The organism is Nocardioides stalactiti (assembly GCF_014180715.1).
GTDB lineage: Bacteria > Actinomycetota > Actinomycetes > Propionibacteriales > Nocardioidaceae > Nocardioides > Nocardioides stalactiti.
The window spans coordinates 1-54,907 of record NZ_JACEFC010000006.1 but is presented as its reverse complement, the minus strand read 5'-3'; the positions used below and the strand labels follow the sequence as shown (position 1 = coordinate 54,907).

Sequence of the window (54,907 nt, the reverse complement as noted above, 5' to 3'; positions counted from 1 at the left end):
GGGGGTCGAGATGCCGTGCGACCTGATGGCGGGCGACGTGGCCTACCCGGTGGCCGTGGTCGACGAGGACAGCCGGATCCAGATCCACCAGGCCTGGCGGCACGGACAGGTGCACATCCTGCACCGGGACGACCGGCTCACCCTCGGCGCTCCGGGGACCGACTTCAACGCGCCCCGGGTGCTCGACGTCGTGGGACGGCTCGCGAAGGCCGTCGGCGCCCCGCCGGACCACTTCGCCGTCCGGCTCCGCGTGGCGCGCGACGGCTCCGGCTGGGACCGCGGCGGCGCCGGATAGGTTGGCGCCGTGACCCGCCAGATCGCCCTGCTCACCAACCCGACGGCGGGCAGGGGCCGCGCTCGCCGGGTCCGTGACACGGCACTGCCGCTGCTGCACGGCGCCGGGTGGCGGGTGCGCGACCTCCAGGGGCGCGACGCCGACGAGGCCACCGACCTGGCCCGCGCCGCGCTCGCCGACGGCGTCGATGCGCTCGTGGTCTGCGGCGGCGACGGACTGGTGCACCTGGCGATCCAGGAGGTCGCCGGCACCGACGTCCCGCTCGGCATCCTCCCGGCCGGCACCGGCAACGACGTGGCCCGCTACTTCGACCTGCCGCGTCGCGACCCCGAGGCCGCCGTACGACGTCTGCTCGCCTGGAAGCCGCGGCGCATCGACCTGGCCCGGTCGGGTGACCGGTGGTTCGCGACCGTGCTGGCGGCCGGGTTCGACGCGGTCGTCAACGAGCGCGCCAACAAGATGACCTGGCCGCGCGGCCAGATGCGCTACAACCTGGCGACGCTCGCGGAGCTGCGGACCTTCGAACCGCTGCGCTACGAGCTCGCGCTCGACGGCGAGCAGCGCCAGCTCGAGGCGATGCTGGTCGCCGTCGGCAACGGCCCGTCGTTCGGCGGTGGTCTCCGGATCGCCGAGGGCGCCTCGCTCGACGACGGGCTGCTCGACGTCATCGTCATCGGTCCGATGACCAAGCCCGAGCTCGTGAAGACCTATCCGAAGCTCTTCAAGGGCACCCACGTCCACCACCCGAAGTTCAGCCGGCACCGGGTGAGCCGGGTGACCGTGGCCTCACCCGGGATCGTCAGCTATGCCGACGGCGAGCGGTACGGCGCCCTGCCCCTCACGGTCGAGAGCGTCCCCGGCGCCCTGCAGGTGCTGTCGTGAGCTCCCCGGGCCAGACCGTCTTCGACGACTTCGCCGCGTCCTACCCCTTCCCGCTCGACGAGTTCCAGGCCGACGCCTGCCGGGCGCTCGAGGAGGGCCACGGGGTCCTCGTCGCGGCGCCGACCGGAGCGGGCAAGACGGTCGTGGGCGAGTTCGCCGTCCACCTGGCCGTGGCGACCGGACGCAAGTGCTTCTACACGACGCCGATCAAGGCGCTCTCCAACCAGAAGTTCCACGACCTGGTGACGCGGTACGGGCCCGAGCAGGTCGGCCTGCTGACCGGTGACACCACCGTCAACGGGGAGGCCCCCGTCGTCGTGATGACGACCGAGGTCCTCCGCAACATGCTCTACGCCGGCTCCCGGACCCTCATCGGCCTCGGCTTCGTGGTGATGGACGAGGTGCACTACCTCGCCGACCGGGCTCGCGGCGCGGTCTGGGAGGAGGTCATCATCCACCTCCCGGAGTCGGTGACCGTCGCCTCGCTGTCGGCCACCGTGTCCAACGCCGAGGAGTTCGGCGAGTGGCTCGAGACCGTGCGCGGAGAGACCCGCACGATCGTGGCCGAGCGCCGGCCGGTGCCGCTCTACCAGCACGTGATGGTCGGTCGTCGCCTCCACGACCTGTTCGCCTCCTCCGACGTGGACGCCTCGGCAGGCTTCGTCCGCGAGGGCGCGCCGGTCAACGACGAGCTGATGCGGATCGCTCGCGACGACTGGGCCAGCACCCGGCTGATGCGGGACCGTCGTTCGCCGCGCAAGGGCAATCCCGGCGCGTCCAAGAACCCCCGCAGCGTCGGCAACGGCAGGCGAGTGTGGATCCCCGGCCGGGTCGACGTCATCGACCGGCTCGAGCGCGAGAACCTGCTGCCCGCGATCGTCTTCATCTTCAGCCGCGCCGCCTGCGACGCGGCCGTCCAGCAGTGCCTCGACGCCAAGATGCGGCTGACGACGCCCGCGGAGCGCGACGAGGTGATCGCCTACGTCGAGAGCACCGTCGGGACCCTGCCGGGCGCCGAGCTCGAGGTGCTCGGCTACTCCGACTTCCTCGACGCGGCCAGCCGCGGCGTCGCCGCCCACCACGCCGGCATGCTTCCCGCCTTCAAGGTGTGCGTCGAGGCGCTCTACCTGCGCGGCCTGGTCAAGGTGGTCTTCGCGACCGAGACGCTCGCACTGGGGATCAACATGCCGGCCCGCACCGTCGTGCTCGAGAAGCTGACGAAGTGGAACGGCGAGACCCACGCCGACATCACGCCGGGGGAGTACACCCAGCTCACCGGCCGGGCCGGCCGCCGCGGGCTCGACGTCGAGGGGCACGCCGTCGTGCTCTGGCAGCCCGGCATGAACCCCCGCGAGCTCGCCGGCCTCGCCTCCACCCGGACCTACCCGCTCCGGTCCTCGTTCCGGCCGTCGTACAACATGGCGGTCAACCTGGTGCACCAGTACGGTCGGCACCGGTCCCGGGAGCTGCTCGAGCAGTCGTTCGCGCAGTTCCAGGCCGACCGGGCCGTCGTCGGACTGGCCCGCCAGCTGCGCAAGGCCGAGGATGCACTCGAGGGCTATGCGGAGGCGGCGAGGTGCCACCTCGGCGACTTCATGGAGTACGCCGGGTTCCGGCAGCAGATCAACGCGCTGGAGAAGGACGCCAGCAAGGCACGGCGGGCCGACCGCCGTGGTGAGGCGGAGCTGTCGCTGGAGAAGCTGAAGGCCGGCGACGTGATCGTGGTGCCCGTCGGCCGCTTCTCCGGCCCGGCCGTGGTGCTCGACCCGGGCCTGTCCGAGCACGGCCACCGTCCGTTCGTCGTGACGATCGGCCGTCAGGCGAAGCGGCTGGCGATGATGGACTTCCCGGTCCCTGTCGAGCCGGTGGGCCGGATCCGGTTGCCGAAGAAGTTCGAGCCGCGCAACCCGCAGCAGCGCAAGCAGGTCGCCGAGTCGGTGCGGCAGGCGGTCGCCGACCTGCCGCTGTCGGTGACGCGACCCGGCAAGCTCGACAAGTCGCCCTCCGACCCGGGCGTGGCCCGGGAGATCGACGGGCTACGGGCGAAGATGCGCGCCCACCCCTGCCACGGGTGCGCGGACCGGGAGGACCACGCCCGCTGGACCGAGCGCTACTTCAAGCTGCAACGCGACACCGAGACCCTGGCGCGGCGGGTCGAACGTCGTACCAACACCGTCGCCCGTGAGTTCGACCGCGTGTGCGAGGTGCTGGACGCCCTCCAGTACCTCGACGTCGACCGGGTGACCGACCGCGGTCGCGGGCTGATGCGGATCTACTCCGACCTCGACCTGGTCGCCGCGGAGGCGCTGCGCGAGGGGATGTGGGACGACCTTTCGCCCTCCCAGCTGGCCGCCGTGCTGTCCGCCCTCGTCTACGAGGCGCGGCGTCCCGACGAGTCCCCACCCCGCGTCCCGGGCGGTGCGGTCGCGACCACCATCGAGGCGATGCAGCGGCTCTGGGCCGAGCTCGAGCGTCTGGAGAAGGACCACGGGCTGTCGTTCCTCCGCGTCCCCGATGCCGGGTTCGCCTGGACGGCGTACCGCTGGGCCGAGGGCGACGCCCTCGACGAGGTCCTCACCCGCGCGGACCTGACCGCCGGCGACTTCGTCCGCCAGATGAAGCAGCTGGTCGACTTCGCCGGTCAGATCGCCGACGCCGCCGGCGACTCCCCGGTCCGCACGACCGCTCGCGCCGCGATCGGACTGCTGCGGCGCGGCATCGTCTCGCCCGACTGATCCTCGACCTCGTCGATCGCCCGCGCCTCCTCGGCGCGGAGCCGCTCGGCGAGCGACCGGCCCGCAGGAGACAGGGCCAGGACCACCCGGCGTCGGTCCGCGGCGTCGATGTGCCGTACGACGAGCCCGCGCTCGACGATCCGGTCCATGTGGCGGGTCAGGGTGGCCGGCGGGACGACAGCAGCAGTCGCCACCGCGCTCATCGCCAGCCCCGGCTCGTCGTCGATGACGGCGATGATGCGCCAGTCCTCCATCGTCAGGCGCTGCTCGCCGAGGAGGGGGAGCAGGCGGTCCTTGAGCGCCGCCTCAGCGCGGCGCAGGCGGACCGCGTGGCTCGTCGTCATGTCTCGGTCACCTCCGCGTCCTTCGATAGCGATATCCTAGGCACGCGCTCCTCGGGGTTTGAGCGCTTCCGCTCGCGCAGCGTCGCCGGGCAGGCCGTTCCACGACCGCTCGGAGGCCCCCGATGCCCGATCCCTTCCTCTCGGTCGCGTTCGTCGTGCCCCTCCAGGGGCCGACCGGGATCTACGGCCCGTCCTGCCTCGCGTGCGGCGAGCTGGCGGTCGAGCAGCTCAACGCGGCGACGGGCATCGCGGGGCGCCAGGTGGAGCTCGTCGTCGTCGATGCCGGACGCCCGGCGGCGGAGGTCGCCGCCGAGGTCGGCCGGCTGGTGGACTCCGGTCGGGTCCACGCGATCGCCGGGTGGCACATCTCGGCGGTCCGGCAGGCGATCACGCGCCGCGTCGGTGGGCGGGTGGTCTATGCCTTCGCCGCGATGCACGAGGGCTCGGACGAGACGCCCGGGGTGTTCATGATCGGCGAACGACCGATCAACCAGCTGCTGCCGGCCGTCGAGTGGATGCGCGAGGAGCTCGGACAGCGCCGCTGGGCGATCGTGGGGAACGACTACGTCTTCCCCCGGGTGACCGGTGCGACCGCCCGGCTGGCGCTCCAGGGGACGGCGTCGGCCGTGGTGAGCGAGACCTACGTGCCGCTCGGGACCTCGAACTTCCGCGACGTCGTCGCGGACCTCGGCCGCCAGCCGGTCGACGGCGTGGTGATGCTGCTGATGGGCCAGGACGCCGTCCACTTCAACCGCGCGTTCGCGCGGGCCGGGCTGAGCGGATCCATCACCCGGCTGAGCCCGGCGGTCGAGGAGAACACGCTGCTCGGGGCCGGCGCCGCCGCCAACGAGGGCCTCTATGCGGCCGCGGCCTACTTCGACACGCTCGCGACCCCGGAGAGCATCGAGCTGGCACGTGCCTACTACGCCCGCTGGGGTCGGTGGGCACCGACGCTCAACGCGGTCGGGGAGTCCTGCTACGAGGCGATCTGGTTCCTCGCCCGGCTGGGCGAGGTCTGCGGCGCGCTCGACGTGGCGAGCGTGCAGCGGCTCGCGGACGGGCACTTCTACTCCAGCCCTCGTGGTCTGGTCCGGCTCGCCGGCAACCTCCTCGACCAGGACGTGTTCGTCGCGGCCGCCGACGGACTGGAGTTCCGGGTGGAGGAGCAGATCGCTCGCGCGCACTGATCGGCCCCGCCCGCTCAGCGCACCGTGTCGAGCGCGAGAGCCCACGCGTCGGGCAGGGCCGCCTCGTGCGCCTGCGCACCGAGCCGCCGCCACTGGTGTCCGCCGTGCTCGAGGTCGAGGCGGTCGGCGCCCGCCCGGTCGGGATCGGCCGTCACGCCCGTACCGAGGAGGAGCACCGAGGCGACCACCCGGTGCCCGCCCAGCAGCCCGGGGGCGCTCACGGGCCCCAGCGGCAGGTCCTCGACCAGCCAGGGCGTCGCTCCGCTCGAGACGGAGGTGCGCTGCCGGACGCGTCCGGGGCCCTCGCCGTACCGACCGAGCACGAGCGTGTCCCGGACGGCAGCAGCAGCGCCGTTCGCCATCGTGATCCGGGTCGTCCGCTCGACGTCCGCGCCGGCGGCCACCACGAACGGCTCGCCGGCCCAGGTGAGCGCCGCGTCCTCCTCCAGCCGGACCCGGACGTCCCAGCGTGCCCGCCCCCCGCGCATGTCGAACGCCACGGTGCCGGCGGGCTCGATCAGGTGGAGCCGCGCTCCGGCGTCCACCGTGACGTCGATCTCGATCGCGTCACCGGCGAGCAGCAGCGCCCCTTCGGGGACCAGGCTGATCGTCGCCCCGGTCGCGTCGTGGTGGACGAGGACGGCGCGCAACGACGACGCGCCGGGGTCGGAGCCCGCCGAGGTGCTCCTCACCCGGCAGCGGCCACCGTCGGGCGAGGCGCCGACGCGGATCCTGGTACGGCCGACCCGTTCAGTGCTCGTGAGCATGCACGTGCCGTGCCATCGGGCCGGGGTCCTGGGGGACGAGAGCGCCCGTGCGGTGGGCGTCGAGCGTCGCCTCCACCCAGCTGAGGAGCTCGGAGATCGACGTGCCGTCGAGGCGCGAGAGGCCGATGACGGGCCGGGTGCCCCGGGCCACCGTCGCGTCCGCGACCATCTGCGCCACGTCGACCCCGACGTACGGCGCCAGGTCGGTCTTGTTCACGACCAGCAGGTCGGCCCGCTCGATGCCGGGCCCGCCCTTGCGGGCCACGTCACCGCCGCCCGCCACGTCCAGCACGAACACCTGCGCGTCGACGAGCGCGGGCGAGAAGGTCGCCGTGAGGTTGTCGCCGCCGGACTCGACGAGGACCAGGTCCAGGTCGCCGTAGTCGTCCTCGAGCTCCTCGACCGCCATCAGGTTGGCGCTGATGTCGTCGCGGATCGCGGTGTGCGGGCAGGCGCCGGTCTCCACGGCCCGGATCCGGTCGGCGTCGAGGACCCCGGCCGAGCGCAGGAAGCGGGCGTCCTCGTCGGTGTAGATGTCGTTGGTGACGACCGCCAGGCTCAGCCGGCCGGCCAGCTCACGGCACAGCAGGGCGATCAGCGAGCTCTTGCCGGTCCCGACGGGACCGCACACGCCGAGGCGGAGCGCGCGCGGGTGAACGTGGGTGTGGCGCTCCCCGTGAGAGTGGTGGTCAGGCACGGAACAACCTCCTGCTGGTCCGGGCGTGGGCCTCTGCCCACGCCTCGATCTGGGGGCAGCCCACGGCCGGCACGTCGGCCGGCTCCTCCAGGTGGGCCACGGTCGCGGCGAGCCGGTCGACGTCAGGCAGGGAGTCCACCACCCAGCCGGTGACGACGCTCGGGTCGGTCGGGGCCAGCTTGAGCACCGCGGCGCAGACCGTCTGCACGTCGTCGTACCCGATGAGCCGGGCCAGTGGCTCCGGGCCCAGTGCCAGGTGGGCTGCGACGACGCCGAGGACGGTCGCGCGTCCGGGCGCCCTGACCTCGGCGAGGCCGGGCAGGACCTCGGGCCACAGTCGCCCCGCCAGCCGGACCAGTGCCCTGCCCTGACCCCGCGACGACGCGCGAAGGGCAGCACTGGGGGTCCGCGCGGCCCACGCCGTCTCGACGACGTCGACCGACGCCCCCGTCAGCGCCGCGTGGCGGGCCACGACCGCGGTCCCGGCCTCGACGAGAGTCACGCTCTGGAGGCGGGTCCGGACGTACGCCGGGACGTCGTGCGTCGTGAGGCCGTGCGCGATGGCTGCCTCGACGGTCGCCGACTGGGTGTGGCCGGCGACCGGCAGCCGAGCGTCGGCCAGCAGCATGAGGAGGAGGTCGGGGTGCATCAGAACATCGCGTAGAGCTGAGCCAGGGGGAGCTCGGTCGCCGGCGCGGGGACCACCCGCTCACCGTCGATGTCGATCTCGAACGTCTCGGCGTCGATGTCGATCCGCGGGAGCGCGGTGTTGTTGACCATGGCGGCCTTCGTGATCCCACGGGTCGGGCTCACGGGCGCCAAGCGCCGCCGGAGGCCGAGCCGGTCGGCGAGGCCGTCCTCCAGCGCCGCCGGAGCGACGAAGGTGACGGCGTACGGGCTCGCGTCGCTCATCAGCGTGGGACGCATGAGCACCGGCTGGGGAGTGGGGATCGACGCGTTGGGGTCGCCGAGCGCGCCCCACACCAGCGCACCGCCCTTCATCACCACCGAGGGTCGGACCCCGAAGAACCGCGGGTCCCACACGACGAGGTCGGCGAGCTTGCCGACCTCGATCGACCCGACCTCGTCGGCGATGCCGTGCGCGATGGCGGGGTTGATCGTGTACTTCGCGACGTACCGCTGGGCGCGGGCGTTGTCGGCGGCCCCCGCGCCCAGGTCGGCGTGCCGGCCGAACCTGGCCTTCATGACGTGTGCGACCTGCCAGGTGCGACAGATGACCTCCCCGATCCGGCCCATCGCCTGCGCGTCGGAGGAGGTGATCGACAGCGCTCCGATGTCGTGGAGCAGGTCTTCCGCGGCGATCGTCGTGGCCCGGATCCGGGACTCGGCGAACGCGAGGTCCTCCGGCACGGCCGGGTTGAGGTGGTGGCAGACCATGAGCATGTCGAGGTGCTCGGCGACGGTGTTGACCGTGTGCGGGAGCGTCGGGTTGGTCGAGCCGGGCAGGACGTGGGGGAGGGACGCGATCGTCAGGATGTCCGGAGCGTGGCCACCGCCGGCGCCCTCGGTGTGGAAGGCGTGGATGGACCGGCCGTCGATCGCGCCGATCGTCGACTCGACGTAGCCCGCCTCGTTGAGCGAGTCGGAGTGGAGGGCGACCTGGAGACCGTGCTCGTCGGCGGCGCGGAGCGCGGCGTCGATGGCGGCCGGTGTCGAGCCCCAGTCCTCGTGGACCTTGTAGGCCGCGGCCCCTGCCAGTGCCTGCTCGGCGAGACCGGCGGCACTCACCGTGTTGCCCTTGCCCATGAGGAGCACGTTGACCGGGAGGTCGTCGAGGGCACGGTGGACGGCGGTGAGGTGCCAGGCTCCCGGTGTGACCGTGGTCGCCTTGGACCCCTCGGACGGCCCCGTCCCGCCGCCACCGATGGTCGTGATGCCGGTCGCCAGCGCCTCCACCACCTGCGATCGGGAGAGCAGGTGCACGTGGACGTCGATAGCGCCGGCGGTGACGATCTTGCCCTCGCCGGAGACCACGTCGGTCCCGGGGCCGATCACCAGGTCGGGATGGACGCCTTCGGCGATGTCGGGGTTGCCGGCGCGTCCGAGACCGACGATCCGTCCGCCGCGGATGCCGATGTCCGCCCGGACCACGCCCCAGTGGTCCAGGACGACGGCGTTGGTGATCACGGTGTCGAGAGCGCCCTCGGCGGAGGTCCGCGTGGACTGGGCCATCGACTCACGGATCGACTTGCCGCCGCCGAACACGGCCTCCTCGCCGCCGACGGTGTGGTCCTCGGTCACCTCGATCCACAGGTCGGTGTCGCCCAGGCGGACCTGGTCGCCGACCGTCGGTCCGTAGAGCGCGGCGTACGACGCGCGGCTGATCTCAACCATGCTGGGCCTTCCGCTGGATGCCGGGCACGACCCGATGGCCCTGGAGCGCGACGATCGCGACCTCCTGCGAGGCGCCGGGCTCGAACCGCCGTGACGTGCCCGACGGGATGTCGAGACGGAACCCGGCAGCACGGGCCCGGTCGAACTGGAGCGCGGCGTTCACCTCGGCGAGGTGGATGTGGGAGCCGATCTGGACCGGTCGGTCGCCGGTGTTGGTGATGACGAGGACGCCCCTCTCCTCGGCGGTACGCCCGGCGTTCAGGACGATCGTCCCCTCGGCGACCCGGAGGGCACCGGGACCGGAGCTGTTGACGGCCATCAGGTCTCCTAGGCGATCGGGTGGTGGAGGGTGACGAGCTTGCGGCCGTCCGGGAAGGTGGCCTCGACCTGGACGTCGGCGATCATCTCGGCGACCCCGTCCATGACCTCGTCGCGACCGAGGACCTCCCGGCCGCGGCTCATCAGGTCGACGACGCCGGCGCCCGCCCGGGCCTCCTCGATGACCCAGCACGAGAGGAGCGCGACGGTCTCGGGGTAGTTGAGGCGGATGCCGCGTTCCCGGCGGTCGCGCGCGACCATGCCGGCGACGGCGAGGAGGAGCTTCTCGGTGTCGGCGGGGGTGAGGTGCATCGCGTCACACTGCCATTGCGGCACGGACCGCGTCGAGGGCTCCCTCGCCACCCTCGCCGCTGGAGGTCACCCTCCCGGACTCCAGCACCGAGTAGCGGTCGGTGGCCCGCAGGGCGAAGCCGACGTGCTGCTCCACCAGCAGTACCGAGAGGTCGCCACGACGGGTGAGGTCGGTGATGACCTCCTCGATCTCGGCGACCACGTTGGGCTGGATGCCCTCGGTGGGCTCGTCGAGGATCAGCATCCGCGGCCGTGTCAGCAGCGTGCGTGCGATGGACAGCTGTTGGCGCTGGCCGCCCGAGAGCAGGCCGGCGCGCCGGCCGAGGAGCCCACGCAGGGCGGGGAAGGTGTCGAGGACCTCGTCGATCGCCGACCTGTCGGTCGTGATCAGCTGGAGGTTCTCCAACGTCGTCATGTGCGGGAACGCCTGCTGTCCCTGCGGCACGTAGCCCAGCCCGCGGCGGACCCGTCCGCTCGGCCGCAGGCCGGTGACGTCCTCCCCGTCGAGCAGGACCGTCCCCGACCGCACCGGGATGAGTCCGACGGCAACGCGGAGGAGCGTCGTCTTCCCGGCACCGTTGTGACCCATCACCGCGACCGCGCCGCCGACGGGCACCTCCAGGCTGACGTCGTGCAGCACCATCGTCCGGCCGTACCCAGCCGTCACACCCTTGATCTCAATCACGTCCTGCTCCCTCGTGAGTCACGGCATCCGCCTCCGCCGCCTCCGCCGCCTCCGCAGCATCGGCGGTCCGCCCGAGATAGACCTCCTGGACCCTGGCGTTCGCCTGGATCTCGGTGACGGTGCCCTCGGTCAGGACCTTGCCGGCATGCATGACCGTCACCAGGTCGGCGAAGCTCCGCACGAAGTCCATGTCGTGCTCCACGACGACGATGGTGCGCTCGGTCCCGATCCGCTGGAGCAGTGCGCCCGTCTCCTCGCGCTCCTCCGCGCTCATCCCGGCGACCGGTTCGTCGAGCAGCATCACCTTGGCGTCCTGCACCAGGAGCATGCCGATCTCCAGCCATTGCTTCTGCCCGTGCGCGAGCACCCCGGCCGGCCGGTCGCGCAGGTCGCCCAGCCCGATGGTCCCCAGGGCCGCCTCGACGTAGTCCGGCGTACCGCGCCGAGCCCGCAGGAGGGCGAACGGGGAACGGTGCACACCTCCCGCGATGTCGAGGTTCTGGAGCACGGAGAGCTCCTCGAACACGGTCGCGGTCTGGAACGTGCGGCCGATCCCTGCGCGGACGATCCGGTGCGACTTGAGAGCGAGCAGGTTGTGGTTCCGGTAACGCGCGACTCCGGTGGCGGGAACGAGCCCGGTGATCGCGTCGATCAGCGTCGTCTTCCCGGCGCCGTTGGGGCCGATGAGGAAGTGGACGCGACCCTGGAGGAGGGTCAGGTCGACCCCGGACACCGCCTTGAAGCCGTCGAAGTCGACGGTGAGGTCGCGGATCTCGAGGTAGTCCTGGCCGAGGTCGTCGGGAGAGGGGTGGTCGAGCCTCATGACGTCGCCCCCGCAGGACGGGCGGCAGTCGGGCGCACCCGGCGCCGTGGACGCAGCAGGCCGGCGGCGCGGCCGGCCGCCGAGATGAGGCCTGCGGGGAACATGAGGATGACGACGATGAACAGGGCACCCAGGAAGTAGGTCCACTGGTCCGGGAACTGCTCGGACAGGGTCGAACGGCCGTAGCCCACCGCGAGCGCTCCCAACGCTGGTCCGAGGAGCAGGGCCCGCCCGCCGAGGGCGACACCGGCGATCAGGAAGATCGACGCGGTCGCGTCGACGTCCGAGGGCGAGATGATGCCGGCGATCGGCGCGAACATGGCCCCGCCGATGCTGGCCATCACCGCGGCGATGACGAACGCTGCGAGCTTGACGTTGGCCGGGTCGTGCCCCAGGAACCGAACCCGTTCCTCAGCGTCCCTGGTCGCGACCAGCAGCTCTCCGAACCGGCTGCGGTACAGCTGCCACACCACCACCAGGCAGGCGATGAGGAGCCCTGCGGTGATCGAGTAGACCATCCGCTTGTTGACCGGGTCGTACAGGTTGTAGCCGAAGAAGAACGTGAACTGGTTGAGCCCGTTGAACCCGCCGGTCTCCTGGATCGTCGCGATGAGGAGCGTCGCGAACACCACGGCCATCGCCTGGGTGAGGATCGCGAAGTAGGCCCCTTTCACCTTCCGCTTGAAGATCGCCCAGCCGAGGATCGCCGCGGCCACGGCGGGCAACGCCACGATCGCGAACAACGTGAACGCACCGCTGCGGAACGGCTCCCACCAGCCCGGCATCGTGCCGTCGCCGTACAGGAGCATGAAGTCGGGGATCCCCTCCGGACCGGCGGCCTCGAGCTTGAGGTGCATCGCCATCGCGTAGCCGCCGATTCCGAAGAAGACACCTTGGCCCATGACGAGCATGCCTCCCCGGCCCCACGCGAGGCCGATGCCGACGGCGGCGATCGCCCAGCAGCAGTACTTGCCGAGGTTGTTGAGACGGAACGGGCTGAGAACGGACGGCGCGACGACCAGCAGCAGGACGGCCAGGACGGCGATGGCCACCAGCGGGCCGAACGTACGGACGGCGGACTTCATGCCAACCCCCTGCTGCGAACGGTGAACAAACCCTGTGGACGGAGCTGGAGGAAGACGACCACCAGTGCGAACGTCGCGACCTGCGCCATGCTGGCGCTGGTCCAGTCGGCGAAGAACGCGGTCGCGATCCCGACGGCGAACGCGGCGATGACGGTGCCCTTGAGCTGGCCGAGGCCGCCGGCGACGACCACGAGGAACGCCGAGATGATGTAGGTGGTGCCGAGCCGCGGGTTGGTGCCGGAGATGAGGGAGACCGCCACGCCGCCGACACCCGCGAGACCGGACCCCAGGAAGAAGGTCAACCTGTCGACGACGCGGGTGCGGACGCCGACGGTCTCGGCGAGATCCCGGTTCTGGACGGTCGCGCGGATCTGGCGGCCGAAGGAGGAGTACTTCAGGAGAGCGGCGAGCACGCAGAGTGACACGAGCGCGAGGACGATCGTGAACATCTGCCGGTAGGGCCAGTTGTACCCGAAGACGTCGACGTTGCCGTCGAGCCAGCCGGGCGACTCCACGGGGTCGCCCTGAGCGCCGAAGATGTCCTTGGCGAGCTGCTGGAGCACCAGGCTCACGCCGACGGTGACCAACAGGGTGTCGAGCGGACGCCGGTACATCCAGCTGATCACCGTCATCTCGAGCAGCAGGCCGAGCAGCCCGGCGACGACGAACGCCACGGGGATCGCGACGAGGATGGAGATGTCGGTGTTGGAGATGACCTGCTGGGTGAGGAACGCCGTGTAGGCGCCCGCCATCAGGAACTCGCCGTGCGCCATGTTGATGACGCCCATCTGGCCGAACGTCAGCGCCAGCCCGAGAGCGGCGATGAGGAGCAGCGCACCGGTCGCGGTGCCGGCGAGCAGGGGAGTGGTGAAGGAGTCCAAGACGGGACCTCTCGTGGGCGCTGGTGCCGGGGGCTCGCACCTGTCGGCGCGAGCCCCCGTTGTCGAGCGAGTGCGGACGATCAGGTCACTCCGCGCTGGCGTCCCACCAGGAATATCCCTCGAGGAAGGGGTCGGGCTCGATCGGACCGTCGGAGGACCAGACGACGTCGAACTGGTTGTCGGAGTTGATCCGTCCGATGAGGGCGGTCTTCGCGATGTGGTGGTTGTCCCCGTCGATCGTGACCAGGCCCTCCGGTGCCTCGAAGGTCACGCCGTCGGCCGACTCGTTGATGTCGTCGACGTCGAAGGAGTCAGCGGCCTCGACCAGGTTCTTGTAGAGGTAGAGCGAGGTGTAGGCCGCCTCCATCGGGTCCGAGGTCGGGCGCTCGGATCCGAACCGGTCCTGGAAGGCCTCGATGAACGTCGCGTTCGCGGGGCTCTCGACGGACTGGAAGTAGTTCCAGGCGGCGTACTGCCCGGTGACGTCCTTGCCCATCGCCGGCGCCTCCTCCTCGGCGATGGACACCGAGATGATCGGGGAGGTCTCCGGGCTGAGGCCCTGCTCGTAGTAGGCCTTGATGAAGCCGACGTTCGACGAGCCGTTGATCGTGTTGAAGACGAAGTCCGGCTCCGCCTCGACGATCTTGGCCACCTGGGTCGTCCAGTCGTCGTCGTCGAGCGGGACGTACTCCTCACCGACGATCTCGATGCCGAGCTCCTCGGCGTACTGCTTGATGATCTTGTTGGCGGTGCGCGGGAACACGTAGTCCGAACCGGCGAGGAAGAGCGTCTCGACCCCCTCGTCGGCAAGGAACTCCATCGCCGGGATGATCTGCTGGTTGGTGGTCGCGCCGGTGTAGTAGATGTTCTCCGACGCCTCTAGGCCCTCGTACTGGACGGGGTAGAAGAGCAGGCCGTTGTTGGCCTCGACGACGGGGAGCATCGCCTTGCGCGAGGCCGAGGTCCAGCCACCGAAGACGGCGGCGACGCAGTCACCGGTGAGCAGCTTCTCGATCTTCTCGGCGAAGATGGCCGGGTCACTGGCGCCGTCCTCCTCGACGAACTCGATCTCCTTGCCGAGGATGCCGCCGTCGGCGTTGATCTCCTCGGCGGCCAGCGTCAACGAGTCGCGGACGGTCTGCTCACTGATGGCCATGGCGCCCGAGGTGGAGTTGAGGAACCCGAGCTTGATGGTGTCGCCGGAGGTGTCGACACAGCTCTTCGCGGACGAGCCTTCGCTGTCCTTGTTGCCGCACGCGGCGAGGCCGAGCGAGACGGTCAGGGCGAGGACGGCGCCGGCGGCCAGGCGGGAACGTGAATGGTGCACGAGGGGCAACCTCTCGATCATCTGCAGGCGGCTCTGCCGCTGCGCGGTATGGGCACCGCGCTGTGCCCTTCGATGAGCGAGAACGTACGGAGCAGGCGTTTCGAACTATTACCAAATGGTATTAATTCGTCGTTACCCCCGGGACCCGTCTGTTTCGTCGTCCCCGCCGCTCACCCGGAGATCCCGGAGGAGCAGACCTGGACGGTTGTCCTCGAGCCAGGTGAGCGCGTCGGTGATCAGACCAGTGCTCACCGGACTACAGGCGAGCTGCATCGCGGCGGCGGCGGGCGAGAGCCCGAGCGCGGCGGCATCCGCGATGACACTCGCTGGAAAGGGATCGTGCTCGACCGCTGTCTCGTCGTCGAGGACGAAGCGCATCACCACCAGGCCCGCCTGCGCCTTGGGGCCGGTCGCAGCGGCGACGTCGACCGAGCTGACGGCGTCCCAGTCGACGGCGGCAGCGGTGCGCTCACGGCTGCGGTGATCGCTGGTCTGGATCCAGACCCCGCGGTCGTCTAGTCGAAGGACCACCTCGCCCTCCGTGGCGAAGCGCAGCTCCGCCGCGTCCTGGCGCAACCGCCACGCGACCCACAGGATGGTGACGCCGGACGCGAGCACCACGACGGCGTCGCGCGAGAGGTCGCGGGTGGCAGCGGCGACGACCGAGGCGACGACAAGGCCCGAGCCGAAGAGGAACGTCGCCAGGGCCCACGCCGTGCGCCGTCTGTCGGGCGCGAACCAACGGACCTCGTACGGCTCGCTCATCCCGCGAGCGTGGCCGTGAGTCGTTCGACGGGGGAGTCGAGGCCCCAGCGCTCGGTGAGCGCGGCGAGGGCGTCGGGGTCAGCGGGGGTGGACGGGAGGACCAGGGCGTCGCCGCGGGGGAGGTCGAGCTCGCGGGCCACGGCAACCACCGTCGGGGCGACGGCGAGGTAGTCGGCGGCCTCCTTGATCTTCAGTCGCGGTCCGGGCGCGAGATCGCTGGCCGGGTCGGCGGCCGCGGCGACGATGCCGTCGATGTCGCCGAAGCGCTGGAGGAGGGTGGCGGCCGTCTTCTCGCCGACGCCCTTCACCCCGGGCAGGCCGTCGGACGGGTCGCCGCGGAGCGTGGCGAAGTCGGCGTACTGGCGCGCGGTCACGCCGTACCTGTCGAGGACCCAGGCCTCGTCGATGCGCTCGTGCTTGCCGACGCCCTTGCCGATGTAGAGGACCCGGACCTCGGCGGCGTCGTCGACGAGCTGGAAGAGGTCGCGGTCGCCGGTCACGACCTCGACCGGCCGGCCGGCGCCCGTCGCGAGCGTCCCGATCACGTCGTCGGCCTCGTAGCCGGGCGCTCCGACCACGGCGATCCCGAACGCATCGAGCACCTCGCGGATGATCGGCACCTGGACCTCGAGCGGGTCGGGCACCTCCTCGACATCAGGCGCACCCGCGACGGGCGTGACGACCCGGTGCGCCTTGTAGGTCGGGATCAGGTCGACGCGCCACTCCGGGCGCCAGTCCTCGTCCCAGCAGCAGGCGAGGTGGGTCGGGCGGTACTGCTCGACGAGGTAGCTGAGGTAGCCGACCATCGTCCGCACCGCGTTGACGTTCGTCCCGTCCGGTGCGAGCGCCTCCGGAGCGCCGAAGAAGGCGCGGAAGTACATCGATGCGGTGTCGAGAAGCATCAGGCGCCCGGGCGCCGAGGGGGTGTCCACCAGGCCGATCGTAGAGGCCGGGCAAGCCCGGGTTCGCTAGGGTGGCGATCGTGAGCCAGAACAGCAGTTCCTCCGTTGTGGAGGCCACCGATCGCCAGATCCTCGAACTGCTCGCCAAGGACGGCCGGATGTCCTACACCGACCTGGGCAAGGCCACGGGACTCTCGACGTCGGCGGTCCACCAACGCGTCAAGCGGCTCGAGCAGCGTGGTCTGATCCTGGGCTACGGCGCCACCGTCAACCACGCCGAGATCGGTCTCCCGCTCACTGCGTTCATCGCGATCCGCGCCATCGACCCGTCCCAGCCCGACGACTCCCCGGCCCGCCTCGAGGGCATGCCCGAGATCGAGTCCTGCTGGTCGGTCGCTGGCGAGGAGTCCTACGTCATCAAGGTGCGCTCGCACTCGCCGGCCGAGCTCGAGGAGCTCCTCGCCCGGATCCGCGCCGTCGCCAACGTGTCGACGCGGACCACCATCGTGCTCTCGACGTACTACGAGAACCGGCCGGTCACCGGCTGACCTGAGGCCCCGATCAGTGGGCCTGGAGCGCCGCGGTACGACGTGATGCCTCGGCGACCTCGGCCGCGCGGAGGGCGGTCTCGTCGAGGTCGGCGTGGCTCGCCCACCACGCCTGGCCGCTGGCCGGGAGCGTGTGGATCGGGTCGTAGTACTCGTAGGTCCGCTGGAGTGCCTCGGGGTTCCCGGCCTCGATCGAGGTCAGGTAGTTCTTCGTCCAGTGGCTGATGCCGCGCTCGGAGTCGTAGTCGGCGATCTGGTGCACCCAGCGCTTGCCGACGAACGGCACGTCGCACACGATGCGCGGCGTCGCGAACCCGGGCAGGTAGCCCATGATCTGGTGCTGGAGGTGCTGCGCCTGCCCGACGGAGATCCGCCAGTGCTCCGAGTAGGGGATCAGGTCGCACATGTAGAAGTAGTAGGGCATGATCCGCGCGCCGTCGAGGAGCGCGAAGCAGAGGTCGAGGAGCGCGTGCGGGTCGGCGTTGACGCCGTTGAGGATGACGCCCTGGTTGCGGACGTCGCGGACGCCCACGTCGAGCAGGGCCGCCGACGCCTGGGCGACCATCGGCGTCACCGACTGGGCGTGGTTGGCGTGGGTGTGGATCGCCAGGGAGACCCCGCGGTTGCGGGCCGTGGATGCCACTCGGCCGACCCCGTCGAGGACGTCGGGCTGCGCCCAGTGCTGCGGCAGACCGATCAGCGCCTTGGTGGCGAGCCGGATGTCGCGGATGTTGTCGATGGCCAGCAGCGAGTCGAGGAACGCCTCGAGCCGCGGCCACGGCATGTTGGCGACGTCGCCTCCCGAGACGACGACGTCGCGGACCGAGGGGGTGCGACGCAGGTAGTCGAGCATCGACTCGAGCCGGTCGTTCGGCTTCGCGACGAACTTGAGCTTCTCGACCTGCGGGGTGGAGTTGCCGACCAGGTCCATCCGGGTGCAGTGACCGCAGTACTGGGGGCAGGTCGGCAGCAGCTCGGCAAGCACCTTGGTGGGGTAGCGGTGCGTGAGGCCCTCGGCGACCCACATGTCGTGCTCGTGGAGCGAGTCGCGGGTGGCGTGCGGGTGGGACGGCCAGTCGGTGCGCCGGTCGGAGAAGACGGGCAGCATGTAGTGACGGATCGGGTCGGCGTAGAACGCGTCGGTCAGCGACCCGGGGCCGGAGGGCTGCGCGTGCGGCACCATCGTGTTCATCATCTGCGGCGGCACCAGCATCGACATGGTCGCGCGCTCGGTCTGGTCGCGCTCGAGGTCGGCGTAGAACCGCTCGTCGACGAGGTCGCCGAGGAGCTCGCGCAGCTGCTTGAGGTTCTTGACGCAGTGCGCCCGCTGCCACTGCACCGAGGCCCACTCCTCCGCCGTGACGTCGCGCCACCCGGGGAAGCGTGTCCAGTCGGGCTCGACGAGCTCGGCCCGATGGTAGGGGTAGGGCTGACCAGCGGGCTCGCGGATGCCGGCCGCGATCGACGTCTCGATGCTCATGTGTGCCAGAATACGTGAAGATCATCCGGCTGCAACATCAACAGGCCGGACGATTTACTGTTCAACGTGTGAGAAGGGAGAGTGTCGACGGTGAGCAGGGTGACGACGCAGAGCGACCCGACCGGACTCCACCGCGTCCTCGACGACGCCACGGTGCTGCCCCAGGCCGCCCGGCGCCTCGACACGCGCCGTGAGCTCTGGCCGGACGAGGTGCGGATCCGCGTGGAGCGGCTCAACCTCGACGCCGCGTCCTTCCGCCAGCTCGAGGGGGAGCACGGCGACGGCGCGGCGGTGCGCGCGGCCGTGCTCGCGATCGTGGCCGAGCGCGGCAAGATGCAGAACCCCGTGACGGGCTCCGGCGGCATGCTCATCGGCACCGTGGAGGAGGTCGGTCCGGAGTCGCCGTTGGGTCTCCGCGTCGGCCAGCGGGTCGCGACCCTGGTCTCGCTCACTCTCACCCCGCTCGTCATCGAGGACGGTCTCGACGGCTGGGACGGCCGGACTGAGCAGGTGCCCTGCGACGGCTACGCGGTCCTGTTCGGGCGCTCGATCGCGGCGGTCCTGCCCGACGACCTGCCGACCGGTCTCAGCCTCGCAGTGATGGACGTCTGCGGAGCGCCGGCGCTGACCGCCCGCGTCGTCCAGCAGTACGTCGAGCGCGGGGCCCGGCCGCGGGTCGCCGTCATCGGCGGTGGCGGCAAGTCGGGCTCCCTCGCGCTGGCCGCAGCGCGCGCCGAGGGTGCTGGCGTGCTGGTGGGCGTCGTACCGACCGAGACGGAGGCCGCACGACTACGGGCCGCGGGCCTCGCGGATGCGGTGGTGGTCACCGACGCGCGTGACCCGATCGCCCTGCGCGACGCCGTCGCGGCGACCGGGGGTGCTGCCGACGTCACCGTCGTCTGCGTCGACGTCCCCGGGTGCGAGGGCGGCGCGATCCTCGCGACCGCCGAGGGCGGCACCGTCATCTTCTTCTCGATGGCCACGTCGTTCTCCGCGGCGGCACTGGGTGCCGAGGGGGTCGCGGCCGACGTCACGATGCTCGTCGGCAACGGCTACGTCCCGGGCCACGCGACCTACGCCCTGGAGCTCCTCCGGACGAACACCGGTGTCCGCGGTCTCTTCGAGGGGCGGCTGGCATGAGCGCGTCCAAGCTGGACCTCGACCCGGTCACCGTCCGCAAGGCCCGGTCGCTGGCGCGCAAGGCGGGCCGGCCGATCGTGAAGCTCGCCGAGCAGCACACCACCGTGTCCGTCGAGCGCGCGACCCTGCGCCTCGCGGGCCTCGGCGGCGCGGACGCCGAGGGCACGCCCTGGGTCAACCGGCTGCTCGACGCCGTCCGCGGAGACGTCGGCCTCGAGCACGGCGTGACCCTCCCCGTGTGGGACGCCCTGGTCCGCGGCGAGGCGGAGGACCTGACGACCCTGGCGCAGAAGGCATCCGCCGGCTCGGTCCGGTTCCGGCTCCCCGAGGGGCGCGACGCGCAGCGCGCCCGGACCGCCGGACGCCGCTCGGTGGGCGCCGGCATCCGCCAGGTCGACCGTCGTCGTGCCGAGCGCGACCGCCTGGTCAAGCGGCACGGCGACGCCCCGCGCCAGCCGTGGATCTATCTCATCGTCGCGACCGGCGACATCTACGAGGACATCCCGCAGGCCCAGGCAGCGGCCCGCGAGGGTGCCGACGTCATCGCGGTGATCCGCTCCACCGGTCAGAGCCTCCTCGACTTCGTGCCGGAGGGCGCCACCCGTGAAGGCTTCGCCGGCACCTACGCCACCCAGGAGAACTTCCGGCTGATGCGCGCCGCGCTCGACGAGTCGAGCAAGGAGCTGGGTCGGTACGTGCGACTCACCAACTACGCGAGCGGTCTCTGCATGCCGGAGATCGCGGCGCTCGCCGGGCTCGAACGGCTCGACATGATGCTCAACGACTCGATGTACGGGATCCTCTTCCGCGACATCAACCCGGTCCGCACCTTCGTCGACCAGCGGTTCAGCCGCCAGGTCCACGCCCGCGCGGGCATCATCATCAACACCGGCGAGGACAACTACCTGACCACGGCCGACGCGGTCGAGGCGGCGCACACGGTGACGACGAGCCAGCTGCTCAACGAGTTCTTCGCCAAGGAAGCCGGGCTCGAGGACTGGCAGCTCGGGCTGGGGCACGCGTTCGAGATCGATCCTGCCGTCCCGGACTCCTTCCGCCTCGAGCTCGCGCACGCGCTGCTCGCCCGCGAGCTGTTCCCGAAGGCTCCGCTCAAGTGGATGCCGCCCACCCGCCACATGACCGGCGACGTCTTCCGCGGCTACCTGCTCGACGGTTTCTTCAACCTGGTCGGGGCGATGACCGGGCAGGGGATCCTGCTCGTCGGGATGATGACCGAGGCCGTCGTGACGCCGTGGCTGTCCGACCGTGACCTGGCCCTTCAGAACGTCCGCTACGTGCTCGACGCCGCCGGTGGCCTGCACGAGGACTTCCACCCGGCGCCGGAGGGCCTCATCGCCACCCGGGCGCGCCAGGTGCTGGGGGAGACCATCGACCTGCTCGAGCGGATCGCCGACGAGGGGCTGCTCGACGCCATCGCCGACGGCACCTTCGGCCTGATGCGGCGCCCCGCCGACGGTGGCCGCGGCCTCGAGGGCGTCGCGCGCAAGGCTGACGGCTACTACAACCCGGCCTCCGAGATCCTGGAGGAGAAGTGAGCCAGCTCGTTCGTCCGTACGGCGACACCACCGGCGACGGCATGGTGCAGCTCAGCTTCACGCTGCCCGTCCCGCACTCGAAGCGTGCCGAGGGCGCCGCGCAACAGCTCGCCGCCTCGATGGGGCTCGACCCTGCGCTCGTCGTGCACGCCAAGCCGATGGGCGACGGCTTCACCTTCTTCGTCGTCTACGGCCGGGTCCACCACCTCGTCGACCTGGATGCGGTCGAGGTGGTGGAGCGTGACTACCCGCTGCTCACGCCGAAGGAGGTCAACGCCTCGATCAAACGCAGCCTGCGTCGTCGGCTCGTGGTGATCGGCGCCTGCATCGGCACCGACGCGCACACCGTGGGCATCGACGCGATCCTCAACATCAAGGGGTTCGCGGGGGAGAAGGGCCTGGAGTACTACCGCGAGATCAAGGTCGTGAACCTCGGCGCCCAGGTGTCGGTCCCGCAGCTGGTCGACCGCGCCGTCGCGGAGCGTGCCGACGCCGTTCTGGTGTCGCAGGTCGTGACCCAGCGCGACGCCCACCTGCTCAACACCCGGGAGATGTCGGCCGCGTTCAGCGAGGCGTTCCGCGCCGAGCACCGGCCGCTGCTGGTCGTGGGCGGCCCGCGTTTCGACGAGGCGATGGCGGGCGAGCTCGGCGTCGACCGGATCTTCGGTCGGGGGACGACGCCTGGCGAGGTCGCGAGCTTCCTGGCCCATAGGCTCACCGCATGAGCGCCTCCTCCCCGATCGGCGGTGCAGTCGTCGGCACCCGGGTCACCCAGCGCCGCTACGTCCCTTACTCGCACGCGCACTACGCCGGCAACCTGGTCGACGGTGCCTACGGGCTCGGCCTGTTCGGCGACGTCGCGACCGAGCTGTGCATCCTCACCGACGGCGACGAGGGCTTGTTCGCGTCGTACGACGACGTGCAGTTCCGCGCCCCGGTACGCGCCGGCGACGTCGTCGAGGCGACCGCCGAGCTGGTCCGCGCCGGCACCCGGTCGCGGGTCATGGCCTTCACCCTGACCGTCGTCGCGCGGGGCGCCGCCACCGCCGACCGACCCGGCGCGGCCGAGCTGCTCGACCCGCCGGTCGTCGCGACGACCGCGACCGGCACGGTCGTCGTTCCCTGAGCCGGTGACATCCGGCGGCGCGTCGCAAGCGACACGCCGCCGGATCATGAGATTTTTCGGGCCAATTCGTGTGATCCGGACCACCCTCTGACCTGCGATTTCGCGCATCTGTGCAGGTCAGCGGGCGGTTGACAGGTCCTGCCGCGGTGACCAAAGTACGTGGCTGTTGCTCGTGCAGGTCGTGGTACGCGGACCGACGTCCGAGTGGCCGAAGACGGGGGTGTAGCGCCAACACCTCCCATCACGGTTCGCGGAGGTCGGTCCGCTCCTCGAGAGCGACGCGGAAGGGTCGCTCTCCCCCTAGACAACATCCCGTTGTCGGCAGCCAGTCGAAGAACGGGATGGTCCGAAGGTGGGAGCGACCCTTCCGTCGCCCTGGAGGGCCGGACCCCAGGGCCCAGCCCCTAGGCTTGCCGCGTGCTCGCCCGCCTCGTCGTCGCCGCCGCGGGCGGCCTCCTCCTGACGGCCTCGTTCGAGCCCGTCGCGATCCCGTACCTGCTGCCTCTCGGCATCGCCGCCTTCGCGCTCGCGGTGCGCGAGCTGCCGGTCAGGCGGGCGGGCGCGGTCGGCCTGGTCTTCGGCGTCGCCTTCTACTTCACCCACATCTACTGGATGAAGGAGTCGATCGGCACCGACGCCTGGATCGCGCTGTCGGCGGTCGAGGCACTCTTCTACGGGGCTCTCGGCCTGGCGGCGCCGCTCGTCCGGCGGCTGCCGCTGTGGCCGCTGTGGCTGGCCGCTCTCTGGACCTCCGTCGACGGCCTGCGCAGCACCTGGCCCTTCAGCGGAATGCCTTGGGGGCGGCTCGGGTTCGCGGCGATCGACACCCCGGTCGCGCCGGCGGTGGCCTATCTCGGCATGACCGGGCTCTCGTTCACCCTCGCACTGGTCGGGTTCCTGATCGCGGCCGGTGTCGAGTCGTGGCTGCCGTCCGACCGGACCTCGGTGCGACGCAGTCGGCCGGTCGCGCTCGGGGGAGCGGTCGTCGTCCTCGCGCTCCTGCTCGTGCCCGCCGTCGCGCCGTACGAGACCGAGGAGACCGGTTCCGCCGTCGTCGCCGCGGTGCAGGGCGACGTGCCGGGGCCGGGCAACGACATCCTCTTCGACCACCGGCAGGTGACCCGCAACCACGTGGACGCCACTCTCGACCTCGCCGCGTCAGGGGTGCGCCCGGACTTCGTGCTGTGGCCGGAGAACTCGACCGCGGTCGACCCCTTCCTCGACAGCGGGGTCAACGACGACATCCGCGAGGCGGTGGCGGCCATCGGCGTGCCGGTCGTCATCGGCGGCCTGGTGGACGACGGGGACGATCACGTCCTCAACCAGGGGATCGTCTGGGATCCTCGGACGGGGCCGGGGGACCGCTACACCAAGCACCACCCGGTGGCCTACGGGGAGTACATCCCGTTCCGCCGCTACTGGGACCCCAACTTCGGGGCGCTCAACCAGATCAGCCGCGACATGAAGAGCGGCACGCGCACCACGCCGCTGCGGGTCGCCGGCATCCCGGTCGCCGACGCCATCTGCTTCGACGTGGCCTACGACGACGTCATGCGGGAGCAGCTCCAGGAGGGTGCGGAGCTGTTGACGGTGCAGACGAGCAACGCGAGCTTCATCTTCACCGACCAGATCGACCAGCAGTTCGCGATCACCCGGTTGCGGGCGATCGAGTCGGGTCGCTGGCTCGTCGTCGCCGCCACCAACGGCATCACCGGCGTCGTCGCCCCGGACGGGACGGTGGTCGCCTCGGCCGACCCGCGGACCACGGCGGTGCTGGTCGAACGGGTCGGCCTGAGCACCGAGCTGACCCCCGCCACCCGGGCCGGCGCCTGGCCCGCGCGGGTGTTCACCGGTTGGTCGCTCCTCGGTCTCGTGGTGGGCGCGATCGCGTACCGTCGAAGGCGAGATCATGGCGGGTCCGAGTCCGCGAGTCCGAGTGAGGCTCTTGTTGTCTGAAGCAGAGATGGTCACCCCCGATCCCGTGTCCCAGCACGGCCGGGTCGTCGTGGTGATCCCGACCTACGACGAGGCCGCGAACCTGGCGTGGATCGTCGGCCGGCTGCGGCGCGCCCAGCCCCGGGTCGACGTGCTGGTGGTCGACGACTGCTCGCCCGACGGCACCGGCGACATCGCCGACGACCTGGCGGCGGCCGACCCGCAGGTCCACGTCCTGCACCGGGCCGGCAAGGAAGGCCTGGGCGCCGCCTACCTCGCCGGCTTCGCGTGGGCCCTCGCCGAGGGCTACGACGTCGTGGGGGAGATGGACGCCGACGGCTCACACCAGCCCGAGCAGCTCGACCGGCTCCTCGAGGGCCTGCGGACCGCGGACCTGGTGATCGGCTCGCGCTGGATCCCCGGCGGCAGCGTGGTCAACTGGCCCCGGCGCCGCGAGGCCCTGTCCCGGGGCGGCAACCTCTACGTGCGCCTGCTCCTCGGCATCGACGTCCGCGACGCCACCGCCGGCTACCGGCTGTTCCGCCGTGAGGCACTGGAGAAGATCGACCTCGCGTCCGTCCGCTCGACCGGCTACGTCTTCCAGACCGACCTGGTCACCCGTTGCCTGCACGCCGGGCTGGTGGTGCGCGAGGTCCCCATCGAGTTCATCGAGCGGGTCCGCGGCCACTCGAAGATGAGCGGCCAGGTCGCGGTCGAGTCGCTCAAGCGGATCACCCAGTGGGGCCTGCGCGAGCGCTGGGAGCAGGCACAGGCGCGCCGACGCACTGGCTAGGCTTGCGGGGTGAGTACGACGACGCGACGACGCCGGCGGTGGCCGCTGCTGCTCTTCGTCGCCTTCGTGGTGGTGCCGCTGGTCGAGATCTACGTGGTGATCCAGGTCGGCCAGGCGATCGGCCCCTGGTGGACCATCGGCCTGCTGATCCTCGACAGCATGCTCGGAGCCTGGTTGGTCAAGCGGGAGGGCCGGCGCGCCTGGCAGGCGCTGCGGCAGGCCCTCAACAGCTATCAGCCGCCGGCTCGCGAGCTCGCCGACGCCGCCCTGATCCTCATCGGTGGCACGCTGCTGCTCACGCCCGGCTTCGCGACCGACGTGTTCGGGTTCCTGCTCGTGCTGCCGTTCACCCGGCCCCTGTTCCGCCGGCTGCTGACCGGCTACATCGCTGGCCGGGTGACGGTCGCGACCGTGGGGCGGGCGCGACAAGACCCCGGCCCGACGGCAGGGGACACCGTCGTCCGGGGTGAGGTCGTGGAGGACTGAGCCTGCTGAGCCGGGGGCTCAGGCGTTGGCGGCCTTCTTCTTGCGGTTGCCGGTGCGGTGCAGGTGGGCCGGGCCGATCTCGCCGCCGCGCAGCAGCTCGAGGCGCTCGGTGAGGATGTCCTCGAGCTCCTTCTCGGACCGGCGCTCCAGCAGCATGTCCCAGTGGGTGCGCTGCGGCTTCTCGACCTTCTCCACACGCTCGATGCCGGACGTGCTCTCGCCCTCGGCGCCACAGCGGGGGCACTCCCACACCGCAGGCACGTCAGCCTCGATCGACATCGTGATCTCGAACAGGTGGCCGTGGGTGCAGCGGTACTCGACCTGCTGACGGGCCGCGAACTCGATGCCGCGCTCGTCCTCGAAGGACTGGCCGCCCAGTCGTGCGCCTCGCAGCGTTCGCTCCGCCATGTTGTTCCTCCCAAGTCCCTGGCCCCTGCTCCTGGCGGGGCCCCGGCCGCGTGGTCGCCGGGGGATCTCCCCGGGCGTGGTTGACCGTCGCACCGTTGTCTCTTCAACGCTACCCGGCCGGAAAAGGTTGCAAACCGGCAGGACGAACCTGATTTCGCGACGGAATCAGACGACTGCGGGGCGATCGTTGCCCGCATCCCTGATTCCGCGCTCGGTGTCGACGCGGAGCAGCAGGAGGCCGCCGACCACGAAGAAGAAGACCAGCGCGAACAAGGCCGGGCGGAACGAGTCGGTGAGCTGGACGACGATGCCGAAGGTGAGCGTCCCGAACCACGACGTACCGCGGTCCATGAGGTGGTAGAAGCTGAAGAACTCGGCTTCCTTGCCACGGGGGATGAGCAGCGAGAAGTAGGACCGCGCGAGCGCCTGCGTGCCACCGAGGACCACGCCGATCGCGACGCCGAGGACGATGAGCCAGATCAGCTGCTCGGCCGGGATCACGAGCGCGGCGGAGACGATGATCATCCAGACCACGAGCCCGCCCAGGATCACCCTCTTCGCACCCACCCGGGCGGCCAGCCGCCCGAACACCAGGGCGCCCCCGACGGCGACGAACTGGACGAGGAGATAGATCGCCAGCATCGTGCCCTCCTCGAACCCGAGCTCCTCCACCCCGAACACCGAGGCCTGGGCGATGACTGTCTGGATGCCGTCGTTGAAGAAGAGGTAGGCGAGCAGGAAGGTGAGGGCGACCGGGTACTTCCGAAGCTCGCGGACCGTGGTCCAGAGCTGGCCGAAGCTGCTCGCGAAGAGGCCGCCCTCGACCGCGGCGACAGCGCGCGGCGGGTGGTTGCTGAGGCCGCGGTAGGGCACGAGCGTGAAGACCGCCCACCAGACCGCGGCGGAGAGCAGGCTGATCCGCACCGCCATCCCCTGGCTGAGCCCGAACGTGTCGTGGAAGCTGACGAGGACGAAGTTCAGTGCGAGCAGCAGCCCGCCGCCGACGTACCCCATCGCCCAGCCGCGGGTGGAGACCCGGTCGCGCTCGGACTCGGTCGAGATGATCGGCAGGATCGCGTCGTTGAACACGGTCGACGCGGCGAAGCAGAGGTTGGCGACGATGAATGCCACGACGCCGATCTGCCAGTTGTCGCCCGTCATGAAGAACAGCACGGCGGCGGCTGCGGCGCCGGCCCACGCGAAGCCGGCGAGCAGGTCCTTCTTGCGCGCCGTGCGGTCGGCCAGAGCCCCGAGCGGCGGCAGCATGATCGCGGACAGGATCGTCGAGGCGGTGATGACGAACGCGGGCAGCGCGTCGGGGTCGATCCCGAGCCCGAGCACGTTGACCCGGTCGTCGACCGCGGCCTTCTCCGCGACCGCGATGAGGTACGGCGCGAACAGGACGCCGGCGATGGTCGTGGCGAACGCGGAGTTCGCCCAGTCGTAGAAGTACCAGGCCCGCTGCTCGCGGGCGCGGTTCAGTGGGCCGAGGTCGGCGATGGTGCTGCTCATGAGGCTCCCTCCCCAGTCTGCGACCGCCATTGGCCGCGAGCGACGAGGACATCCTTGAGCAGATCGGTGCGATCCGTGAAGAGGCCGTCGACGCCGCGGTCGAGCAGCTCGTGCATCTCGGCCGGGTCGTCGATGGTCCAGACGTGGACCTGCTTGCCCGCTGCGTGGGCCCGGCGCACCAGCCCCGGCGTCACGACCCGCACCCTGCGCCGTCGGTGCGGGACCTGGAACGCGACGAAGTCCCGCCCGGCGATCCGGTCGGCCAACCGGGCACTGGGCAGCAGGCGGAACGCGAGGATCTCCCACGGGTGGGCCGCCGTCGGGACCCGACCGCCGGTGAGGCGCCGGAACTCGCGGATCCGGGCGGGGGAGAAGGAACCGACGAGGACCCGGTCCCACAGGTCCCGCTCGTGCACCGTCGCGGCGAGGGCTGCGGAGGCGCCCGCGGACTTGATGTCGATGTTGAACCGAGCGTCCGGGAAGGCGTCGAGCAGCTGGTCGAAGGTGGGGATCTCCTCCCGACCGCCGATCCGCGCCTCCCGCACCTCGGCCAGCGTCAGGTCCGCGATCGCGCCGACCCGGTCGGTGACCCGGTCCAGCACCTCGTCGTGGAACGCCAGCAGGGCTCCGTCGCGGGTGACGTGGACGTCGGTCTCCAGGTAGCGGTAGCCCAGCGCCACGGCGTGCCGGAACGCGGCCAGGGTGTTCTCGAGCCCCTCGATCTCCGGGTGGTAGGCGCCGCCGCGATGGGCGAACGCCAGGACCCGGCCCTCCTCCAGGTACACGGGGCGCTCAGATGTCTCGGAACGTCTCGATCTCGGCGCCGAGGGAGCTCAGGCGCTCGGCGAGGTCCTCGTAGCCCCGGTGGATGACGTAGGTGCTGCGCAGCACCGAGGTGCCCTTGCTGGCGAGCATCGCGAGCAGGACGACGACGGCGGGCCGCAGCGCGGGCGGGCACACGAGCTCAGCGCCGGTCCACGACGTCGGCCCCTCGATCATCACCCGGTGCGGGTCGAGCAGGCTCACCCGGCCACCGAGCTTGTTGAGCTCGGTCAAGTAGATGGCGCGGTTGTCGTAGACCCAGTCGTGCAGCGTCGTCTGGCCGTCGGCCACCGCCGCGATGACCGCGAAGAACGGGAGGTTGTCGATGTTCAGGCCGGGGAACGGCATCGGGTGGATCTTGTCGCGCGGCGCCACCAGGTCCGAGGGCAGCGTCCGCAGGTCGACGAGCCGGGTGCGGCCGTTGGCTGCGAGGTACTCCTCGGACCGCTCGTAGCGGAAGCCCATCTCCTCCAGCGTGGCGAGCTCGATCTCGAGGAACTCGATCGGAGCACGTCGGATCGTGATCTCCGAGCGGGTCACGATGGCGGCGGCGAGCAGCGACATCGCCTCGATCGGGTCCTCGCTGGGGGAGTAGTCGACGTCGGTGTCGATGACGGCCCGGCCGGTCACGGTGAGCGTCGTCGTACCGATGCCCTCGACGTCGACGCCGAGCGCCTGGAGGTAGAAGCAGAGGTCCTGGACCATGTAGTTGGACGAGGCGTTGCGGATGACCGTCGTGCCCGGGTGGAGAGCGGCGGCCATGAGCGCGTTCTCGGTCACGGTGTCGCCGCGCTCGGTGAGCACGATGGGTCGGACCGGGGCGATCGCCCGGTTGACCTGACCGTGGTACCAGCCGTCGGTCGCCTTGACCTCGAGCCCGAACGGCCGCAGTGCGGACATGTGCGGCTCCACGGTGCGGGTGCCGAGGTTGCAGCCGCCCGCGTACGGGAGCTCGAAGGTGTCGGCGCGGTGGAGCAGCGGTCCGAGGAACATGAGCACCGAGCGGGTGCGGCGCGCCGCCTCCTCGTCGATGCGGGAGAGGTCGATGTCCTTGGGCGGGATGATCTCGAGGTCGTTCTCGTCGTTGATCCACCGCGTCTGCACGCCCAGGCTGCCGAGCACCTCGAGCAGCCGGTTGACCTCCTCGATCCGAGCGACCTTGCGCAGCGTCGTACGGCCCCGGTTGAGGAGCGAGGCGCACAACAGCGCGACCCCGGCGTTCTTGGACGTCTTGACGACGATCTCGCCGGACAAGGTGGTGGGGCCCTTGACCCTCAGGTGGGTCGGGCCGGCACCGAGCGCGACGATCTCGGAGTCCAGCGCGGAGCCGATCCGAGCCAGCATCTCCAGGGAGAGGTTCTGGTGCCCCTTCTCGATCCGGTTGATCGCGCTCTGGCTGGTGCCGAGGCGTTCGGCGAGCTGGGACTGGGTGAGGCCCCGGTGCTTCCGGGCGTCTCGGATGAGGTTGCCGATCCGGCCCTTGTAGTCCGCTTCGCCTTCGACCTGGGGAGAGACCGTCATGATGCCGACGGTAACTCACATGTGAGATATCGCCAACCGTGCCGCGCGGTGAATCGGCCGCGAGGCGGTCAGGGTCGATAGGGCAGGATGATCGACATGCTCGCCACCACGATCCACGGCATCCGGGACATCCGCGTGGAGGAGGTGCCCGACCCGACGATCAAGCGTCCCACCGACGCGATCGTGCGGGTGACCGCCGGGTGCGTCTGCGGTTCGGACCTGTGGCCCTACCGCGGCGAGAACCCGATCTCGCCCGGCTCCACCATCGGCCACGAGTGCATCGGCGTGGTGGAGGAGGTCGGCGCCGAGGTGACCGGCTTCAAGCCCGGCGACTTCGTCATCGTGCCGTTCTGCCACTGCGACAACACCTGCGCGCACTGCCGCGCCGGGGTCCAGTCGGCGTGCGACAACCTCTCGATGACGTCGAGCGGCCAGGGGCAGTACGCCCGGGTGGGTCACGCCGACGGCAGCCTGGTCGCGACCGGGGGAGTGCCCGACGACGCTCTCGTGCCGTCGTTCCTCGCCCTCACCGACGTGATGCCGACCGGGTGGCACGCGGCGGTGTCCGCGGGCGTCACCGCAGGCGGCACCGTGGTCGTGGTCGGTGACGGCGCGGTCGGTCTGTGCGGCGTCCTCGCCGCGTCGGTGATGGGCGCCGAGACGATCATTGCGATGTCCCGTCATGAGAGCCGCCAACAGCTGGCCACCGCCTTCGGCGCCACCCACGTCGTCGCCGAGCGTGGTCGCGAAGGCGCCAAGGCCGTGAAGGAGATCACGAAGGGCATCGGTGCCGATGCCGTCCTCGAGTGCGTCGGCACCGACGACTCGATGGGCTCGGCGTTCGCGGTGGCGCGCCCGGGGGCCACCGTCGGCTTCGTCGGCGTCCCCCACGGGGTGGAGCTCCCCGTGGGCCGGATGTTCCAGAAGAACGTCGGCCTGCGCGGCGGCATGGCCCCGGTCCGGCGCTACCTCCCCGAGCTGCTCGACCTCGTCGTCTCCGGCCGGATCGACCCGGGCCAGGTCTTCGACCTCACGTTGCCGCTGGTCGAGGCCCCCGAGGCCTACCGGGCGATGGACGAGCGGCGCGCAGTGAAGGTGATGCTGCAGGTCTGACCACGGTCGGCGCCGCGTCACCCGACGGGGTCACCCGACGGGGTCGCGGGACGGGGTCGCCCGACGGGGTCGCCCGCCGAGGTCACTCGACGACGACCCCCTCGTCGTCGTCGGACACCGGCTCGTCCGGGTCACCTTGGTGCACGGGCTCGTCGGGCACGTCCTGCTCGACGAGCTCGAGGACCACGTCGCCGCCGGTCAGGACGAGGGTGTCGCCGTCGAGCGCGACGGTCGGTCCGTCACCCAGGAACGTCGTCAGCCACGCGTCCTGGTCGTTGCGGCCGTCGGGGCAGCCCATCTCGGTGCCGCCCATGTCGGTGGCGGTGAGCCGCTCGTCGGCGACGGCGATGGTGCCGAACAGGTGGTTGCACCCGGCGTCCGCGGAGAGCGCGTCACCGTCGAACGCGAGCCGGACCTGGGTGCCGTCGACCAGCCGGTGGCCGTCGACGCGGACCGAGGCGAACGCCCGTCCGTCGAGGTCGTCGAGGGAGGTCGAGCCGGCGGCGCCGTCGTCGCGGGCCATGGTGGTCGGCTCGTCGTCGTCACCGCAGGAGGACATCGTCAGGGCGAGGAGTGCGGCCGTGGCCAGCAGGATCGTCTTCACGGCGGTGGGACGTCGGGGCACCCCGTCAGGTTCCCACACCGCGGGCGACGTCACCGAGGATCTGGGCCAGGTCGTCGGGCCGGGACCACATCGGCCAGTGGCTGGTCGGGAGGTCGATCCAGGTGATGTCGGAGACCTCGTCGAGCCCGGCGAGGAAGCTGTAGCCCTCGGCGGCGTACTTCCGGTAGTCCTCGGCGGTGAACGCCGTGCACACCACCGTCGACGGGACCGCCCGCCGGTCCTCGTTGGTGAACGACCACTCCTCGCGGAGCGCTGCTGCGGGCTGGGGCACGGCGCGTTCGCGGAACCGGTCGAGCTGCTCCTCGCTGATGCCGTCGAGGTTCTCGTCCAGCTCTTCCCAGGTCGGCGGGAGCGGCCACTCGTCGCCCTCGAAGTCGGGGTTGATGGCTCCCTTGCCCGGGGCCGTGTCGACGTAGACCATCGCGGCGACCTGATGAGGGATCTTGTCGGTCGCGGCGTAGCCGGACATGCCGGCGCCGCTGTGGACGGCGAGCACGACAGGAGTCCCGGCCTCGGTGACCGCCGCGCAGATCGCATCGACGTGGTCGGCGAAGCTGATGCCGGAGCGGTCGGCGTCGACCGAGTCGAGGCCGGGGAGGGTGACCGGACGGACGTCGTGCCCCTGCTCGCGCAGGCGGGCGGCGACCTCGTCCCACGCCCAAGCGCCGAGCCAGAATCCGGGGACCAGAACGATCGGTGGAGTCGTCATGGGACCACCGTAGGCAGGGCCACCGACAGTGCTCAGCGAGCGGTGGGCCGGCGCTCAGGCGGCTTGTCCGGGCAGCACGACGGGCGGGCAGTCACACCCGTCGCTGCAGGGGAGGAAGGTGTGGATGCCATGACCGCACGACGGGCAGGGCAGGTCGTGCGACAGATGGGCCACCCCCCTCCGGGTGGTCGCGGTTTCGGTCTCGTTCCACATGGTCGGCACCTCCTCTCCGGCTGATCGGCTTGTCAGGACCGATCGACGGGTCGGAGGCCGACGTGAGGAGTCGAGCGGGACCAAGGGTCCCTGTTTGCCCGGTTCGCCGGACGAGGCACCCCACGACGCCCTACCGTTCGACGAGGGAGTCGGTGCGCGACCACGGTCGTCGCGCGGGGGAACAGGTGGATCGATGGAGGGCGGCGACGGAGCGCGCAGTGGCGCGGTCACCGGCCGATGGGCGTTCGTGCGGACACCGCGCGCCTGCCGGGCCTGGGTGAGCGCCGCGTTCCTCTGCGCCCTCGTGCTGCCCTTGCTCCTCGTCGACCGGGGTCAGGGCCACACCGCGAAGGACGCCACCGTCACCGGCCTGGTCCTCATCGCCCTCTCCGTGCTCAACGTCGAGATCGGGCGCCTTCTCGAGGGCGGCATCTCGCAGAGCCAGCGGCCCCACAAGGGCCTGTCGGCCTGGGCCTTCGCCAGCGCGCTGCTCCTCCCCACGTGGTGGCTCCTCCCGGTCGTCGTGGTCACCTACGGGCACGCCTGGTGGCGCGGGCTACGGGCGCCGCCGTGGAAGTGGATCGGCTCGGCGGCGTACGTCGTCGTCGCCGCGCTGTCCGCCGCGGTGGTGGCGCACGCAGTCATCGGCAACCATCACGACCTCATGCACGGGACCGGGCTGGTCGGGCTGATCGGCGTCGTCGCCGCTGCCGCGACGTTCCTCGCCGTCGAGACCGTGCTCTTCCACGGCAGCGCCTACCTCAACGTTCCCGAGGACGAGGTATGGCTGCGCCAGACCCTGCGGAGCCCGTCGTTCTACCTCACCGAGGCGGGGGTCCTGCTCGTCGGCGGACTGTCCGCGGCGATCTGGACCGGGGGCGGCTGGTTCATCGTCCTGCTGGCTCCGGTCTACGTCCTCACCCAGCGCGCCGCCCTCCACGAGCCGCTGCGGGAACGTGCAGAGCACGACGAGAAGACCGGCACCCTGCGGTTCGAGTCGTGGCGTCGGCTGGCGATGGCCGGAGCCGATCGGTGCCACCGCCGCGAGCAGCCGTGGTGCGTCCTCTTCGCCGATCTCGACCACTTCAAGACCTTCAACGATCTCTGGGGCCACCTCGTCGGCGACGACGCCCTGGCGGCCGTCGCCGCGGCCATCCGCGCCGAGCTGCGCAACGACGACGTCCTCGGCCGCTTCGGTGGCGAGGAGTTCTGCGTCCTCCTTCCCGACGTCGCGATCGAGGACGCCACCGGGATCGCCGAGCGGATCCGGGCCGGCGTCGCGGCGATCGACGTCCCGGGCGGTGGCCCGATCACGATCAGCATCGGCCTCGGCGCCGTGACCCCCGAGGACGGCCAGATCGACTTCGTCTCCGCTCTCACGGCCGCCGACCGCGCTCTCTTCCTGGCCAAGCACGAGGGACGGAACCGGACGCACCTCGTCCTCGTCGACGCCTGAGGCTCCGATCGCCGGGTCGGCTAGCCCCTTCTGACCATGCGGTCACTGCCCGCGAGCAGGACGTTGTCCTGGGGTCCGCAGGCGCAGCATGGAAGGACACACCCGAGGGGGCGAGGGCAATGGCAGCAGGATCTTCGTACGACGCAGGGCCGGCCGGAGGGCCGGGAGGACTGGCAGGCGACTGCTTCTTCCCGACGTGCGACGGCGAGCCGGTGACCGAGACGGGCATGTGCGACCTGCACCGGCGCGTCGGCATCTCGCGGACGGGTTCCTGGCTCGAAGCCAGCTGATCCCGACGGGGCAGCGCCTCGTCTACGCTGCCGGGCATGGCGACGCCCGTCCGGTTCGCGAGCAGCAGCGGTCCCTTGCTGGCCGGCCTCATCGACGAGCCGGCCGGCCCGGCGCGGGGGTGGGGGCTGTTCGTCCACGGCCTCACGCTCGGCAAGGACTGCCCGGCCGCCTCGCGGATCTGCAAGCAGCTGGCCGCCGACGGGATCGGGATGCTCCGGTACGACAACCTGGGGCTCGCGGACTCCGACGGCGACTGGGGCGACGGGTCGTTCACCCAGAAGGTCGCCGACACCGTGCTGGCGGCGCGGTTCATGGCCGAGCGCGGCACGCCGATCGACCTGCTCGTGGGTCACTCGCTGGGCGGTGCCGCCGCGCTGGCCGCCGCACGCGACGCTCACGCCCGCGCAGTCGTCACGGTGGGAGCCCCGATCGAGCCCGGCCACGCCGAGCAGCAGTACGACGCGCTCGTCGACCGCGTCCTGGAGGACGGCCAGGCCGAGTGGCTGGTCGGCGGCAAGGCGCTGACGCTGCGACGCTCGTTCGTCGAGGACATGCGGGGTGCCGACCTCCGCGAGTCGATCAGGGGCCTGCACCGGCCCCTCCTCGTCATGCACTCACCGACCGACAACACGGTGGGCATCGCCAACGCCAGCGAGATCTTCCGGACCGCACGGCACCCCCGCAGCTTCGTCTCGCTCGAGGGCTCCGACCACCTGCTCACGGCCCGGGGTCAGGCCCAGCGCGCCGGGCGGATCATCTCGGCCTGGGCCGACCAGTACCTCGTCGACTAGCGCCACACCCGGCGCGCCGTGTCGGTCGTCCGTGGCACGATCGGTGCGTGAGCACCCGCGACGCCGACGACCAGCGGCTGCGTGACCTGGCGCTGCTGCGCAAGGTCAAGGACCGGATCGACCGGGACTACGCGCAGCCTCTCGACGTCGCCGCGCTCGCCCGGGGCGTGGGGATGTCGTCGGGCCACCTCAGCCGCCAGTTCAAGGAGGCCTACGGCGAGCCGCCGTACTCCTACCTGATGACGCGCCGGATCGAGCGGGCGATGACCTTGCTGCGGCGCGGCGACCTGAGCGTCACCGACGTCTGCTTCGCCGTGGGCTGCTCCTCGCTCGGCACCTTCAGCACCCGCTTCACCGAGCTGGTCGGCGTCTCGCCCAGCGTCTATCGCGACGATCCCGAGCGCTCGACCGAGGGCATGATCGCCTGCGTCGCGAAGAAGGTGACCCGACCGGTGCGCCGTCCGGCCTGAGATCCGCCCACGGTCGGAGGACAAACCTCCGCCGGACCGCAAGGATGACGGACCATGAGCGATCTCCAGGGCCGTACCTTCGTCGTCACCGGCGCCAACACCGGGATCGGCAAGGAGACGGCGCGCGGTCTCGCCGGCCGCGGGGCGCGGGTGGTCATCGCCGGCCGGTCGGAGGACCGGACCCGCGCCGCGATGAAGGAGATCGCCGACAGCACCGGCAACACCGACCTCGACTACGTCCCGCTCGACCTCGGCGACCTGGCGTCGGTGCGCGCCGCAGCTGCGACCCTCCTCGCGAGCGGCGAGCCGCTGCACGTGCTCATCAACAACGCCGGTCTCGCCGGGGCCCGTGGGATGTCGGCCAGCGGGTTCGAGCTCGCCTTCGGGACCAACCACGTCGGCACGTTCCTGCTCACCGAGCTGCTGCGCGACCGCATCGTCGCCAGTGGCCCCGGCCGGATCGTCAACGTCGCCAGCACCGGTCACTTCCGCGCGAAGGGCATCGACTGGGACGCGATCCGCCAGCCGTCCGTGACCCGCACCGCGTTCGACGAGTACTGCGTGTCCAAGCTCGCCAACGTCCTGCACGCCCAGGAGCTCGGCCGGCGGCTCGAGGGGACCGGCGTCACGACGTACTCGCTCCACCCCGGGACCATCGCCTCCGACGTGTGGCGGGAGGTCCCCATCGGGCTGCGTCAGGTGATGAAGCTGATGATGAAGTCGCCGGCCCAGGGCGCACGTACGTCGCTGTACTGCGCCACGTCGCCCGACGTCGCGACGCACACCGGCCGCTACTACGACAACCGGCGTGAGAAGACCCCGTCGAAGGTCGCGACTCCCGAGCTCGCCGCGGAGCTGTGGACCCGCAGCGAGGAGTGGGTCAAGGAGTCCTGACCAGGACCTCCGGGGCGAGGTCGGCGATCGTCCGGTAACCGTTGAGGCCCATCGTCAGGTCGGCCTCCGCGAGCAGGCACTGGAGCACGTGGTGGGCGCCGGCCGCGCCGCCGAGCGTGATGCCCCAGCCGTAGGGCCGGCCGATCCCGACCGCGGTCGCGCCCAGCGCGAGCGCCTTGACCACGTCGACCCCGGTCCGGACTCCGGAGTCGAAGAGGACCGGCATCCCGTCGGCCGCGGCGACCACTCCGGGCAGGAAGTCGATCGCCGGTGCGCTGGCCGCCTGGCGTCCTCCGTGGTTCGAGCAGTAGATCCCGTCCACGCCGCCGTCCTTGGCCCGGCGGACGTCGTCGGGGTGGCAGATCCCCTTGAGCAGCAGCGGCAGGTCCGTGAGGCCGCGCAGCCACGGCAGGTCGTCCCAGGACAGCGCCGGGCTGCCGAAGGTGAGTGCCCAGGCGATCGTCGCCGCGCCCGGGTCCTCCTCGGGCGTCTGCTCCAGCCGGCTGCGGAAGACCGGGTCGCTGAAGTAGTTCGCCAGGCACTTGCCCTGGAGCTGCGGCATGGCCGCGTGATGGAGGTCCCGCGGCCGCCAGCCCAGGCTCCAGGTGTCGAGCGTGACGACGATGCCGGCGTAGCCGGCGGCCTCGGCGCGGCGCACGAAGCTCTCCGCGAGCTCGCGGTCGTTGGGGGTGTAGAGCTGGTAGAAGCCCGGGGTCTCGCCGAGCTCGGCCGCGACGTCCTCCATCGGGTCCTGCATGAGGGTCGAGATCACCGCCGGCACGCCGGACACGGCGGCTGCCCGGGCGACCTCGAGATCGCCGTGCTGGCTCTCGTGCATGATCCCGACGACGCCGATCGGCGCCATGAACAGGGGAGTGGGGTAGGTCCGTCCGAACAGCTCGACCGAGAGGTCCCGCTCGGCAGCACCCGACAGCATCCGGGGATAGAGACCCCATCGGTGGAAAGCGGTGCTGTTGGCGTTCTGGGTGTGCTCGTCGCCCGCGCCGCCGGCGACGTAGTCGAGGAGGACCGGGTCGAGCACCTCCGCCGCCGCGGCGGCCAAGCCGTCGTACGACACGGGGAACGGGGGCTTCACACCACTCAGCCCGCCGAGGTAGATGCCGAGGTTGAAGTCGGAGAAGTTGGCCATGCGCGCATGATGCCGCACGACCGTCCGCGGCCGAGACCGATCAGGAATCGAGAAGCGCGGGGCTGGTGCGCGCCCGTAGGTTCCTGGCCATGGAGATCAAGATCCACAGCAGCTTCCTGCCGCACCTCGACGCGGAGGAGTCAATGAGGTTCTACCGCGACACGATGGGTTTCGAGGTCCGGATGGACGTCGGCTACAACGACATGCGCTGGGTGACGGTCGGTCCGCCGGGACAACCGGACACCAACATCGTGCTCCACCCGCCCACCGCGACCCCGGGCCTCACCGACGCGGAGAAGCAGACGCTCCGTGAGCTCATGGCGAAGGGCACCTACTTCGGGATCAATCTCTCCACCGACGACGTCGACGCGACGTTCGACCTCCTTCAGTCGCGCGGAGCCGAGGTGGCGCAGGAGCCGATCGACCAGCCGTACGGCGTCCGCGACTGCGCGTTCCGCGACCCGGCCGGCAACGAGATCAAGATCCAGCAGACCGCCTGACGGCGGCATCCGGTAGGAATTCCCCCATGGCCACCCCCGCAGCCGACAGCCACGACCTGATCCGCGTCCAGGGCGCCCGCGAGAACAACCTCAAGGACGTCTCCATCGAGCTCCCGAAGCGTCGCCTGACCGTCTTCACCGGCGTGTCCGGGTCCGGCAAGAGCTCGCTCGTCTTCTCCACGATCGCCGCCGAGTCCCAGCGCCTCATCAACGAGACCTACTCGACGTTCGTCCAGGGGTTCATGCCCACGCTCAACCGCGCCGACTACGACGCCCTCGAGGGCATCACGCCCGCGATCGTCGTCGACCAGGAGCGGATGGGCGCCAACGCGCGCTCGACGGTCGGCACCGTGACCGACGCCAACGCGATGCTGCGCGTGCTGTTCTCCCGGCTCGGCACGCCCTTCATCGGCCCGCCGACAGCGTTCTCCTTCAACGTGCCGACCCGCAAGGCCAGCGGCGTGATGCAGACCGAGAAGGCCGGCGGCAAGGTCGAGAAGAACGTCGTCCGGCAGGCGATCTACCTCGGCGGCATGTGTGCCGAGTGCGAGGGCCGGGGCACCGTCTCCGACCTCGACCTGGCCGCGATCATCGACGAGAGCAAGACGCTCGAGGAGGGAGCGATCCTCGTCCCGGGCTACACCGCGGACGGGTGGATGGTCGCGCCGTACAAGGAGGTCGTGCCGCCGGACGTGCCGATCGCGAAGTTCACCGCTGCCCAGCGCGAGGAGCTCCTCTACGCCGATCAGCGCAAGGTGAAGGTCGAGAAGATCAACATCACCTACGAGGGCCTGATCCCCAAGATCCGGAAGTCGATGTTCAGCAAGGACGTCGACTCGCTGCAGCCACACATCAAGGCCTTCGTCGAGCGGGCGGCGGTCTTCCAGTCGTGTGCCGCGTGCGCCGGGACCCGTCTCAACGAGTCGGCCCGGTCCTCGACCATCAGGGGCAAGCACATCGGCGAGGTCTGCGCGATGCAGATCACCGACGCGGCGGAGTGGCTGCGCGGTATCGACGACCCCGGGGTCGCGCCGCTCATCGCCAACCTGCTGCACCTGTTCGACTCGTTCGTCGAGATCGGGCTCGGGTACCTCTCGCTCAACCGCCCGTCCGGCACCCTGTCGGGCGGTGAGGCACAGCGGACCAAGATGATCCGGCACCTCGGCTCGGCGCTCACCGACGTGACGTACGTCTTCGACGAGCCGACCGTGGGCCTCCACCCGCACGACATCGAGCGGATGAACAAGCTGCTCGGCGACCTGCGCGACAAGGGCAACACGGTCCTCGTGGTGGAGCACAAGCCCGAGACGATCGCCGTCGCAGACCACGTCGTCGACCTCGGTCCCGGCGCCGGTACGGCGGGTGGCGCGGTCTGCTTCGAGGGCACGGTCGATGGCCTCCGCAAGAGTGGCACCCTGACCGGCGACCACCTCGACCACCGAGCGCGCCTCAAGGAGTCGGTGCGGGAGCGGACCGGGGTCGTCGAGATCCGCGGTGCCAGCACCCACAACCTCCGCGACGTCGACGTCGACGTCCCGCTCGGCGTCCTGTGCGTGGTGACCGGCGTGGCCGGGTCGGGCAAGAGCTCGCTCATCCACGGCGCGATGGCGCCGTCGGCCGAGGTCGTGGTGGTGGACCAGAGCGCGATCAAGGGGTCGCGCCGGAGCAACCCGGCGACCTACACGGGGCTGCTCGAGCCGATCCGCAAGGCGTTCGCCAAGGCCAACGGGGTCAAGCCGGCGCTGTTCTCGTCCAACTCCGAGGGCGCCTGCGAGTCCTGCAACGGGAACGGGATGATCTACACCGAGCTCAGCTTCATGGAGACCGTCGCGACCCTGTGCGAGGACTGCGGCGGCAAGCGCTTCCAGGCCGACGTGCTCGAGCTGCGGTTCGGCGGGCTCAACATCGCCGAGGTGCTCGACCTCCCGGTCGCCGAGGCGCACGCGTTCTTCGCCGACGGCGAGGCGAAGACGCCGGCAGCGTCAGCGATCCTCGGACGGATGGAGGACGTCGGCCTCGGTTATGTCAAGCTGGGTCAGCCGCTCAACACCCTGTCCGGGGGAGAGCGGCAGCGCCTCAAGCTCGCCATGCACCTCTCGGAGAAGGGTGGCACCTACGTCCTGGACGAGCCGACGAGCGGCCTCCACCTCGCCGACGTCGACAACCTGCTGGCGCTGCTCGACCGGCTCGTCGACGCCGGCAAGTCGGTGATCGTGATCGAGCACCACCAGGCGGTCATGGCCCACGCCGACTGGATCATCGACCTGGGCCCGGGAGCCGGGCACGACGGCGGCAGGATCGTCTTCGAGGGCACGCCGGCCGACCTCGTCGCGCAGCGCTCGACGCTGACGGGGGAGCACCTCGCGGAGTATGTCGGCGGGTGACGGCATGCTGGGTGGCATGAGCCGAACAGTGCAGTTCACCTTCGACGCGCACGATCCTCGGGGGCTCTCGTCGTTCTGGCGCGACGTCCTCGGCTACGTCCACCCGACGCCGCCCGGAGTCACCCTGGAGCCTGGAGCCGACCCGCTCGCCGCCTGGGACGACTTCCTCGAGCAGGCGGGTGTCCCCGAGGAGCGACGCAACACGGCGTCGGCGATCGAGGACCCCGACGGCATCGGCCCGCGCGTCTTCTTCCAGCAGGTGCCGGAGGGCAAGGTCGCCAAGAACCGGGTCCACCTCGACGTCCGGGCCGCGCCCGGGCTGGAGGGGGAGGAGCGGATGGTGGCGCTCGAGGCGGAGTGCGAGCGACTGGTCGCGCTGGGCGCGTCCCGGCTCGAACGGTTCGAGCCGGCGCTGCCGATGGGCAGCGGTCACATCGTGATGGCGGACCCGGAGGGCAACGAGTTCTGCCTCGACTGACCTGGTTAGGTTCGTCGCCATGACCCTGTCTCAACAGCTCCTCGCGAAGAAGACCCGTCCCGCCGTCGTGGCCGACCTCGTCGCCGTCGTCAAGGACGAGGTCAAGGCCAAGAAGGGCTTCTCCGGCACCGCGATCAAAGCGGGTTACGGAGCCGCGACCAAGATCGTCCCCGACCTCGTCGAGCGCGTCGTACGGCGGCTGCTGCCCGAGTTCGCCGCTGCGCTCGACCCCTTCTGGATCGACTTCGCGGCGGCCGGTGGCGGGGACTTCGGGGCGGCCCTCGACGCTCGGGGGCCGGAAGTCGCCACCGCACTGCTGGGCGTGACCGACGCCAAGGTCGAGGGGAGCGGGCGCGAGCCGATCAAGAAGGCCTACCGCGCCCTGCGCGGCAAGGCCGACACCCACGTCCAGGCGGCGCTGCCGCGGCTCGGGAAGGCCCTCCAGAAGCACGCGACGATCGCCTGACGAGGCGGCTGCCCGCCTCCTCGTCCCCTGTGCGACACACCGGGCTGGCTAGACCAGCCCGGTGTGTCGTTTGTTCATTTGTCAATCCCTAAAGTAGATTGGATCTGTCAACATACAAAGTTTGTTTGTTTAACCGTTAAAGGGAACGCCTGTCATGTGGATCCTCGCCGCCTTCGCGCTCGCCGGAGGCCTCGCCCAGTTCATCGACGGCACCCTCGGCATGGGGTTCGGCGTCACGTCGGCCACCGTGCTGCTCTACATGGGCGTCGCACCGGTCACCGCCAGCGCCGCCACGCACGCCGCCAAGCTGCCGACGACGCTCATCAGCGGTCTGTCGCACTGGCGTGAGGGCAACGTCGACAACAAGATCCTGCTGCGCGTCGCCGTGCCCGGAGCCATCGGCGGCTTCCTCGGCGCGGTTGTCCTGACCAACATCAGCCTGGAGTCGGCCAAGGGCTGGATGGCCGGGCTGCTCCTCTTCTTCGGCGCCCTGATCTTCACCCGTTTCGCGTTCGGCAAGCGCCTCATCCCGACGCCCAAGAACGGCAGCAGCGCCCGCTGGCTCTCGCCGATCGGCCTGCTCGGCGGGTTCGTCGACGCCACCGGCGGCGGTGGCTGGGGCCCGGTCGTCACGCCCAGCCTCATGACGATCACCGAGCACGAGCCGCGCAAGGTCGTCGGCACCACCAACGCGGCGGAGTTCGTCGTCGCGGTCTCCGTCTCCACCGGATTCCTCACCGGTGCGGCCCAGCACGGCATCCCGTGGCTGCCGGTCCTCGGCCTGGTCATCGGCGGCGTCATCATGGCGCCGATCGCCGCCCGTCTGGCCGGTCGCCTCCCGCACCGCCCGATGGGCACGCTCGTCGGCGGTCTGGTGATCCTCGTCAACGGCATCACGATCATCAAGGCGCTCGGCGGCATCCCGCTGTGGGCCGACTGGAGCCTGTTCGCGGTGGCCATCGTCGTCCCGTCCGTCTTCGCCTGGCGCGCCTGGCAGGCCGAGAAGGCCGAGAAGGCGGCCGGAGCCGGACAGCCGGTCACGGGGGAGCATGCCCCTGCCGCTCCCAGTGAGGTCTGAGGGTCCGATCCCTCAGGTCGTCGCCGGGTACGGCGGCAGGACGCAGAACTCGTTGCCCGACGGATCCAGGTAGGAACGCCAGGGGAGATCTCCCCAGTCGGTCATCAGTCGGGTCCCGCCGCGGGCCACGATCGCAGCCTCGACCTCGTCCGCCGTGTCGTCGAGGGGCTCGAGGCGGACGTCGAGGTGCAACCAGTTCTTGTCCGGGCCCTTGGCGGCCTGCTCCGGGACCAGCTCGAGCAGCGGACCGCGCAGTGACGGGTGGCGCAGCGACCTCGGCGTGACGTCCGGGGCGTCGACCCAGCCCGTCAGCCACGACCAGAACGCGGCGTCGCGGTCCGGGTCGGCGCTGTGCCACCGGACCGCAGCGATCGGCCCGGTTCCGACGTACGACGACCGCACGTCCGCGACGCCGTACGGGTTGCCCTCGGGGTCGGCGAGCCGCTGGACGGTGTCGCCGAGGTCACCGAGGACCGCCAGGTGGATCCGAGTTCTGTCAGAGCGATTCTCAGCGACCTGCTGGAAACACAGATCGATCTCCGGGCCGCCATCGACACGCAGACGCGTCTCGTAGATGCCGTCGTCGTCGGTGAGCGTCTCGCCGGCGACGACGCCCTCCCAGAACCGCCCGAGTCGCTGCGGGTCGGTCGCGTCGAAGACCAGGTTCTCGAGGAACATGGCGCCCACCGTACGGTCCCCGCACGGGGAGGTCTGAACGTTATGTCAGGTCGACGAAGTCACTGCGCGAACGGCAGGTCGCTGTAGAAGACGAGCAGCGGCGGATACTGCCCGTGCGGTCGCATCGGTCGCTCGTGCTCAGGGACGACGTGCTGCAACGTCAGTCCCTGCTTCTCCCACTTGTTCAGTGCGGCCTGGAAGCAGTCAGCACGGGAAGCCTTGTCGTTCCCCAGGATGACGGCGCCGGCCTTCTCGACATCCAGTGCGGTCAGGACGGTGTAGGGCACGGCGTCATCCAACCATGTATCCGGACCTGTTCTCAGTACGCCGATAAGTTACATTATGTCAGTTAGTACGGATCCCCCGCCGTCGATCGTTGTGCAAATCCCGTGCAGCAGGCAGGGCTGGTCCCTAGTCTGCGGTCATGCCTCGTCAACGGCCGCAGCCGTGGCGCCACCTCGACCCGAGCCTGCTGGAGCTCGTCGTCATGTCGCCCGACGACATGGACGCGATCGTCGACGACATCGCCGTCGAGGTCTCGCGGCAGGCGGCGTCCGAACGGATCATCGACCCCAGCCCGCGGGACCTCGCGCGGATGCGCTCGATCGCCCTGGCCGTGCTCACCGAGCTCTTCCGGGAGCTGGGGAACCCCGACGGCGAGACGAACCGCAGCGTGTTCCGCGAGCAGGGCCGTCTCCACCAGCAGCTGGGGGGCTCCGTCGAGGAGCTCGTCGGCTACTACGAGCTGGCCGGGATGGGGTTCTGGCGCACGATGCTCGCGGCCATCCCGGTGGAGAGCCTGCCGGTCGCGGTGGTCTCCACCGTGAGCGAGGCCCTGCTGAGCTTCATCACCGACGTGATCGCGTCGACGGTGGGTGGCTTCGTCGACGCCAACACCGAGTCCGCGAGCGGGCTCCAGGCCATGCGGGACCGGCTGCTGGAGATCCTGCTGGGCGATCCCCCGCCCGACCCGGCGATGCTGGTCGCGTCCTCACGAGCCGCCCAGTGGACGCCGCCCGCGCGGGTCGCCGTCGGTGTTGTCGAGGCGCCGTTGGACGGACGCCCGGAGAGTCTTCGGTACAGCTCGGTGCTGTCGGGCAGCCGCCGGGGTCACACCGTGTTCGTCGTTCCCGCGGACGACGTCGACCAGCACCTGCGCGCGCTCGGCCGCACCGAGGGGCCGAGGGTGGCCCTCGGGCCGGTGGTCGACCTGGCCGAGGCCCGCGCGAGCCTGAAGGTGGCGAGCAGCCTGATGCGGCTGGCCAAACGGCGGGGCGACCCGGAGGGAGCCGTCCTCACCCTGGACGGCAACGAGCTCGACCTGCTGGTCGCCGGTCAGGAGGCCGTCACGAACCGGATGGCAGGAAGCGTCCTCGCGCCGCTCGACGCGCTCGAGGAGGAGCGGCGGACCGTCCTCCTGGAGACGTTGGCGGCCTGGCTCAACCGTCCCGACCAACCCTCCGCCGTGGCGAAGGACCTGCACATCCACGTCCAGACCGTCCGCTACCGGCTCCGCCAGCTCCGCGAGCTCCTCGGTGACGCGGTCGACGACCCGACGCAGCGTGCCCGGCTCCTCCTCGCCGTCCGCGCTCGCCAGCTGTTCGCCGTGACGCCCGAGGGATAGCGGTCCCCCGCCCGTCAGGCAGGCTGCGGGCCGGTCGTCTCCGAGGGATCGGAGTCGATGATCACGGCGACGAGGCGGTCGACGGCGATCTGGGTGTAGCCGGCCTGGAGCGCCGACTGGTCGCTGACGCCGCTGACGCCGACCGTGATGACGTTCTTGCCGATCCGCACGTAGGTCTGGTGCAGGGTGAGGTCGTACGACGTCCCCGCGCTGTCGGTGACCGTGCCGGCCGCCGTCACGTTGACCTGGTCGTCGGTGGCGTCGCTCAGGACCGTGTCGTCGGACGTGACCGTCAGGTCCCACGTGTACCCCTCCCCGTCGGTCCCGGTCACCGAGGTGCAGGCGCTGAGGGCGGCGCTCAGGTCGTCGAACGCCTGGGCGACGGCGTTCCCGTCGCTGTAGGACGACGCCCCGCTGTGGACCGACGGCTCGCCGTCGTCGCCGAAGTCGTACTCGACGTCCCGCTCGGCCACCTCGATCGCGTCGAGGCCGTCACTGATGGTCTCGATCTCGCCGAAGCACCCCGGCGCACCGCTCTCGACGTCGGACTCGACCGGACCGCCGGTCCAGCCCTCCCCCAGGTTCTCGGGCGTGAGGACGACGACGTCGAGCTGCTCCTGCGTGAGTGCGGGCCCGGAGTCGTCGGGGCTGTCGGACCCGTCGGTGGGCCCGGGAGTGGTGACGTCGGCGGTGACCACGACGGTCTCGGTCTCCTGTGCTGCGCTGTCTCCCCCGTCGTCGCCGCACCCGACGGCGAGCAGAGCGACCAGGGCCAGTGAGCCGGCAGCGGCGAGACAGCGGCGAGGACGGACGTGCGACAAGGGGAACCTCCAGCTAGACGGGACCCCCCGGATGCTTCCACCACCCCCACCCCCCAACCCTCGCCCGGCCAGGAATCGTCCTCAGGAACGATCGGTCACGACGCCGTCAGGGATGTCAGCAGCGTCGGGTCATGGACCAGTTCCACGAGCGAACCGCTCTCCACGAACGCCGCAGCGACAACATTGCCGCTCTCGACACCGAACACCGTCTCGCGAGCACTGACCATGCCGCCTCCGGGCAGGAACAGCCGTACGACCCGCTCGACGCGGAGGTCCTCTGCCGGAGCGGCGCCGACGTCGACCGGCGCGATAGCGGTGTACTTCCCCGGGCCGGCCTCGGGAAGCGCGACAGACACCCACGTCTCGATGACCTCGACCCCGTCGCCGGTCTCCCGCTCGCTGCACGCGACGAGCGAGGTCGTGGCGTCCGGACACCCCGCCGACGGCCCGTCGTTCCTCGAGGCTGCGCTCGCGACGTAGAGGCGGAACTCGCGGTTGTTTCCGATCCGCGACAGGACGAAGGCTGACTGCACCCGTGCATCGCCGGACTGAGGAACATGAGACACCCCGTCGTCAGCGAGCGCGACCACTCTCAGGCGGCCCATCCGGGCGGACCGCACGTCGTCCACCAGCGCCGCTGCCATGGCATCAAGCCCATGGGAGTCCAGTGCGACGACCTGCGGCCGCGTACCGGTGCGGCTCGGCTGTGCCTCGGTGGTTGCCACGCCGGCAATGACGAGTGAGGCCGCGAGAATGAGGAGACCCGCACCGCTCAGGCGGCTCGATGTAGATGCGGACCTGGGGCTAGGAATTTCGGACATGACGGACTGCTCCTGGGAAGTTGGAGAGGGAACTGGATCGGGTCACGGATACGCCGGGTTGTCCTTCCACACCCCCGGTTCCGCGACCTGCCAGCAGTCGATGCCGTCGTTGGTCCAGCAGAGGACTGTGCGCGCCCGCGCGATCTTCGTCCCACTCGACGTCTCGAATCCGCCGCCGCCACCACCGTTCTGGCCGTCACTGCATCCCGAAGTGTCGAGAGCCTTGTAGGGCGTGAAGCCCCATGAATCCGTTCCGGTCTTGTCGATGAGGAGGTAGTAGGACGTCCCGACGCCATCGGCGTACCTGTCGAAGTCCCAGGTGGCTGCGATGGCTGCGACCGGCACCAGGTGCGGTGTAAGCGCTGAAACTGCGATGACGAAGGCGACGACTGTGGCGACGCCAGGCACACGGATCCTCGAAGTCATGCTCTATGGACGTGCGGTCGCCCCGGATCCTTACGCCACTCTTGAGAAATGTTCTCGGGGCGGTTGCTGCCAACTGCCCCGGCACCCTCGAAACAGGTCCACCTGGCCCGTCCGTCGTACGACCTCACCTGGTCGAGATCTTCCAGCCCGCCGCCCGGACTTGACATAACGCAGGCCGCGGCCCCTCCCCTCCCCCTCAGAGGGCTTGGAGCCGCGGGAGGACCTCGGCGCAGACCTGCTCGGTCCACGCGGCCGGGTCGTCGCCGCGCGGGGTGAGCGTGACGAGGGTGATCCCGAGCGCGGCGTACGACGCCATCTCGGTGACGAACGCGTCGGGGTCGGCGAGCGGGTCGGTGGCGACGATCATCGTCTTGCGGATCGCGTCGTAGTCGGTGCCCTCGGTCGCGCAGTGGCCGCGGAGGACCTCGAGCTTGTGCTGCATCAGCTCGGGCGAGGAACCGAAGATGTTGCACCACTGGGCGTAGCGGGCGACGAAGCGCAGGGTCTTCTGCTCCCCCGCTCCCCCGATCATGATCGGCGGGTGCGGCCGGGCAAGCGGCGGCGGGACGCAGACGGTCTCGGCGAGCTGGTAGTGCTCACCGGCGAACGGACCCTCGTCGGGACCCCACATCTGGAGGCAGATCCGCAGCGACTCCTCCAACCGCTCGAACCGCTCGGCGGTCGGCGGGAACGGGACCCCCAGCCCGACGTGCTCGCGCTCGTACCACCCGGCCCCGAGCCCCAGCAGCGCCCGGCCGCCGGACAGCCGGTCGAGCGTCGTCACGGTCTTCGCGAGCAGCCCCGGGTGCCGGTAGGTGCCACCGGTGACGAGCACGCTCAGCCGGATCCGCGACGTCAGCGCGGCGACGTGCGCCAGGGTCGTGTACGCCTCGAGCATCGGCTCCGACGGCCCGCCGAGGTTCTCCATCTGGAACCAGTGGTCCATGACGGTGAACAGCTCGGCTCCCCCGGCCTCCGCGGCCTGCGCGGTCGCCACCACCTGCTCGGTGAGGCTGGTCTCCCAACCGGGGAAGGTGAAGCTCGCCTGGTGCACTCCGATTTCCACATCGCCACCGTACGACGGCCCCCAACCGACGTCCCCCTACGATGCCCGTCATGCGCGCACGATCCCTCGCCCGTCCCGTCGCGGCGGCCGCCTCCCTCGTCCTCGCCCTCGCGCTCGCCGGCTGCGGTGACGATGACGGGGACGACGCGGCCCGCGACGACGGCCCGTGCTCCTACGTCGAGGACGGCACGATGGCGGACACCGAGCTGCCCCCGGCGACCCCGGCGAGCACCGGGGACGTCGGGGTGACGATGACGACGTCGATCGGCGAGTTCCACCTGACGCTCGACGGTGCGCGCACCCCCTGCACGACCAACTCGATGGAGTTCCTCGTCGAGGACGGCTTCTTCGACGGCACCTCGTGCCACCGGATGTCGGTGAGCCCGGGCTTCGAGCTCATCCAGTGCGGCGACCCGACGGGCACCGGGGCCGGTGGACCCGGCTACACCATCCCCGCGGAGTTCGACGGCACCGAGACCTACCCCGCCGGCACCCTCGCGATGGCGCGGTCGAGCGCTCCCGACAGCGGCGGCTCGCAGTTCTTCATCTGCTTCGGCGACGTCCAGCTGACGCCGGAGTACACGGTCTTCGGCACCGTCGACCAGGCGACGATGGACGTGATCCGCGAGGCCGCGAAGACGGGCGTCACGCCGGTGTCGAGCATGGGCGACGGCACGCCGAACACGCCGATCGTCATCGAGAGCGCGACCCTCGACTGAGCAGCGACCGGGCGGTTCAGCCGAGCGGGAAGGTGACCCCGCTCAGCTTCTCCGAGACCTCCCAGAGCCGCCGACCGAGCTCGGCGTCACGGGCCGACCTCGATCGCCGTGCCGCCGACGGCCAGCCGTGCATCTCCAGCCTGCCGTGCGGACCGATGTAGGTGTCGCCGGGGATGTCCATCGTGGCGGCGTAGACCGTGCAGAGTGCGCCGCGCCAAGCGGGCATGCTCACCAGCTTGGCGCCGTGGTAGCCCACCCAGGTGAGGACCGGGTTGCCCGAGCCGCTGGTGATGTGCGTCGAGGACGCGCCGGGGTGGGCGCCCACTGCCCGGACGTCCGAGCCGGCCGCCGTGAGCCGCTGGTGGAGCTCGGTCATGAACAGCAGGTTGGCCAGCTTGGACTGCCCATAGGCCGCGAACGCCTTGTAGGGGCGGCGGTCCCACACCAGGTCCTCGAGGTCGATCTCACCGCGCCGGTGCTCGCGGGACCCGGTCACCACCACCCGGTCGCGGAGGGCGGGGAGCAGCAGGTTCGTGAGCGCGAAGTGACCGAGGTGGTTGGTCGCGAAGTGGGTCTCGATCCCGTCGCCGGTGAGCCCGAGCGGCGCGCCCAGCACGCCCGCGTTGTTGACGAGCACGTCGAGGCCGTCGTGGTCGGCGAGGAAGTCGGCTGCGAACGCGCGGACCGACGACAGGTCCGCCACGTCGAGGCGACGGACGACGACCCGGCCGGCGTCGTACCCGGGGACCTGGCGGGCGGCCTCCTCACCCTTCTCGAGGTTGCGGCACGCCATCACGATCTCTGCGCCCCGGGATCCGAGGATCCGCGCGGCCTGGAAGCCGACGCCGCTGTTGGCACCGGTGATGACGAACCTTCGCCCGGACTGGGGCGGCACGGAAGTCCACGGTCGCATGGCACGAATGCTAGGGGGCAGGCCCCCCTCCGGGACGGGAGGACGGCGTTCGTCCGTCGCGGCGGCGCCCGCTTCCCCGGTTTCGACGGACCCTGCTGATTGACTGGTTCCATCATGGAAACCATCGCTCTTCTCCTCCTCGGTCTGGTGATCGGCACGGTCGTCGGCTGGGTCCTTCGTGCTCGTACGACGCCGGTCCCGGCGGTCGCCGGCGAGCCGCCGGAGGTCATGGCGGCCCGCCATGAAGCGGCCCTCGCGGAGCTGCGTCACCAGGAGGGCCAGGCTCGGAGCGAGGTGCTGCGGCGCGAGGCCGAGGCGCGCGCAGAGATCCAGGCCGACCTGGCGGCGGCGCAGGCGAGCGTCGAGGAGCTGCGGCACGCGCTCGACGCAGCGCGGACCCAGCACCGGGAGCTCCTCAGCCAGCACCGCACGGCCCAGGCGGAGCGGGAGAAGGCCGAGTCGGGCCAGACCCAGGTGCTCAAGACCCTCACCCCGGTCGTGGAGCACCTGCGCACGATGCAGCGCAAGGTCGACGACCTCGAGAAGTCGCGGGTCGCCCAGCACGCCGAGCTCGCGACCCAGATCAAGCACACCCAGCGCTCGGTCGAGGAGTCCCGCAAGGCGGCCGACACGCTGTCGTCGGTCCTCAAGAACAATGCGGTCCGGGGCGCCTGGGGCGAGACCCAGCTGCGGACCCTGGTCGAGTCCGCGGGCCTCCTCAACCGGGTCGACTTCGAGCTCCAGGCGTCGGTCGACTCCGACTCGGGGGCCCGGCGCCCCGACATGGTGATCAACCTCCCCGGCGGCAAGCAGATGGCCATCGACGCCAAGGCGCCCTACAACTCGTTCATGGACGCCCAGCGCGACGGCATCGAGCCGGAGCTCCGCCAGCGGCTGCTGGTCGACCACGCCAAGAAGGTGCGCGGCCACGTGGACACCCTGTCCCGCAAGGGCTACTGGACCGGGCTCGCGGTGAGCCCCGAGTTCACGGTCGCCTTCATCCCCAACGAACAGCTCCTCAACGCGGCGCTCGACGTCGACCCGTCGCTGATGGAGCACGCGTTCGGCCAGGGCGTCGTGCTGGCGACACCGACCAACCTCTGGGGGATGCTCAAGACGGTGGCGTTCACCTGGAAGCAGGAGGCGCTGACCGAGGACGCCCAGGCCCTCTTCGAGCTCGGTCAGGTCCTCTACCGGCGGATCCTCAAGCTCGCCGAGCACGTCGACAAGCTGGGCCGCTCGATCCAGCGCAGCGTCAAGGACTACAACACCTTCACGGGCTCGCTCGAGCGTTCCGTCCTGCCGGCAGCGCGCAAGCTCAACGCGGCCGAGCCGCTCGAGCAGCTCCCCGCACCGGCGCCGATCGAGGAGGCGCCCCGCGCTCTGACCAGCGGCGACTTCGAGGTCGTCGCAGACCTGGAGCGCGACGAGCTTCCCCTCGAGTGGAACAGGATCGACGCCGTCGACGCGGAGATCGTGGAGCAGGACCGCGACGCCGGTTGATACGTTCGGCCGCATGGCCGAGGTCGATCCCGCCTTTCTCGCACTCCCCTTCCGCCGGCTCGGGGAGGTGGCCCTCGCCCGGGCCGCTGATCTCGGTGCCGGCCACGCCGACTTCCGCTTCGAGCGGATCCGTTCGCAGCGCATCCTCGTCCGGGACGGCTCCCCCCAGGGAGTCGCCGACGCGGAGACGGTGGGCTTCGCCGTCCGGGTCGTGCACCGGGGCGCGTGGGGCTTCGCGGCCGGCGTCGTGCTGACTGAGGAGGAGGCGCGCCGGGTCGCGGAGACCGCGATCGCCGTCGCCGAGGTCGCCGCCACGATGACCACGACGCCGGTGGTCCTCGCGCCGGAGCCGGTCCATGACGACGTGACCTGGGTGTCGTCCTACGTGATCGACCCCTTCGCAGTGGCCACCGCCGACAAGACCGCCGTGCTGGCCGACTGGACGGTGCGGCTGTGCCGTGGCGCCGCCGTCGACCACGCCAGCGCCTCGCTCCTCGCCGTGCTCGAGAACAAGTACTACGCGGACCTCGCCGGCACCCGGACGACCCAGCAGCGGGTACGCCTCCAGCCCGGGTTCGAGGCGATGGGCGGGACCTCGGAGGTGTTCGACTCGATGGCGAGCATCGCGCCGCCGTCCGGTCGCGGGTGGGAGTACGTCGTGGGCGACGGGCCCGACGCGTGGGACTGGGACGCCGAGCTCGCCGAGGTCCCCGACCTGCTCGCCGACAAGCTCAAGGCGCCGTCTGTGGAAGCGGGTCGCTACGACCTGGTGATCCACCCGTCCAACCTGTGGCTCACGATCCACGAGTCGATCGGCCACGCGACCGAGCTCGACCGGGCGCTCGGCTACGAGGCCAACTACGCCGGCACCAGCTTCGCGACACCGGACCAGGTCGGCGTCCTGCGCTACGGCAGCCCGGTCATGCACGTGACGGGCGACCGCACGGTCGAGCACGGGCTCGCCACGATCGGCTACGACGACGACGGCGTGGCGACCCAGGAATGGGACATCGTCCGCGACGGCACGCTCGTCGGCTTCCAGCTCGACCGCCCGATGGCCGCGCTCATGCCCGAGCTGAGCGTCGACGGGGACGGCCGCTCCAACGGCTGCGCGTACGCCGACTCCCCCGGCCACATCCCCATCCAGCGCATGGCCAACGTCTCCCTCCAGCCCGCGGCCGACGGACCGAGCACCGAAGACCTCATCGGCAGGGTCGAGCGCGGCCTCTACGTCGTCGGCGACAAGTCCTGGTCGATCGACATGCAGCGCTTCAACTTCCAGTTCACCGGTCAGCGGTTCTTCGCGATCGCCGACGGCCGTCTGGCCGGCCAGGTCCGCGACGTGGCCTACCAGGCGACGACGACGGACTTCTGGGGGTCGATGGAGGCGGTCGGCGGACCGGAGACCTGGCTGCTCGGCGGCGCCTTCAACTGCGGGAAGGCCCAACCAGGTCAGGTGGCCGCGGTCAGCCACGGGTGTCCGTCTGCGTTGTTCCGCGACGTCCGGATCCTCAACACGACGCAGGAGGGAGGCCAGTGACGACCACACCACAGGACCTGGTCGAGCACGCACTGGCGTCCTCGACCTCCGACGACTGCATCGTCATCGTCCGCGACACGACCAGCGCGAACCTCCGCTGGGCCAACAACACGCTGACGACCAACGGCCAGATGTCGCGGTGCAGCGTGACGGTCGTGGCGTTCGTCGGGTCGGGAGACGGCGTCGCGGCGGCCTCCACGAGTGGCAGTGCCACCACCCGCGAGGAGGTGGGGAAGGTCGTCCTCGCCGCGGACGCGGCGGCGCGGCTCGCGGCACCGGCCGAGGACGCCAACCCGCTCGTCCGGGACCGGGCGTCCTCCGACTGGGACGACCCGTCCGTGCCGACCGACATCGGGGTCTTCTCCGAGGTCGCGCCGGCGCTGGGCGCCGCGTTCCGTCGGGCGGCGGCGAGCGACCGGGTCCTCTACGGGTTCGTCGACCACGCGGTCACGACGACCTACCTCGGCTCCAGCACCGGCCTGCGGCTGCGCCACGTCCAGCCGACCGGTCACCTCGCCTGCACGGCCAAGGACGCGGCCCTGACGACGAGCGCCTGGCTCGGCGCGTCCACCACCGACTTCTCCGACATCGACCCGCTGGCCATCGACGACGAGCTGGCGCAGCGACTCGGCTGGGCGCAGCGCCGAGTGGACCTGCCGGCCGGCCGCTACGACACGATCCTCCCGCCCACCGCTGTGGCCGACCTCATGGTCGACACCTACTGGTACGCCGGAGCCCGCGACGCGTGGGAGGGCCAGTCGGTCTACAGCCAGCGTCCGACCGGCACCCGGATCGGCCAGCGGATCACCGCCCCGGGCGTCCGGCTGTTCTCCGACCCGCTCGCAGCCGGGGTGGCGTGCGCGCCGTTCACCGTCGTGGGCGCCTCCGACTCCGAGAGCTCGGTGTTCGACAACGGGTGGGCGCTCGGCGCGACCGACTGGGTCCGCGACGGCGAGCTCCGCTCCCTCGTCCAGACCCGGCAGACCGCGACGCTGACCTCGCAGCCGGCGACGCCGTACATCGACAACCTGCTGCTGACGGTCGACTCCGGCGCCGGCACCATCGACGACCTGGTCGCCACGACCGAGCGCGGGCTCCTGCTCACCTCGCTGTGGTACATCCGTCTGGTCGACCCGCAGAGCCTGCTCCTCACCGGGCTCACGCGCGACGGGGTCTACCTCGTCGAGGACGGCGAGATCAGCGGCGCCGTCAACAACTTCCGGTGGAACGAGAGCCCGATCGACCTGCTCGGCCGGTTCACCGCCGCGTCGGCGACGACCCGCAGCTTCAGTCGCGAGTGGGGCGCCGACTACTTCCCCCGGACGGCGACGCCTGCGCTCCGCATCCCCGACTTCAACATGTCGAGCGTCTCCCAGGCGATGTGAGGCGCCGCGCCGGGCGACACGCCCGAGCGTCCCATCCGTCCGGGGAGCGGCTCCGAACCAGGGGGCACCACTCATCTCTTTTCGGAGGTCTCACATGCGTGTCCGCAAACCCACTCCCGCGTTCGCCGTCGCTGTCGGTGCCCTGGTCGTCTCGCTCGGCGGTACGTCGTACGCCGTCGCCCAGATCGGCTCGGCCGACATCAAGGACGACACCATCCGGTCGCGCGACCTGCGGGACGGCGGGGTCCGTGCCGTGGACCTGGCACCTGGCGCGATCGAGGCGGGACCCGAGGGTCCCGCCGGCCCACCGGGACCTGAGGGCGTCGGCCGCTGGGTCCTCATCAACGCCGACGGAAGCATCGAGGCACAGTCCGGCGGGTTCACCGTCGCGGCCGCCTACGTGACCCTCCCCAACACGGCTCCGGCACCGGGCGACAACTCGCTGCGGGCCGCGGGCAACGTCTACATCAACGCCGGCGAGGACCTCAGCGACAACGCCGTGATCGCCACCATCGCCCTGCAGAACCAGCTCGACCAGAACGGCGACGGCATCATGAACGGCCGTGCGCCCGGACCGGACAGCAACCCGGAGTTCTCCGGTGAGATCTCCGCGTCGGTCTGCGGGGTCGCGATGATCACCGCCTGCGCCCCGCCGGACACCAACGCGACCACGCACTTCGTGGTCAGCCCGCGCAACAGCGACGGGACGGTCACCCTGCCCGGCGCCCGCAAGCGCTTCTTCGTGGTGATCACCGGCGACTCCTCGGACCTCGCCGGATCCTGATCTGCCCGACGTGACCGGCCGCGGGGGGCCTAGACGCCCGGCATCCCCCGCGGCTTGTCACGTCCCGAGCCGGCCACGTCGACCGCGCGCTTGAGGTTGACGAGTGCCGAGACCGACGCCGAGCCGATCGGCCCGAGCCGGTCGAACACCTCCACGGTGCCGACCGCGACACCGTCGGCGGCGACGTGGTCGACCGCCCGCAGTCCGAGCGAGGTCGACTCCGGCAGCCGCGCGAGCGCGAGGCTGATGTCGGTGTTGATGTGTTCGACCCCGGCCGCGCCCCAGTTGGTCACCAGGCTCGCGGCGTCGGCGACGGGCGCCG

At 70.9% G+C, this 54,907-nt stretch carries 57 protein-coding genes and 1 pseudogene (1 of these 58 cut by a window edge); 28 read left to right on the top strand and 30 right to left on the bottom strand.

The features are described 5' to 3' along the window. The 3 genes in view from H0487_RS02360 to H0487_RS02350 are tightly spaced (at most 9 nt apart) and all read left to right on the top strand, a layout consistent with a single transcriptional unit that may run on beyond the window. Positions 1–295, top strand: the 3' portion of a protein-coding gene (locus H0487_RS02360; RefSeq protein WP_183092620.1) for a hypothetical protein. The gene continues 131 nt to the left of window position 1, outside the view; only the last 295 of its 426 coding nucleotides appear in the window; its start codon lies off the left edge, out of view; it ends in the stop codon at positions 293–295. Positions 296–304: 9 nt separating this feature from the next. Beyond that, the gene (locus tag H0487_RS02355) at positions 305–1,177 is read left to right on the top strand and encodes a diacylglycerol kinase (protein WP_183092619.1); all 873 of its coding nucleotides are present in this window, start codon (positions 305–307) and stop codon (positions 1,175–1,177) included. After that, on the top strand, positions 1,174–3,912 hold the full coding sequence (locus H0487_RS02350; protein ID WP_183092618.1) for a DEAD/DEAH box helicase: 2,739 nt from the start codon (positions 1,174–1,176) through the stop codon (positions 3,910–3,912). The genes H0487_RS02355 and H0487_RS02350 overlap by 4 nt, the downstream gene beginning before the upstream one ends. On the opposite strand, the gene H0487_RS02345 is transcribed toward H0487_RS02350, so the two are convergent. Beyond that, complete coding sequence (locus H0487_RS02345) at positions 3,819–4,256, bottom strand: MarR family winged helix-turn-helix transcriptional regulator (RefSeq protein ID WP_183092617.1); 438 nt, start codon at positions 4,254–4,256, stop codon at positions 3,819–3,821. The genes H0487_RS02350 and H0487_RS02345 overlap by 94 nt on opposite strands. Before the next feature lie 122 nt (positions 4,257–4,378). On the opposite strand from H0487_RS02345, the gene H0487_RS02340 reads away from it, so the two are divergent. Continuing rightward, on the top strand, positions 4,379–5,443 hold the full coding sequence (locus H0487_RS02340; RefSeq protein WP_183092616.1) for a substrate-binding domain-containing protein: 1,065 nt from the start codon (positions 4,379–4,381) through the stop codon (positions 5,441–5,443). A 14-nt stretch (positions 5,444–5,457) separates the two neighbouring features. Here H0487_RS02340 and H0487_RS02335 read toward each other — a convergent pair whose 3' ends face one another. The 13 genes from H0487_RS02335 to H0487_RS02275 form a co-directional block, all read right to left on the bottom strand. Next, positions 5,458–6,210 (bottom strand): urease accessory protein UreD, encoded by a 753-nt coding sequence (locus tag H0487_RS02335; protein ID WP_183092615.1) that lies wholly within the window; start codon positions 6,208–6,210, stop codon positions 5,458–5,460. Continuing rightward, positions 6,194–6,907, bottom strand: a complete 714-nt coding sequence (gene ureG, locus H0487_RS02330; RefSeq protein ID WP_183092614.1) for an urease accessory protein UreG — start codon at positions 6,905–6,907, stop codon at positions 6,194–6,196. The genes H0487_RS02335 and ureG overlap by 17 nt, the downstream gene beginning before the upstream one ends. Further along, on the bottom strand, positions 6,900–7,556 hold the full coding sequence (locus H0487_RS02325) for an urease accessory protein UreF (protein WP_246382883.1): 657 nt from the start codon (positions 7,554–7,556) through the stop codon (positions 6,900–6,902). The genes ureG and H0487_RS02325 overlap by 8 nt, the downstream gene beginning before the upstream one ends. Then, complete coding sequence (locus H0487_RS02320; RefSeq protein WP_183092613.1) at positions 7,556–9,262, bottom strand: urease subunit alpha; 1,707 nt, start codon at positions 9,260–9,262, stop codon at positions 7,556–7,558. Before H0487_RS02320 ends, H0487_RS02325 begins: the two co-directional genes overlap by 1 nt. After that, the gene (ureB, locus tag H0487_RS02315) at positions 9,255–9,581 is read right to left on the bottom strand and encodes an urease subunit beta (RefSeq protein WP_220793000.1); all 327 of its coding nucleotides are present in this window, start codon (positions 9,579–9,581) and stop codon (positions 9,255–9,257) included. Before ureB ends, H0487_RS02320 begins: the two co-directional genes overlap by 8 nt. An 8-nt stretch (positions 9,582–9,589) precedes the next feature. Next, a complete protein-coding gene (locus tag H0487_RS02310; RefSeq protein WP_183092612.1) occupies positions 9,590–9,892 on the bottom strand; it encodes an urease subunit gamma in 303 nt (100 codons plus the stop codon). A 4-nt stretch (positions 9,893–9,896) separates the two neighbouring features. Beyond that, positions 9,897–10,577, bottom strand: a complete 681-nt coding sequence (locus H0487_RS02305) for an ATP-binding cassette domain-containing protein (RefSeq protein ID WP_183092611.1) — start codon at positions 10,575–10,577, stop codon at positions 9,897–9,899. Continuing rightward, a complete protein-coding gene (urtD, locus tag H0487_RS02300) occupies positions 10,570–11,400 on the bottom strand; it encodes an urea ABC transporter ATP-binding protein UrtD (protein WP_183092610.1) in 831 nt (276 codons plus the stop codon). Before urtD ends, H0487_RS02305 begins: the two co-directional genes overlap by 8 nt. Next, positions 11,397–12,485 carry an urea ABC transporter permease subunit UrtC gene (urtC, locus tag H0487_RS02295; RefSeq protein WP_183092609.1) on the bottom strand — a complete coding sequence of 363 codons (1,089 nt, stop codon included), beginning with the start codon at positions 12,483–12,485 and terminating at the stop codon, positions 11,397–11,399. The genes urtD and urtC overlap by 4 nt, the downstream gene beginning before the upstream one ends. Then, complete coding sequence (urtB, locus tag H0487_RS02290; protein ID WP_183092608.1) at positions 12,482–13,366, bottom strand: urea ABC transporter permease subunit UrtB; 885 nt, start codon at positions 13,364–13,366, stop codon at positions 12,482–12,484. The genes urtC and urtB overlap by 4 nt, the downstream gene beginning before the upstream one ends. Before the next feature lie 85 nt (positions 13,367–13,451). After that, positions 13,452–14,693 (bottom strand): urea ABC transporter substrate-binding protein, encoded by a 1,242-nt coding sequence (gene urtA / locus H0487_RS02285; RefSeq protein WP_312855791.1) that lies wholly within the window; start codon positions 14,691–14,693, stop codon positions 13,452–13,454. Between the two features lie 132 nt (positions 14,694–14,825). Continuing rightward, positions 14,826–15,458, bottom strand: a complete 633-nt coding sequence (locus H0487_RS02280) for a hypothetical protein (protein ID WP_183092606.1) — start codon at positions 15,456–15,458, stop codon at positions 14,826–14,828. Further along, positions 15,455–16,390, bottom strand: coding sequence for a 5'-3' exonuclease (locus H0487_RS02275; RefSeq protein WP_312855790.1), 936 nt, complete (start codon positions 16,388–16,390; stop codon positions 15,455–15,457). Before H0487_RS02275 ends, H0487_RS02280 begins: the two co-directional genes overlap by 4 nt. A gap of 50 nt (positions 16,391–16,440) precedes the next feature. On the opposite strand from H0487_RS02275, the gene H0487_RS02270 reads away from it, so the two are divergent. Beyond that, on the top strand, positions 16,441–16,908 hold the full coding sequence (locus H0487_RS02270) for an Lrp/AsnC family transcriptional regulator (protein WP_446685554.1): 468 nt from the start codon (positions 16,441–16,443) through the stop codon (positions 16,906–16,908). Positions 16,909–16,921: 13 nt separating this feature from the next. Here the strand turns inward: H0487_RS02270 and H0487_RS02265 are convergent, their stop codons facing one another. Beyond that, positions 16,922–18,388, bottom strand: coding sequence for a KamA family radical SAM protein (locus H0487_RS02265; protein WP_183092605.1), 1,467 nt, complete (start codon positions 18,386–18,388; stop codon positions 16,922–16,924). Positions 18,389–18,487: 99 nt separating this feature from the next. Between H0487_RS02265 and kdd the strand changes: the two genes are divergently transcribed. The 7 genes from kdd (at position 18,488) to H0487_RS02230 (ending at position 25,424) form a co-directional block, all read left to right on the top strand. After that, positions 18,488–19,528, top strand: coding sequence for an L-erythro-3,5-diaminohexanoate dehydrogenase (kdd, locus tag H0487_RS02260; protein ID WP_183092604.1), 1,041 nt, complete (start codon positions 18,488–18,490; stop codon positions 19,526–19,528). Further along, a complete protein-coding gene (kamD, locus tag H0487_RS02255) occupies positions 19,525–21,084 on the top strand; it encodes a lysine 5,6-aminomutase subunit alpha (protein ID WP_183092603.1) in 1,560 nt (519 codons plus the stop codon). Before kdd ends, kamD begins: the two co-directional genes overlap by 4 nt. Then, a complete protein-coding gene (kamE, locus tag H0487_RS02250) occupies positions 21,081–21,809 on the top strand; it encodes a lysine 5,6-aminomutase subunit beta (RefSeq protein ID WP_183092602.1) in 729 nt (242 codons plus the stop codon). The genes kamD and kamE overlap by 4 nt, the downstream gene beginning before the upstream one ends. Further along, the gene (gene kal, locus H0487_RS02245; RefSeq protein ID WP_183092601.1) at positions 21,806–22,210 is read left to right on the top strand and encodes a 3-aminobutyryl-CoA ammonia lyase; all 405 of its coding nucleotides are present in this window, start codon (positions 21,806–21,808) and stop codon (positions 22,208–22,210) included. Before kamE ends, kal begins: the two co-directional genes overlap by 4 nt. A 417-nt stretch (positions 22,211–22,627) precedes the next feature. Next, a complete protein-coding gene (lnt, locus tag H0487_RS02240; RefSeq protein WP_183092600.1) occupies positions 22,628–24,166 on the top strand; it encodes an apolipoprotein N-acyltransferase in 1,539 nt (512 codons plus the stop codon). Positions 24,167–24,173: 7 nt separating this feature from the next. Beyond that, entirely contained in the window at positions 24,174–24,938 is a 765-nt protein-coding gene (locus H0487_RS02235; protein WP_183092635.1) for a polyprenol monophosphomannose synthase, read from the top strand. Between the two features lie 9 nt (positions 24,939–24,947). Continuing rightward, positions 24,948–25,424 (top strand): FxsA family protein, encoded by a 477-nt coding sequence (locus H0487_RS02230; protein ID WP_183092599.1) that lies wholly within the window; start codon positions 24,948–24,950, stop codon positions 25,422–25,424. 18 nt (positions 25,425–25,442) lie between these two features. On the opposite strand, the gene H0487_RS02225 is transcribed toward H0487_RS02230, so the two are convergent. The 4 genes from H0487_RS02225 to H0487_RS02210 all read right to left on the bottom strand — a co-directional run bounded on the left by H0487_RS02225 (position 25,443) and on the right by H0487_RS02210 (position 29,687). Then, positions 25,443–25,832 carry an RNA polymerase-binding protein RbpA gene (locus tag H0487_RS02225; RefSeq protein WP_183092598.1) on the bottom strand — a complete coding sequence of 130 codons (390 nt, stop codon included), beginning with the start codon at positions 25,830–25,832 and terminating at the stop codon, positions 25,443–25,445. 165 nt (positions 25,833–25,997) lie between these two features. Then, on the bottom strand, positions 25,998–27,344 hold the full coding sequence (locus H0487_RS02220) for an MFS transporter (RefSeq protein ID WP_183092597.1): 1,347 nt from the start codon (positions 27,342–27,344) through the stop codon (positions 25,998–26,000). Next, positions 27,341–28,129, bottom strand: coding sequence for a glycerophosphodiester phosphodiesterase family protein (locus H0487_RS02215; RefSeq protein WP_183092596.1), 789 nt, complete (start codon positions 28,127–28,129; stop codon positions 27,341–27,343). The genes H0487_RS02220 and H0487_RS02215 overlap by 4 nt, the downstream gene beginning before the upstream one ends. Before the next feature lie 7 nt (positions 28,130–28,136). Continuing rightward, on the bottom strand, positions 28,137–29,687 hold the full coding sequence (locus H0487_RS02210; protein ID WP_183092595.1) for a helix-turn-helix domain-containing protein: 1,551 nt from the start codon (positions 29,685–29,687) through the stop codon (positions 28,137–28,139). Between the two features lie 96 nt (positions 29,688–29,783). Between H0487_RS02210 and H0487_RS02205 the strand changes: the two genes are divergently transcribed. Beyond that, positions 29,784–30,800 (top strand): zinc-dependent alcohol dehydrogenase family protein, encoded by a 1,017-nt coding sequence (locus H0487_RS02205; RefSeq protein WP_183092594.1) that lies wholly within the window; start codon positions 29,784–29,786, stop codon positions 30,798–30,800. Positions 30,801–30,882: 82 nt separating this feature from the next. Here H0487_RS02205 and H0487_RS02200 read toward each other — a convergent pair whose 3' ends face one another. Then, entirely contained in the window at positions 30,883–31,425 is a 543-nt protein-coding gene (locus tag H0487_RS02200; protein WP_183092593.1) for an META domain-containing protein, read from the bottom strand. Positions 31,426–31,429: 4 nt separating this feature from the next. After that, entirely contained in the window at positions 31,430–32,134 is a 705-nt protein-coding gene (locus H0487_RS02195; RefSeq protein ID WP_183092592.1) for an alpha/beta fold hydrolase, read from the bottom strand. 406 nt (positions 32,135–32,540) lie between these two features. Here H0487_RS02195 and H0487_RS02190 point away from each other — a divergent pair, with 406 nt between their 5' ends. The 4 genes from H0487_RS02190 to H0487_RS02170 all read left to right on the top strand — a co-directional run bounded on the left by H0487_RS02190 (position 32,541) and on the right by H0487_RS02170 (position 36,249). Then, complete coding sequence (locus H0487_RS02190) at positions 32,541–33,803, top strand: GGDEF domain-containing protein (RefSeq protein ID WP_183092591.1); 1,263 nt, start codon at positions 32,541–32,543, stop codon at positions 33,801–33,803. A 326-nt stretch (positions 33,804–34,129) separates the two neighbouring features. After that, the gene (locus H0487_RS02180) at positions 34,130–34,885 is read left to right on the top strand and encodes an alpha/beta hydrolase family protein (RefSeq protein ID WP_183092589.1); all 756 of its coding nucleotides are present in this window, start codon (positions 34,130–34,132) and stop codon (positions 34,883–34,885) included. 47 nt (positions 34,886–34,932) lie between these two features. Beyond that, positions 34,933–35,355 (top strand): helix-turn-helix transcriptional regulator, encoded by a 423-nt coding sequence (locus tag H0487_RS23090; protein ID WP_183092588.1) that lies wholly within the window; start codon positions 34,933–34,935, stop codon positions 35,353–35,355. A 54-nt stretch (positions 35,356–35,409) separates the two neighbouring features. After that, positions 35,410–36,249 (top strand): SDR family oxidoreductase, encoded by an 840-nt coding sequence (locus tag H0487_RS02170; protein WP_183092587.1) that lies wholly within the window; start codon positions 35,410–35,412, stop codon positions 36,247–36,249. Here the strand turns inward: H0487_RS02170 and H0487_RS02165 are convergent. Further along, on the bottom strand, positions 36,236–37,399 hold the full coding sequence (locus tag H0487_RS02165; RefSeq protein WP_183092586.1) for an alpha-hydroxy-acid oxidizing protein: 1,164 nt from the start codon (positions 37,397–37,399) through the stop codon (positions 36,236–36,238). The genes H0487_RS02170 and H0487_RS02165 overlap by 14 nt on opposite strands. Before the next feature lie 89 nt (positions 37,400–37,488). Between H0487_RS02165 and H0487_RS02160 the strand changes: the two genes are divergently transcribed. The 5 genes from H0487_RS02160 (at position 37,489) to H0487_RS02140 (ending at position 42,305) form a co-directional block, all read left to right on the top strand. Continuing rightward, on the top strand, positions 37,489–37,899 hold the full coding sequence (locus tag H0487_RS02160; protein WP_183092585.1) for a VOC family protein: 411 nt from the start codon (positions 37,489–37,491) through the stop codon (positions 37,897–37,899). 26 nt (positions 37,900–37,925) lie between these two features. Further along, a complete protein-coding gene (locus H0487_RS02155; RefSeq protein ID WP_183092584.1) occupies positions 37,926–40,283 on the top strand; it encodes an ATP-binding cassette domain-containing protein in 2,358 nt (785 codons plus the stop codon). Between the two features lie 16 nt (positions 40,284–40,299). Then, on the top strand, positions 40,300–40,761 hold the full coding sequence (locus H0487_RS02150; RefSeq protein WP_183092583.1) for a VOC family protein: 462 nt from the start codon (positions 40,300–40,302) through the stop codon (positions 40,759–40,761). A gap of 19 nt (positions 40,762–40,780) precedes the next feature. Beyond that, positions 40,781–41,227: a DUF6918 family protein gene (locus tag H0487_RS02145; protein ID WP_183092582.1), complete on the top strand. Its 447-nt coding sequence runs from the start codon at positions 40,781–40,783 to the stop codon at positions 41,225–41,227. A 154-nt stretch (positions 41,228–41,381) separates the two neighbouring features. Further along, on the top strand, positions 41,382–42,305 hold the full coding sequence (locus tag H0487_RS02140) for a sulfite exporter TauE/SafE family protein (protein ID WP_183092581.1): 924 nt from the start codon (positions 41,382–41,384) through the stop codon (positions 42,303–42,305). 12 nt (positions 42,306–42,317) lie between these two features. On the opposite strand, the gene H0487_RS02135 is transcribed toward H0487_RS02140, so the two are convergent. Continuing rightward, positions 42,318–42,983 (bottom strand): VOC family protein, encoded by a 666-nt coding sequence (locus H0487_RS02135; protein WP_183092580.1) that lies wholly within the window; start codon positions 42,981–42,983, stop codon positions 42,318–42,320. Positions 42,984–43,042: 59 nt separating this feature from the next. Next, entirely contained in the window at positions 43,043–43,270 is a 228-nt protein-coding gene (locus tag H0487_RS02130; protein WP_183092579.1) for a hypothetical protein, read from the bottom strand. Positions 43,271–43,407: 137 nt separating this feature from the next. Between H0487_RS02130 and H0487_RS02125 the strand changes: the two genes are divergently transcribed. Continuing rightward, positions 43,408–44,607, top strand: a complete 1,200-nt coding sequence (locus H0487_RS02125) for a PucR family transcriptional regulator (protein WP_183092578.1) — start codon at positions 43,408–43,410, stop codon at positions 44,605–44,607. 14 nt (positions 44,608–44,621) lie between these two features. Here H0487_RS02125 and H0487_RS02120 read toward each other — a convergent pair whose 3' ends face one another. From H0487_RS02120 to H0487_RS02105, 4 genes are all read right to left on the bottom strand, one after another. Next, complete coding sequence (locus H0487_RS02120) at positions 44,622–45,428, bottom strand: hypothetical protein (protein ID WP_183092577.1); 807 nt, start codon at positions 45,426–45,428, stop codon at positions 44,622–44,624. A gap of 95 nt (positions 45,429–45,523) precedes the next feature. Next, the gene (locus H0487_RS02115) at positions 45,524–46,072 is read right to left on the bottom strand and encodes a hypothetical protein (RefSeq protein ID WP_183092576.1); all 549 of its coding nucleotides are present in this window, start codon (positions 46,070–46,072) and stop codon (positions 45,524–45,526) included. A gap of 219 nt (positions 46,073–46,291) precedes the next feature. Continuing rightward, complete coding sequence (locus H0487_RS02110; RefSeq protein ID WP_183092575.1) at positions 46,292–46,594, bottom strand: hypothetical protein; 303 nt, start codon at positions 46,592–46,594, stop codon at positions 46,292–46,294. Positions 46,595–46,871: 277 nt separating this feature from the next. After that, positions 46,872–47,741, bottom strand: a complete 870-nt coding sequence (locus H0487_RS02105) for an LLM class F420-dependent oxidoreductase (RefSeq protein WP_183092574.1) — start codon at positions 47,739–47,741, stop codon at positions 46,872–46,874. A gap of 50 nt (positions 47,742–47,791) precedes the next feature. Here H0487_RS02105 and H0487_RS02100 point away from each other — a divergent pair, with 50 nt between their 5' ends. Beyond that, positions 47,792–48,460 carry a peptidylprolyl isomerase gene (locus H0487_RS02100; protein WP_183092573.1) on the top strand — a complete coding sequence of 223 codons (669 nt, stop codon included), beginning with the start codon at positions 47,792–47,794 and terminating at the stop codon, positions 48,458–48,460. Positions 48,461–48,476: 16 nt separating this feature from the next. On the opposite strand, the gene H0487_RS02095 is transcribed toward H0487_RS02100, so the two are convergent. Then, positions 48,477–49,373, bottom strand: coding sequence for an oxidoreductase (locus H0487_RS02095; RefSeq protein WP_183092572.1), 897 nt, complete (start codon positions 49,371–49,373; stop codon positions 48,477–48,479). Positions 49,374–49,487: 114 nt separating this feature from the next. Between H0487_RS02095 and H0487_RS02090 the strand changes: the two genes are divergently transcribed. The 4 genes from H0487_RS02090 (at position 49,488) to H0487_RS02075 (ending at position 54,585) form a co-directional block, all read left to right on the top strand. Continuing rightward, a complete protein-coding gene (locus H0487_RS02090; protein WP_183092571.1) occupies positions 49,488–50,876 on the top strand; it encodes a DNA recombination protein RmuC in 1,389 nt (462 codons plus the stop codon). A 13-nt stretch (positions 50,877–50,889) separates the two neighbouring features. Then, positions 50,890–52,416: a TldD/PmbA family protein gene (locus H0487_RS02085; RefSeq protein ID WP_183092570.1), complete on the top strand. Its 1,527-nt coding sequence runs from the start codon at positions 50,890–50,892 to the stop codon at positions 52,414–52,416. After that, positions 52,413–53,801, top strand: a complete 1,389-nt coding sequence (locus H0487_RS02080) for a metallopeptidase TldD-related protein (RefSeq protein WP_183092569.1) — start codon at positions 52,413–52,415, stop codon at positions 53,799–53,801. The genes H0487_RS02085 and H0487_RS02080 overlap by 4 nt, the downstream gene beginning before the upstream one ends. A gap of 94 nt (positions 53,802–53,895) precedes the next feature. Beyond that, complete coding sequence (locus H0487_RS02075; RefSeq protein WP_183092568.1) at positions 53,896–54,585, top strand: hypothetical protein; 690 nt, start codon at positions 53,896–53,898, stop codon at positions 54,583–54,585. Positions 54,586–54,614: 29 nt separating this feature from the next. Here H0487_RS02075 and H0487_RS02070 read toward each other — a convergent pair. Beyond that, positions 54,615–54,907, bottom strand: a pseudogene (locus tag H0487_RS02070) (hypothetical protein); the annotation flags it as partial.

What these genes read in the sequence shown, in the direction of transcription:
- H0487_RS02345 (WP_183092617.1), bottom strand. Translation starts at nt 4,256, where the DNA reads ATGACGACGAGCCACGCGGTCCGCCTGCGCCGCGCTGAGGCGGCGCTC.
- H0487_RS02340 (WP_183092616.1), top strand. Translation starts at nt 4,379, where the DNA reads ATGCCCGATCCCTTCCTCTCGGTCGCGTTCGTCGTGCCCCTCCAGGGG.
- H0487_RS02335 (WP_183092615.1), bottom strand. Translation starts at nt 6,210, where the DNA reads ATGCTCACGAGCACTGAACGGGTCGGCCGTACCAGGATCCGCGTCGGC.
- H0487_RS02325 (WP_246382883.1), bottom strand. Translation starts at nt 7,556, where the DNA reads ATGCACCCCGACCTCCTCCTCATGCTGCTGGCCGACGCTCGGCTGCCG.
- H0487_RS02320 (WP_183092613.1), bottom strand. Translation starts at nt 9,262, where the DNA reads ATGGTTGAGATCAGCCGCGCGTCGTACGCCGCGCTCTACGGACCGACG.
- ureB (WP_220793000.1), bottom strand. Translation starts at nt 9,581, where the DNA reads ATGGCCGTCAACAGCTCCGGTCCCGGTGCCCTCCGGGTCGCCGAGGGG.
- H0487_RS02310 (WP_183092612.1), bottom strand. Translation starts at nt 9,892, where the DNA reads ATGCACCTCACCCCCGCCGACACCGAGAAGCTCCTCCTCGCCGTCGCC.
- urtD (WP_183092610.1), bottom strand. Translation starts at nt 11,400, where the DNA reads ATGAGGCTCGACCACCCCTCTCCCGACGACCTCGGCCAGGACTACCTC.
- urtC (WP_183092609.1), bottom strand. Translation starts at nt 12,485, where the DNA reads ATGAAGTCCGCCGTCCGTACGTTCGGCCCGCTGGTGGCCATCGCCGTC.
- H0487_RS02280 (WP_183092606.1), bottom strand. Translation starts at nt 15,458, where the DNA reads ATGAGCGAGCCGTACGAGGTCCGTTGGTTCGCGCCCGACAGACGGCGC.
- H0487_RS02265 (WP_183092605.1), bottom strand. Translation starts at nt 18,388, where the DNA reads ATGAGCATCGAGACGTCGATCGCGGCCGGCATCCGCGAGCCCGCTGGT.
- kamD (WP_183092603.1), top strand. Translation starts at nt 19,525, where the DNA reads ATGAGCGCGTCCAAGCTGGACCTCGACCCGGTCACCGTCCGCAAGGCC.
- kal (WP_183092601.1), top strand. Translation starts at nt 21,806, where the DNA reads ATGAGCGCCTCCTCCCCGATCGGCGGTGCAGTCGTCGGCACCCGGGTC.
- H0487_RS02235 (WP_183092635.1), top strand. Translation starts at nt 24,174, where the DNA reads ATGGTCACCCCCGATCCCGTGTCCCAGCACGGCCGGGTCGTCGTGGTG.
- H0487_RS02225 (WP_183092598.1), bottom strand. Translation starts at nt 25,832, where the DNA reads ATGGCGGAGCGAACGCTGCGAGGCGCACGACTGGGCGGCCAGTCCTTC.
- H0487_RS02220 (WP_183092597.1), bottom strand. Translation starts at nt 27,344, where the DNA reads ATGAGCAGCACCATCGCCGACCTCGGCCCACTGAACCGCGCCCGCGAG.
- H0487_RS02210 (WP_183092595.1), bottom strand. Translation starts at nt 29,687, where the DNA reads ATGACGGTCTCTCCCCAGGTCGAAGGCGAAGCGGACTACAAGGGCCGG.
- H0487_RS02205 (WP_183092594.1), top strand. Translation starts at nt 29,784, where the DNA reads ATGCTCGCCACCACGATCCACGGCATCCGGGACATCCGCGTGGAGGAG.
- H0487_RS02195 (WP_183092592.1), bottom strand. Translation starts at nt 32,134, where the DNA reads ATGACGACTCCACCGATCGTTCTGGTCCCCGGATTCTGGCTCGGCGCT.
- H0487_RS02190 (WP_183092591.1), top strand. Translation starts at nt 32,541, where the DNA reads ATGGAGGGCGGCGACGGAGCGCGCAGTGGCGCGGTCACCGGCCGATGG.
- H0487_RS02180 (WP_183092589.1), top strand. Translation starts at nt 34,130, where the DNA reads ATGGCGACGCCCGTCCGGTTCGCGAGCAGCAGCGGTCCCTTGCTGGCC.
- H0487_RS02170 (WP_183092587.1), top strand. Translation starts at nt 35,410, where the DNA reads ATGAGCGATCTCCAGGGCCGTACCTTCGTCGTCACCGGCGCCAACACC.
- H0487_RS02165 (WP_183092586.1), bottom strand. Translation starts at nt 37,399, where the DNA reads ATGGCCAACTTCTCCGACTTCAACCTCGGCATCTACCTCGGCGGGCTG.
- H0487_RS02160 (WP_183092585.1), top strand. Translation starts at nt 37,489, where the DNA reads ATGGAGATCAAGATCCACAGCAGCTTCCTGCCGCACCTCGACGCGGAG.
- H0487_RS02155 (WP_183092584.1), top strand. Translation starts at nt 37,926, where the DNA reads ATGGCCACCCCCGCAGCCGACAGCCACGACCTGATCCGCGTCCAGGGC.
- H0487_RS02150 (WP_183092583.1), top strand. Translation starts at nt 40,300, where the DNA reads ATGAGCCGAACAGTGCAGTTCACCTTCGACGCGCACGATCCTCGGGGG.
- H0487_RS02145 (WP_183092582.1), top strand. Translation starts at nt 40,781, where the DNA reads ATGACCCTGTCTCAACAGCTCCTCGCGAAGAAGACCCGTCCCGCCGTC.
- H0487_RS02140 (WP_183092581.1), top strand. Translation starts at nt 41,382, where the DNA reads ATGTGGATCCTCGCCGCCTTCGCGCTCGCCGGAGGCCTCGCCCAGTTC.
- H0487_RS02135 (WP_183092580.1), bottom strand. Translation starts at nt 42,983, where the DNA reads ATGTTCCTCGAGAACCTGGTCTTCGACGCGACCGACCCGCAGCGACTC.
- H0487_RS02125 (WP_183092578.1), top strand. Translation starts at nt 43,408, where the DNA reads ATGCCTCGTCAACGGCCGCAGCCGTGGCGCCACCTCGACCCGAGCCTG.
- H0487_RS02115 (WP_183092576.1), bottom strand. Translation starts at nt 46,072, where the DNA reads ATGGCAGCGGCGCTGGTGGACGACGTGCGGTCCGCCCGGATGGGCCGC.
- H0487_RS02100 (WP_183092573.1), top strand. Translation starts at nt 47,792, where the DNA reads ATGCGCGCACGATCCCTCGCCCGTCCCGTCGCGGCGGCCGCCTCCCTC.
- H0487_RS02095 (WP_183092572.1), bottom strand. Translation starts at nt 49,373, where the DNA reads ATGCGACCGTGGACTTCCGTGCCGCCCCAGTCCGGGCGAAGGTTCGTC.
- H0487_RS02090 (WP_183092571.1), top strand. Translation starts at nt 49,488, where the DNA reads ATGGAAACCATCGCTCTTCTCCTCCTCGGTCTGGTGATCGGCACGGTC.
- H0487_RS02085 (WP_183092570.1), top strand. Translation starts at nt 50,890, where the DNA reads ATGGCCGAGGTCGATCCCGCCTTTCTCGCACTCCCCTTCCGCCGGCTC.
- H0487_RS02075 (WP_183092568.1), top strand. Translation starts at nt 53,896, where the DNA reads ATGCGTGTCCGCAAACCCACTCCCGCGTTCGCCGTCGCTGTCGGTGCC.